Annotated in this window: 56 protein-coding genes and 1 pseudogene (1 of these 57 cut by a window edge); 33 read left to right on the top strand and 24 right to left on the bottom strand. The window is 71.4% G+C overall.

All coding sequences use genetic code 11. The annotated features are described in order from the left end of the window. Positions 1–812 (top strand): annotated as a pseudogene (locus O6P37_RS21995) (DUF222 domain-containing protein); the annotation flags it as partial. On the opposite strand, the gene O6P37_RS21990 reads toward O6P37_RS21995, so the two are convergent. Continuing rightward, on the bottom strand, positions 809–3,346 hold the full coding sequence (locus tag O6P37_RS21990) for a DEAD/DEAH box helicase (protein WP_269896076.1): 2,538 nt from the start codon (positions 3,344–3,346) through the stop codon (positions 809–811). The pseudogene O6P37_RS21995 and the gene O6P37_RS21990 overlap by 4 nt on opposite strands. A 67-nt stretch (positions 3,347–3,413) precedes the next feature. Between O6P37_RS21990 and O6P37_RS21985 the strand changes: the two genes are divergently transcribed. Then, positions 3,414–4,139: a hypothetical protein gene (locus O6P37_RS21985; RefSeq protein ID WP_269896075.1), complete on the top strand. Its 726-nt coding sequence runs from the start codon at positions 3,414–3,416 to the stop codon at positions 4,137–4,139. Here the strand turns inward: O6P37_RS21985 and O6P37_RS21980 are convergent. Next, positions 4,123–5,406, bottom strand: coding sequence for an MFS transporter (locus O6P37_RS21980; RefSeq protein WP_269896074.1), 1,284 nt, complete (start codon positions 5,404–5,406; stop codon positions 4,123–4,125). The genes O6P37_RS21985 and O6P37_RS21980 overlap by 17 nt on opposite strands. An 86-nt stretch (positions 5,407–5,492) precedes the next feature. On the opposite strand from O6P37_RS21980, the gene O6P37_RS21975 reads away from it, so the two are divergent. Both O6P37_RS21975 and O6P37_RS21970 read left to right on the top strand, forming a co-directional pair. Beyond that, complete coding sequence (locus tag O6P37_RS21975) at positions 5,493–6,218, top strand: NUDIX hydrolase (RefSeq protein ID WP_408633226.1); 726 nt, start codon at positions 5,493–5,495, stop codon at positions 6,216–6,218. Positions 6,219–6,237: 19 nt separating this feature from the next. After that, positions 6,238–7,698, top strand: coding sequence for a phospholipase D-like domain-containing protein (locus O6P37_RS21970; RefSeq protein ID WP_269896072.1), 1,461 nt, complete (start codon positions 6,238–6,240; stop codon positions 7,696–7,698). On the opposite strand, the gene O6P37_RS21965 is transcribed toward O6P37_RS21970, so the two are convergent. Continuing rightward, positions 7,676–8,488: a carotenoid biosynthesis protein gene (locus tag O6P37_RS21965; RefSeq protein WP_269896071.1), complete on the bottom strand. Its 813-nt coding sequence runs from the start codon at positions 8,486–8,488 to the stop codon at positions 7,676–7,678. The two genes, O6P37_RS21970 and O6P37_RS21965, sit on opposite strands and share 23 nt — an antisense overlap. Positions 8,489–8,528: 40 nt before the next feature. On the opposite strand from O6P37_RS21965, the gene O6P37_RS21960 reads away from it, so the two are divergent. Then, positions 8,529–9,647, top strand: coding sequence for a glycosyltransferase (locus O6P37_RS21960; RefSeq protein ID WP_269896070.1), 1,119 nt, complete (start codon positions 8,529–8,531; stop codon positions 9,645–9,647). Next, positions 9,644–11,188, top strand: a complete 1,545-nt coding sequence (locus O6P37_RS21955) for a phytoene desaturase family protein (protein ID WP_269896069.1) — start codon at positions 9,644–9,646, stop codon at positions 11,186–11,188. Before O6P37_RS21960 ends, O6P37_RS21955 begins: the two co-directional genes overlap by 4 nt. On the opposite strand, the gene O6P37_RS21950 is transcribed toward O6P37_RS21955, so the two are convergent. After that, positions 11,097–11,774: a CDP-alcohol phosphatidyltransferase family protein gene (locus O6P37_RS21950; protein WP_269896068.1), complete on the bottom strand. Its 678-nt coding sequence runs from the start codon at positions 11,772–11,774 to the stop codon at positions 11,097–11,099. The two genes, O6P37_RS21955 and O6P37_RS21950, sit on opposite strands and share 92 nt — an antisense overlap. Positions 11,775–11,798: 24 nt before the next feature. Here O6P37_RS21950 and O6P37_RS21945 point away from each other — a divergent pair, with 24 nt between their 5' ends. From O6P37_RS21945 to O6P37_RS21915, 7 genes are all read left to right on the top strand, one after another. Then, a complete protein-coding gene (locus tag O6P37_RS21945; protein ID WP_269896067.1) occupies positions 11,799–12,605 on the top strand; it encodes a YhjD/YihY/BrkB family envelope integrity protein in 807 nt (268 codons plus the stop codon). Between the two features lie 55 nt (positions 12,606–12,660). After that, positions 12,661–13,254: a TetR family transcriptional regulator gene (locus tag O6P37_RS21940; RefSeq protein WP_269896066.1), complete on the top strand. Its 594-nt coding sequence runs from the start codon at positions 12,661–12,663 to the stop codon at positions 13,252–13,254. 219 nt (positions 13,255–13,473) lie between these two features. After that, positions 13,474–14,493 carry a helix-turn-helix domain-containing protein gene (locus O6P37_RS21935; RefSeq protein WP_269896065.1) on the top strand — a complete coding sequence of 340 codons (1,020 nt, stop codon included), beginning with the start codon at positions 13,474–13,476 and terminating at the stop codon, positions 14,491–14,493. A 92-nt stretch (positions 14,494–14,585) separates the two neighbouring features. Further along, positions 14,586–18,749, top strand: a complete 4,164-nt coding sequence (locus O6P37_RS21930) for a SpoIIE family protein phosphatase (RefSeq protein WP_269896064.1) — start codon at positions 14,586–14,588, stop codon at positions 18,747–18,749. Further along, positions 18,749–19,075, top strand: coding sequence for an STAS domain-containing protein (locus O6P37_RS21925; protein WP_264014830.1), 327 nt, complete (start codon positions 18,749–18,751; stop codon positions 19,073–19,075). The genes O6P37_RS21930 and O6P37_RS21925 overlap by 1 nt, the downstream gene beginning before the upstream one ends. A 47-nt stretch (positions 19,076–19,122) precedes the next feature. Continuing rightward, positions 19,123–19,614: a MarR family winged helix-turn-helix transcriptional regulator gene (locus tag O6P37_RS21920; RefSeq protein ID WP_269896063.1), complete on the top strand. Its 492-nt coding sequence runs from the start codon at positions 19,123–19,125 to the stop codon at positions 19,612–19,614. Positions 19,615–19,639: 25 nt separating this feature from the next. Next, the gene (locus tag O6P37_RS21915) at positions 19,640–20,056 is read left to right on the top strand and encodes a DUF5313 domain-containing protein (RefSeq protein WP_269896062.1); all 417 of its coding nucleotides are present in this window, start codon (positions 19,640–19,642) and stop codon (positions 20,054–20,056) included. Between the two features lie 3 nt (positions 20,057–20,059). Here O6P37_RS21915 and O6P37_RS21910 read toward each other — a convergent pair whose 3' ends face one another. The 3 genes from O6P37_RS21910 to O6P37_RS21900 all read right to left on the bottom strand — a co-directional run bounded on the left by O6P37_RS21910 (position 20,060) and on the right by O6P37_RS21900 (position 21,670). Then, entirely contained in the window at positions 20,060–20,182 is a 123-nt protein-coding gene (locus O6P37_RS21910) for a hypothetical protein (RefSeq protein ID WP_269896061.1), read from the bottom strand. 208 nt (positions 20,183–20,390) lie between these two features. Continuing rightward, positions 20,391–21,239, bottom strand: a complete 849-nt coding sequence (locus O6P37_RS21905) for an alpha/beta fold hydrolase (RefSeq protein ID WP_269896060.1) — start codon at positions 21,237–21,239, stop codon at positions 20,391–20,393. After that, the gene (locus O6P37_RS21900) at positions 21,236–21,670 is read right to left on the bottom strand and encodes a helix-turn-helix domain-containing protein (RefSeq protein ID WP_269896059.1); all 435 of its coding nucleotides are present in this window, start codon (positions 21,668–21,670) and stop codon (positions 21,236–21,238) included. The genes O6P37_RS21905 and O6P37_RS21900 overlap by 4 nt, the downstream gene beginning before the upstream one ends. 108 nt (positions 21,671–21,778) lie before the next feature. Between O6P37_RS21900 and O6P37_RS21895 the strand changes: the two genes are divergently transcribed. Both O6P37_RS21895 and O6P37_RS21890 read left to right on the top strand, forming a co-directional pair. After that, entirely contained in the window at positions 21,779–22,984 is a 1,206-nt protein-coding gene (locus O6P37_RS21895; RefSeq protein ID WP_269896058.1) for a metallophosphoesterase, read from the top strand. A 66-nt stretch (positions 22,985–23,050) separates the two neighbouring features. Beyond that, on the top strand, positions 23,051–25,255 hold the full coding sequence (locus O6P37_RS21890) for a molybdopterin-containing oxidoreductase family protein (protein WP_269896057.1): 2,205 nt from the start codon (positions 23,051–23,053) through the stop codon (positions 25,253–25,255). A gap of 7 nt (positions 25,256–25,262) precedes the next feature. Here O6P37_RS21890 and O6P37_RS21885 read toward each other — a convergent pair whose 3' ends face one another. Next, entirely contained in the window at positions 25,263–26,498 is a 1,236-nt protein-coding gene (locus tag O6P37_RS21885) for a 13E12 repeat family protein (protein ID WP_269896056.1), read from the bottom strand. 133 nt (positions 26,499–26,631) lie between these two features. On the opposite strand from O6P37_RS21885, the gene O6P37_RS21880 reads away from it, so the two are divergent. The 4 genes from O6P37_RS21880 to O6P37_RS21865 all read left to right on the top strand — a co-directional run bounded on the left by O6P37_RS21880 (position 26,632) and on the right by O6P37_RS21865 (position 29,487). Next, on the top strand, positions 26,632–27,120 hold the full coding sequence (locus O6P37_RS21880) for a hypothetical protein (RefSeq protein ID WP_269896055.1): 489 nt from the start codon (positions 26,632–26,634) through the stop codon (positions 27,118–27,120). Between the two features lie 223 nt (positions 27,121–27,343). Continuing rightward, positions 27,344–27,856, top strand: a complete 513-nt coding sequence (locus O6P37_RS21875) for a hypothetical protein (protein ID WP_332909811.1) — start codon at positions 27,344–27,346, stop codon at positions 27,854–27,856. Further along, positions 27,857–29,020: a glutathionylspermidine synthase family protein gene (locus tag O6P37_RS21870; protein WP_269896053.1), complete on the top strand. Its 1,164-nt coding sequence runs from the start codon at positions 27,857–27,859 to the stop codon at positions 29,018–29,020. Positions 29,021–29,034: 14 nt separating this feature from the next. Beyond that, on the top strand, positions 29,035–29,487 hold the full coding sequence (locus O6P37_RS21865) for a DUF350 domain-containing protein (RefSeq protein ID WP_269896052.1): 453 nt from the start codon (positions 29,035–29,037) through the stop codon (positions 29,485–29,487). Here the strand turns inward: O6P37_RS21865 and O6P37_RS21860 are convergent. The 10 genes from O6P37_RS21860 to O6P37_RS21815 form a co-directional block, all read right to left on the bottom strand. Continuing rightward, positions 29,465–30,493, bottom strand: a complete 1,029-nt coding sequence (locus tag O6P37_RS21860; RefSeq protein ID WP_269896051.1) for a YihY/virulence factor BrkB family protein — start codon at positions 30,491–30,493, stop codon at positions 29,465–29,467. The two genes, O6P37_RS21865 and O6P37_RS21860, sit on opposite strands and share 23 nt — an antisense overlap. A 45-nt stretch (positions 30,494–30,538) precedes the next feature. Beyond that, positions 30,539–31,255, bottom strand: coding sequence for a TVP38/TMEM64 family protein (locus O6P37_RS21855; protein WP_269896050.1), 717 nt, complete (start codon positions 31,253–31,255; stop codon positions 30,539–30,541). 28 nt (positions 31,256–31,283) lie between these two features. Next, positions 31,284–32,291, bottom strand: a complete 1,008-nt coding sequence (locus O6P37_RS21850; protein WP_269896049.1) for a CobW family GTP-binding protein — start codon at positions 32,289–32,291, stop codon at positions 31,284–31,286. A gap of 6 nt (positions 32,292–32,297) precedes the next feature. Beyond that, on the bottom strand, positions 32,298–33,077 hold the full coding sequence (locus tag O6P37_RS21845) for an SDR family oxidoreductase (protein WP_269896048.1): 780 nt from the start codon (positions 33,075–33,077) through the stop codon (positions 32,298–32,300). Between the two features lie 63 nt (positions 33,078–33,140). Continuing rightward, entirely contained in the window at positions 33,141–34,115 is a 975-nt protein-coding gene (locus tag O6P37_RS21840) for a GlxA family transcriptional regulator (protein WP_269896047.1), read from the bottom strand. After that, positions 34,108–34,518, bottom strand: a complete 411-nt coding sequence (locus O6P37_RS21835) for a MarR family winged helix-turn-helix transcriptional regulator (RefSeq protein ID WP_269896046.1) — start codon at positions 34,516–34,518, stop codon at positions 34,108–34,110. Before O6P37_RS21835 ends, O6P37_RS21840 begins: the two co-directional genes overlap by 8 nt. Before the next feature lie 130 nt (positions 34,519–34,648). Then, a complete protein-coding gene (gene treS / locus O6P37_RS21830) occupies positions 34,649–36,937 on the bottom strand; it encodes a maltose alpha-D-glucosyltransferase (protein WP_269896045.1) in 2,289 nt (762 codons plus the stop codon). 91 nt (positions 36,938–37,028) lie between these two features. Then, positions 37,029–38,006 carry a DNA polymerase domain-containing protein gene (locus O6P37_RS21825; protein WP_269896044.1) on the bottom strand — a complete coding sequence of 326 codons (978 nt, stop codon included), beginning with the start codon at positions 38,004–38,006 and terminating at the stop codon, positions 37,029–37,031. Then, positions 38,006–38,887: an endonuclease/exonuclease/phosphatase family protein gene (locus O6P37_RS21820; RefSeq protein WP_269896043.1), complete on the bottom strand. Its 882-nt coding sequence runs from the start codon at positions 38,885–38,887 to the stop codon at positions 38,006–38,008. Before O6P37_RS21820 ends, O6P37_RS21825 begins: the two co-directional genes overlap by 1 nt. Positions 38,888–38,900: 13 nt before the next feature. After that, a complete protein-coding gene (locus tag O6P37_RS21815; protein ID WP_408633222.1) occupies positions 38,901–39,527 on the bottom strand; it encodes a hypothetical protein in 627 nt (208 codons plus the stop codon). A gap of 67 nt (positions 39,528–39,594) precedes the next feature. Between O6P37_RS21815 and O6P37_RS21810 the strand changes: the two genes are divergently transcribed. The 3 genes from O6P37_RS21810 to O6P37_RS21800 all read left to right on the top strand — a co-directional run bounded on the left by O6P37_RS21810 (position 39,595) and on the right by O6P37_RS21800 (position 40,950). Continuing rightward, positions 39,595–40,230, top strand: a complete 636-nt coding sequence (locus O6P37_RS21810) for a TetR/AcrR family transcriptional regulator (RefSeq protein ID WP_269896041.1) — start codon at positions 39,595–39,597, stop codon at positions 40,228–40,230. Between the two features lie 62 nt (positions 40,231–40,292). Then, positions 40,293–40,658: a hypothetical protein gene (locus O6P37_RS21805; protein WP_269896040.1), complete on the top strand. Its 366-nt coding sequence runs from the start codon at positions 40,293–40,295 to the stop codon at positions 40,656–40,658. Between the two features lie 43 nt (positions 40,659–40,701). Continuing rightward, positions 40,702–40,950, top strand: a complete 249-nt coding sequence (locus O6P37_RS21800; RefSeq protein ID WP_264014853.1) for a DUF6480 family protein — start codon at positions 40,702–40,704, stop codon at positions 40,948–40,950. Positions 40,951–40,953: 3 nt separating this feature from the next. Here O6P37_RS21800 and O6P37_RS21795 read toward each other — a convergent pair whose 3' ends face one another. Next, a complete protein-coding gene (locus tag O6P37_RS21795; protein WP_269896039.1) occupies positions 40,954–41,736 on the bottom strand; it encodes a hypothetical protein in 783 nt (260 codons plus the stop codon). Between the two features lie 11 nt (positions 41,737–41,747). Then, on the bottom strand, positions 41,748–42,347 hold the full coding sequence (locus O6P37_RS21790) for a TetR/AcrR family transcriptional regulator (RefSeq protein ID WP_269896038.1): 600 nt from the start codon (positions 42,345–42,347) through the stop codon (positions 41,748–41,750). A 98-nt stretch (positions 42,348–42,445) separates the two neighbouring features. On the opposite strand from O6P37_RS21790, the gene O6P37_RS21785 reads away from it, so the two are divergent. The 6 genes from O6P37_RS21785 to O6P37_RS21760 all read left to right on the top strand — a co-directional run bounded on the left by O6P37_RS21785 (position 42,446) and on the right by O6P37_RS21760 (position 48,668). After that, on the top strand, positions 42,446–43,465 hold the full coding sequence (locus O6P37_RS21785; RefSeq protein WP_269896037.1) for an NAD-dependent epimerase/dehydratase family protein: 1,020 nt from the start codon (positions 42,446–42,448) through the stop codon (positions 43,463–43,465). Next, the gene (locus tag O6P37_RS21780) at positions 43,462–45,681 is read left to right on the top strand and encodes an acyl-CoA dehydrogenase (RefSeq protein ID WP_269896036.1); all 2,220 of its coding nucleotides are present in this window, start codon (positions 43,462–43,464) and stop codon (positions 45,679–45,681) included. Before O6P37_RS21785 ends, O6P37_RS21780 begins: the two co-directional genes overlap by 4 nt. 35 nt (positions 45,682–45,716) lie before the next feature. Then, a complete protein-coding gene (locus tag O6P37_RS21775; RefSeq protein ID WP_269896035.1) occupies positions 45,717–46,925 on the top strand; it encodes a thiolase family protein in 1,209 nt (402 codons plus the stop codon). Position 46,926: 1 nt separating this feature from the next. Further along, positions 46,927–47,355, top strand: coding sequence for a Zn-ribbon domain-containing OB-fold protein (locus O6P37_RS21770; RefSeq protein ID WP_408633221.1), 429 nt, complete (start codon positions 46,927–46,929; stop codon positions 47,353–47,355). Positions 47,356–47,437: 82 nt separating this feature from the next. Then, entirely contained in the window at positions 47,438–47,983 is a 546-nt protein-coding gene (locus O6P37_RS21765) for a CsbD family protein (protein ID WP_269896034.1), read from the top strand. A gap of 22 nt (positions 47,984–48,005) precedes the next feature. Continuing rightward, on the top strand, positions 48,006–48,668 hold the full coding sequence (locus O6P37_RS21760; protein ID WP_269896033.1) for an IF2 family translation initiation factor: 663 nt from the start codon (positions 48,006–48,008) through the stop codon (positions 48,666–48,668). A 57-nt stretch (positions 48,669–48,725) separates the two neighbouring features. Here the strand turns inward: O6P37_RS21760 and O6P37_RS21755 are convergent, their stop codons facing one another. Then, entirely contained in the window at positions 48,726–50,177 is a 1,452-nt protein-coding gene (locus O6P37_RS21755) for a protein adenylyltransferase SelO (RefSeq protein WP_269896032.1), read from the bottom strand. Positions 50,178–50,220: 43 nt separating this feature from the next. Here O6P37_RS21755 and O6P37_RS21750 point away from each other — a divergent pair, with 43 nt between their 5' ends. Beyond that, positions 50,221–50,766, top strand: a complete 546-nt coding sequence (locus tag O6P37_RS21750; protein WP_269896031.1) for a hypothetical protein — start codon at positions 50,221–50,223, stop codon at positions 50,764–50,766. A gap of 17 nt (positions 50,767–50,783) precedes the next feature. Here O6P37_RS21750 and O6P37_RS21745 read toward each other — a convergent pair whose 3' ends face one another. Continuing rightward, positions 50,784–52,343: an acyl-CoA carboxylase subunit beta gene (locus O6P37_RS21745; RefSeq protein WP_269896030.1), complete on the bottom strand. Its 1,560-nt coding sequence runs from the start codon at positions 52,341–52,343 to the stop codon at positions 50,784–50,786. A gap of 154 nt (positions 52,344–52,497) precedes the next feature. Between O6P37_RS21745 and O6P37_RS21740 the strand changes: the two genes are divergently transcribed. After that, a complete protein-coding gene (locus O6P37_RS21740; protein ID WP_269896029.1) occupies positions 52,498–53,391 on the top strand; it encodes a mycobacterial-type methylenetetrahydrofolate reductase in 894 nt (297 codons plus the stop codon). On the opposite strand, the gene O6P37_RS21735 is transcribed toward O6P37_RS21740, so the two are convergent. Then, the gene (locus O6P37_RS21735; RefSeq protein WP_269896028.1) at positions 53,367–53,516 is read right to left on the bottom strand and encodes a hypothetical protein; all 150 of its coding nucleotides are present in this window, start codon (positions 53,514–53,516) and stop codon (positions 53,367–53,369) included. The genes O6P37_RS21740 and O6P37_RS21735 overlap by 25 nt on opposite strands. A gap of 117 nt (positions 53,517–53,633) precedes the next feature. On the opposite strand from O6P37_RS21735, the gene O6P37_RS21730 reads away from it, so the two are divergent. From O6P37_RS21730 to O6P37_RS21720, 3 genes are all read left to right on the top strand, one after another. Then, complete coding sequence (locus O6P37_RS21730) at positions 53,634–54,221, top strand: hypothetical protein (protein WP_264010632.1); 588 nt, start codon at positions 53,634–53,636, stop codon at positions 54,219–54,221. Further along, on the top strand, positions 54,218–54,817 hold the full coding sequence (locus tag O6P37_RS21725) for a hypothetical protein (RefSeq protein ID WP_269896027.1): 600 nt from the start codon (positions 54,218–54,220) through the stop codon (positions 54,815–54,817). The genes O6P37_RS21730 and O6P37_RS21725 overlap by 4 nt, the downstream gene beginning before the upstream one ends. 163 nt (positions 54,818–54,980) lie before the next feature. Then, positions 54,981–55,637: an SDR family oxidoreductase gene (locus O6P37_RS21720; protein WP_269896026.1), complete on the top strand. Its 657-nt coding sequence runs from the start codon at positions 54,981–54,983 to the stop codon at positions 55,635–55,637. Here O6P37_RS21720 and O6P37_RS21715 read toward each other — a convergent pair whose 3' ends face one another. Beyond that, a protein-coding gene (locus tag O6P37_RS21715) for a glutamine amidotransferase (protein WP_269896025.1) crosses the window boundary here: on the bottom strand, positions 55,638–55,646 show its 3' portion. Its footprint extends 771 nt past the window's final position; 9 of the gene's 780 nt are visible here — the last part of the coding sequence; the start codon falls outside the window, past its right edge; its stop codon occupies positions 55,638–55,640.

The following is a 55,646-nucleotide window of genomic DNA, read 5'->3' as shown; positions in this document are numbered from 1 at the left end:
GCAAGACCTGCGACGACAAGGGCACTACCTATCGGATCTTCCTGCCGCGACTGGAGGCGGCCAAACTCGACGCCGCCGTACAGTCACATCTCGACGGGATGGTCGCCGACTGGAAACGCGACCACGCCGAGGGCGGAGTCGATGCCGACGGCGAGGGTGACGGCGCAGACGGTCAGGTTCCGCCGATGCCCACGACAGTCGATGCGTTCATGAGCCTCGTCGACGCCGGCTGGGACACCGAGGTGGCGCGGCGCCCGCACGGACACCGCACCACCGTGATCGCCCACGTGGACGTCAAGGAACAGGTGGCTTCATTGCATCTAGGGCCGCTGCTGACCGACGCCGATCGCCGATTCCTGCTGTGCGATGCCACCTCGAGGTGTGGCTGGAACGCCACGGGCAGCCCATCGGGTCCGGACGCGACACCCGCCAGATCAGCCGCCGACTGCGCAGGGCGCTCGAGCACCGTGACCGCTGCTGCGTGGTGCCCGGATGTGAGGCCACCCGCGGATTACACGCCCACCACATCCGGCACTGGGAGGACGGCGGCGCCACCGAACTCGACAACCTGGTCCTGGTCTGCCCGTACCACCACCGGATGCATCACCGAGGCGGCATCACCATCACCGGCCCCGCGCAGCACCTGGTCGTCACCGACGGCGAAGGGGAGCAATTTGAGTTCGGCGTCGCTGGCCCGACCCCCGACCACACCCCCACCGGATGTCCCACCGTGCCCCGGACCCACCGGCGAACGAGCCGACTGGTGGTGGTACGAGCCGTTTCAACCCCAGCCTCCACCGTCGACCAACTAGTCCATCCGCCCGGCGTCCACCAGCCGGATCACCGGGACGCCCTCCTCGTCGGACGCCTCCAGATCGACCTCGACGTCGATGCCCCAGTCGCGGTCGCCCGCGGGGTCGTCGAGGATCTGCCGCACCCGCCACACGCCAGGCTGCCGGTCGATGATCAGCAGCGCCGGGCCGCGAGCGTCGGCGCCGATACCCACGTCGGCGTGCTCGGCGAAGTACTCCCGTCCGGCCTCGGCCCACCGTTCGGCGTGCCATCCCGACCCGGAGTCCAACTCGCCCAGCTCATTCCAGCGGCGGCGGGCGAACAGCTCCACCCGGCGGAACAGCGCGTTGCGGACCATCGCGGTGAACGCCCGCTCGTTGCCGGTCAGCGGGCGCGGCCGGACGGGCACCGCCACCGGCTGGTCGACCGGCTGATCGGGACTGGTGAGCTGTTCCCACTCGTCGAGCAGGCTGGAGTCGACCTGACGCACCAGTTCGGCGAGCCACTCGACGATGTCGGTGACCTCCTCGGTGCGCGCGGACGCAGGCACCCCGGACCGCAGCGCCTTCACCGCGTCGGACAGGTAGCGCAGCACCGCGCCCTCGGACCGGGTGAGCTTGTAGGTGCTGACGAACTCACGGAAGCTCAGCCCGCGCTCCCACATCTCCCGCACGACGGACTTCGGGGACAGCGGTGAGTCCGCCGCCCACGGGTTCGTCTGCAGGTACACCTCGTAGGTGTGCTGCAGCAGCTCCTCGAGCGGCCGCGGGTAGGTGATGTCGTCGAGCAGCTCGATCCGCTCGTCGTACTCGATGCCCTCGGCCTTCATCGCGGCCACCGCCTCGCCCCTGGCCTTGTTCAGCTGCGCGGCCAGGATCTGGCGCGGGTCCTCCAATGTCGCCTCGATCACCGAGACGACATCGCGCGCATACGATTCCGCCTCCGCGTCCAGCACGTCGATGGCGGCGAGGGCGAACGTCGACAGCGGCTGGTACAGCGCGAAGTCGCGCGGCAGGTCGACGGTCAACCGGTAGCGCCGCCCGTCGGGTTCGGGGGCCTCGAGGCGTTCGACGACGCCGGCCTGCAGCAGAGAGCGGGCGATGCCCACCGCCTCCCGGATGAGCTGGAGCTGGCGCTTGCGGGGCTCGTGGTTGTCGGTGAGCAGCCGCCGCATCGCGTCGAACGGGTCGCCGGGACGGTCGACGACGTCGAGGATCATCGCCGTCGACACCCGCATGTTGCTCGTCAGCTGCTCGGGCGCCGCCTCGACCAGCCGCGTCATGGTCTTCTCGCTCCACGGCACCATGCCCTCGGGGACCTTGCGGCGCACCAACTTACGGCGCTTCTTCGGGTCGTCGGCGACCTTGGCGAACTGTTTGAGGTTCTCCACCTCGTGCTCGGGGGCCTGCACCACCACGGTGCCCGCGGTGTCGTATCCGGCTCGGCCCGCCCGCCCGGCGATCTGGTGGAACTCGCGCGCGTTGAGCAGCCGGGTGCGGATGCCGTCGTACTTCGACAGCGCCGAGAACACCACCGTGCGGATCGGCACGTTGATGCCGACGCCGAGGGTGTCGGTGCCGCAGATCACCTTGAGTAGCCCGGCCTGCGCGAGCTGTTCGACGAGCCGCCGGTACTTGGGCAGCATCCCGGCGTGGTGCACACCGATGCCGTGTCGCACCAGCCGCGACAGCGTGGCGCCGAACACCGAGGAGAACCGGAACGCGCCGATCAGGTCGCGGATCGCCGCCTTCTCCTCCTTGGTGCTGACGTTGATGCTCATCAGCGCCTGCGCCCGTTCCAGCGCGGAGGCCTGGGTGAAGTGCACGACGTAGATCGGCGCCTGCCTGGTGTCGAGCAGGTCGCCGATGGTCTCGTGCATCGGCGTGGTTGCGTAGGAGTAGAACAGCGGGACCGGCCGCTCGGCGTGGGCCACCAGTGCCGTCGGCCGCCCGGTGCGGCGGCTGAGGTCCTCGCGCAGGAACGTGACGTCGCCGAGGGTGGCCGACATCAACAGGAACTGGGCACGCGGCAACTCGAGCAGCGGCACCTGCCAGGCCCAGCCGCGGTCGGGATCGCCGTAGAAGTGGAACTCGTCCATCACGACCAGGCCGATCGCGGCGTCCGGCCCTTCCCGCAGTGCGATGTTCGCGAGCACCTCGGCCGTGCAGGCGATGATCGGCGCGTCCGCGTTGACCGCCGCGTCGCCGGTCAGCATTCCGACGTTCACCGCGCCGAACACCCCGCACAGCGCGAAGAACTTCTCGCTGACCAGCGCCTTGATCGGGGCGGTGTAGTAGGTGCGCCGCCCCGCCGCCAGCGCGGCGTACTGCGCGCCGGTGGCCACCAGCGACTTACCCGAACCGGTCGGCGTCGCCAGCACCACGTTGGCTCCGCTGACCAGTTCGATCAGCGCCTCCTCCTGCGCGGGGTACAGCGTGGTGCCGTTCGCCTCGGCCCAGGCGGCGAAGGACGCGAAGAGTCCGTCGGCGTCGTCGCCCATCGCGCGCAGCGCCGACAGGTCGTCGGGGTCGTCGAGCAGGGGGGTGGGTGACATGGCCCCACCAGCGTGCCCGACGCGCATTTGGGATCGGTAACCGGAGCGGTGGGGTGCACTTGGCGGCATGACACGCACACACGCGCGCTTCGTCGGGTTCGCCGCGGCGCTCGCCGCCCTGGCGATGACCCCCGCCTGCTCCACGGACAATCCGCCCATGGCGCCGGGCACGGTGACCGTCACCACCACGGTCGCCGCGCCGACGAGCTCCGCACCTGACCCGACGGTGACCGTCGCGCCGACAGCGGCGCCCACGGCCGCACCGACGGTCCAGCAATCCGACTGCGCCGTAAGTCCGGAGAACTGGCCGGTGCCGCACGACGAGCCCTACGGCTTCGTCCCCGAGGAGTACCGCGTCTCGGTCGCGATGAGTGGCATCGCCTCCGGCACGATCACGCCCGGCGCGGCGCCTGCCGAGGTCGAGGTGACGGTGTGCAACGACACCCCGGTCGACTACCCCGCCGTCGGCGTGGGGCTGGTGCTGGACAACTGCAGCTGCGCGCCGGTCCCGGGCATCGCGAAGGGAACCGTCGAGCGCTACGAGGCGGCGGCCGGTTCCTGGCTGCCGGTGCAGAACCCCGCGGCGGGCCTCGGCATGGACCATCTCGGCCAGTTCACCGACCTCGGGGGCTTCCCGAAGGGCAGGGCCGTGACGCTGCGGTACCGGGTCGCGCTCGACGCGGCCATGGCCGACGGCGAGGGCGGGATCTCCGCGACCGCGGTCACCGCCGACGGGTCACTGATCCAGATCGGTGACGCACGGCTGCCGTTCACGGTCACGGCGGAGGGCTGAGCGTCGATGCGGCATCCGGCTCGGCGGCGCCGGTCCAGTCCGGTGGCGGACGCAGGCTCGCCAGCGCCAGACTGCTCAGTCCCATCAGCGTCATGGTGAGGATCAAGAACGGCCCGTAGCCCCCGGTGGCGTCGGAGATCGCCCCCGCCGCGAGCGGCCCGAACGCCGTGCCCAGCGAGAGCGCGGCCACCAGGCCGCCGAACAGGCCGCCGAAGTTCCGGATGCCGAAGTGCCGGGCGGCGAGGTACGCGATCACGTCGACCTCGGCGCCGAGGGTGAGGCCGAACAGCGCCGCCGCCACCGTCTGACTCACCGGATCCGTGCCGTCGAAGAGCAGCAACGCGCTCCCGACGATCGGCACCAGGTAGGCGCAGGCACCCACGACGCGTCCGGGGAAGCGGTCCAGCAGCACCCCGATGCCCAGCCGACCCACGATCGAGAAGATCCCGACCAGCGCCGCCGTACCCGCCGCGGCCAGCGGGTCGGTACCGGCATCGCGCAGGATCGGCACCAGGTGCACGACGACGCCGAGGGTGGTGAACGCGAATAGACCTGCGGCGAGCAGGAGCCGGTAGAAGGTGGCCGACCGGAGTCCATCGCGCATGGTGAGACCGGCCAGTGGCGGCGGCGGCGCCGCGGCGGCGACGTCGACCGGAGGCGCCCGGCGTTCGTCCTGGGCGCCGCGGAAGAACAGTGCCACCGCCAAGACCACCAGCGCACCCCAGAGCAGGCCGAGTCCGACGAACGCGCCGCGCCAGCCGTAGGCGGCGATGAAGGTGGTGGCCAGCGGCGGGAAGACCGCCGCGGCGAGGGAGCCGCCGGACAGCGTGACCGCGAAGGCCAGCCCGCGGGAGCTGTCGAACCGGCTGGCGACCGCGCTGGTCCACACCGTCGTCTGCACCCAGAACGAGGCGAAGGACAACACGGCCCACAGCAGGATCCAGTTGGCCAGCGATCCGGTGGCGCTGCCGAGCAGTGCGAACGCGGCGCCCACCAGCACCACACCGGTGATGCCGACGCGCCGCGGTCCCATCCGGTCGACCAGCAGACCGATGGGCAGTGCGGCGACGGCCGCGGCCATCCCGACGATCGTCAGCCCCAGCGACGCCTCGGCCCTGGACCAGCCGAACTCCTCCTGCAGCGGTGCCATGAACGCGCCGAGCGAGTAGACGTGCATGACGCCGATGGAGTAACCCAGGCCGGCGGCCGCGGGCAGCTTCCAGAAACGCCGCCACTCGGTGACGCCCGCGCGGTCGAGTCGGCTCATGGGCAGCGATGCTAAGCGATCGCCCAGCGTTGCGAGGCCGCCATCGGGGAATCGCGCCGCACTGCCCTATGGTCGAGCGGGTGACGATCCCCAGCCAGATCACCTACGACGACGCGTTGCGGAACCGGATCGCGACGCACCTGGCCGGGCACGACCGCCGCACCGTGACCGACCCGACGAAACGGCACGCCGCCGTCGCCGTCGTGCTCGTCGACTCCGATCTCGGCGAGGACCGGGTGGACCCCGCGCCGGTGGACGACTGGATCGCCGGGCGGCCGATGCCCGAGGCCGGGCTCGACGGCCGCATGGTCGACGTGTCGGGTGGTGCGGCATTCCTGTTGTGCCGTAGGGCGTCCCGGCTCAACACCCACGCCGCCCAGTGGGCGCTGCCCGGCGGACGGCTGGACCCGGGGGAGACCGTGGTCGAGGCGGCGCTGCGCGAACTCGACGAAGAGGTCGGTGTCGCGCTGCCCGAGGAGAACGTGCTCGGCCTGCTCGACGACTACCCGACGCGGTCCGGCTACGTCATCACCCCGGTGGTGGTCTGGGGCGGCGGCAGGCTCGACCCGCGGCCGGCGCCCGACGAGGTGGTGGCCGTCTACCGGGTGGGTCTGCACCAGCTGCAGCGCGAGGACTCGCCGCGGTTCATCACCATCCCGGAGAGCCCGCGGCCCGTCGTACAGATCCCGCTGGGCAACGACCTCATCCACGCCCCGACCGGCGCGGTGCTGCTGCAGCTGCGGTGGCTCGGACTCGAAGGCCGCCACGACCCGGTCGACGAACTCGAACAACCGGTGTTCGCCTGGACGTAGATGGGGTAGACACAGCGCCATGTCGGTGCTCGTTCCGGGTGAGACGTGCTGGCGGGTGGAGCGTGCGGAACGGTTCGCCTGCATCGTCGACGCCGCCGACTACTTCCACCACGCGAAGACCGCGATGCTGCGCGCGCGGCACCGGATCGTGCTCATCGGCTGGGACTTCGACACCAGGATGACCTTCGAGCGCGGCGGCAAGCGGATCGCCGGGCCGAACCAGCTGGGCGCCTTCCTGCGGTGGATCTCCCGGCGCAGGCCGGACCTCGAGGTCCACGTGCTCAAGTCGAACCTCAACATGTTCCCTGCGCTGCAGGGCATCTGGCAGGGCGTGACCCCGGTGGTGGTCAAGAACTGGCTCAGCAAGGAGCGGCTGCAGTTCGCGATCGACGGCGCCCACCCCACCGGTTCGGTGCATCACCAGAAGGTCCTCGTCATCGACGACGCCATTGCCTTCTGCGGCGGGATCGACCTCACCCTGGACCGCTGGGACACCCCCGACCACGAGCACAACAGCCGGTTCCGCCGCGCCCTGGGCCGCAACTACGGCCCCCGGCACGAGGTCGCCGTCGCCGTGGACGGCGACGCCGCACGGGCGCTCGGCGAGCTGGCCCGCGACCGCTGGCGCGCCGCAACCGGCCGCCGTCTGGAACCCGTGCACGCCGCCCACACGGCGTGGCCGCGCAGCCTCGACCCCACCCTGACCGACATCGACGTCGGCATCGCCCGCACGCTGCCCGCGCTGGAGAACCAGACCGAGGTGCGGGAAGTGGAGGCGCTGAACCTCGAGGCGATCGCCGCCGCCAGGGACACCATCTACCTGGAGAACCAGTACCTCGCCTCCCGGACGCTCGTCGAGGCGCTCGCCGCCCGGCTGCGCGAAGCCGAAGGGCCCGACATCGTCGTGGTGATGCCCCGGCACTCGGAGAGCCGGCTCGAGCAGACGGCGATGGACAGCGCCAGGCAGCGGCTGCTGCACGTGCTCTGGTCGGCCGACGAGCACGGGCGGTTCGGCATCTACTGGCCGGTGACCGACGGCGGCACCCCGGTCTACGTGCACGCGAAGGTCATGGTGATCGACGACCGGCTGCTGCGCGTCGGCTCGTCGAATCTCAACAACCGGTCGATGGGATTCGACAGCGAATGCGACGTGGCCATCGAGGCCGGCGCAGAGGCGGCCGACGGCAGCGGTCAGGACGACGTCCGCGCGACGATCGTCGCGGTGCGGCACCGGCTGATCAGCGAGCACCTCGGGGTGTCGGCAGGCGAGTTCGAGCGGACGCTGGCGCGCCGGGGGTCGTTCCTGCAGGCGGTCGAGGAGTTGCGCGGGCACGGCAGGACGCTGCGGGTGTTCACCGAGGAGACGGTGGCCGGCGAGGCCGGTCCGCTCGCCGAGAACGACCTGATGGATCCCGACCGCGTGCCCGCCTCGCTCACTCGGAGCGTGCAGCGGTTCCTCACCGGGTTGCGGGGGGAGTGACCGCGCGGTCGCGCCTGCGCACCAGCGCGACGGCGAACGGCACCGCCACCAGTCCCATCAGCAGCCCGCCGGTGACCGCCGAGCCGGGCAGTCCGAAGAACACCGCGTGGGCGAGCACCGAGGAGAAGTACACCCACAGGTACAGCGCCGCCGCCGGGCCCGACGGCCGGTCATCGCGGTGCAGCAGCGCGTGCAGCGCCGCCACCACCAGTGCCGACACCAGCAGCCACCCCGCGTAATTGGTCAGCGGTATGCCCGGGACCAGCGGCAGACCGGGATCCGGGTGGAACCACGTCCAGTGGCCGGCATCGACCATCTGCGGATCGAGGAACACGTCCCACACCGTCAGCGCCACCGCACCCGCCGCGACGACGGCGGGGCCGCGCACCGCGAGCGTGCGGGCCACCACCAGCGCGGGCCAGGCCATCATCACCCAGGCCATCGGCACCACCAGCGGAACACCGAGCACCTCGGCGCCGAGGGTGCCGGTGTAGGCGTACGGCCCGAACGGCAGGCCGGTGGCCACCCCGACCGCCTCCGCGAGCAGTCCGCCGCCACCGGCGACCGCGATCAGCACCGCCGCCCCGGCGGCGCCGTGCAGCCGCGCGACGTCGGCGACGGCGGCGAGGAAGAAGACCATCACACTGGTGACCGTGACCTCGGTGCGCCACGTCTCGGGCGTCAACGGATAGGCGATCTGCACGAGGACCGCGGCGGCGACGAGAGCCCACACCAGGCGGTCCGCGGGCATCCGCACCCGCGCTCCGAGCAGGGGGCCGGCCAACGCCACGCAATACCTCCGCTGGTCGACGATTCCGTAGAGTTTGCAGGTGCCCGCTGCTTGCCCGACCGAAACCCTACGGGCACTCGTCACCGCCGGATCGGCGCTGGCCGCCGCCGGGACCGCGCATGCGCTACTGAACCTGCGGCTCCTGCGGCGCCCGCTCGAGGCACCGCCGGAGGTGACCGCGCCGGTGTCGGTGCTGGTGCCGGCGCGCGACGAGGCGCACCGCATCGCGCCGACGATCCGCTCGCTGCTGGCCCAGCGCAGCCTGGCCGACGCGGAGATCCTGGTCCTCGACGACGGCTCCACCGACGGCACCGCCGACGTGGTGCGGCGGCTGGCCGGGCCCGACCCGCGGTTGCGGGTGCTGACCGGCGCCCCGCCCCCGCCCGGATTCCTGGGTAAACCGCACGCGTGCGCGCAACTGGCGGCCGCGGCCCGCGGCGAGGTCCTGGTGTACGTCGACGCGGACGTGGTGCTCGCCCCGCATGCCGTCGCCGCCGCGGTGGCGCTGTTGCGCGGACCGCGGCCACTGGACCTGCTCAGCCCGTGGCCGCGGCAGGTCGCCGCGGGGGTGGCAGGCCGGCTCGTGCAGCCGCTGCTGGCGTGGTCGTGGCTGACCACCCTGCCGCTGCGGATCGCCGAGCGGTCCGCGCGGCCGTCGATGGCGGCGGCCAACGGGCAGTTCCTGCTGGTGGAGGCCGCCGCCCTGAAACGGGCCGGCGGTTGGCAGGCGGTGTCGGGCGCCGTACTCGACGACATCGAACTGGCCCGTGCGGTGCGCGCTGCGGGCGGCCGGACCGGCATCGCCGACGGGTCGGCGCTGGCGACCTGCCACATGTACGCCACCGGACGCGAACTGCGGGAGGGCTACCGCAAGTCGCTGTGGGCGGCGTTCGGTTCACCGGCGGGGGCCGTCGCCGTCGCGGCGGCGCTGACGGTGGTCTACGTCCTTCCCGCGGCCGCCGCGCTGACGGGCTCGCGCACCGGGGCGCTCGGCTACGCCGCCGCGGTCACCGGGCGCGCCCTCGCCGCACGATGGGGCGGTAGACCGGTGGACGCCCTCGCCCACCCGATGTCGGTGCTCGCCCTGCTGGGGTTGCTGGCGTCGTCCTGGGCCGGCCGGGTGACGGGATCGCTGAGCTGGAAGGGCCGGCCGGTATGAGCCGCATCGTCGTGGTCGGCGCGGGTCTGGGCGGACTGGCCGCCGCCGCCCGCCTCGCCGCGGCGGGGCACCGGGTCACGGTGTTCGAGAGCGCCCCGGCCGTCGGCGGCAAGCTCGGCGTCGTGTCGCGCGACGGCTTCACCTTCGACACCGGCCCGTCGCTGCTCACCGTGCCCGGCGTGCTCGAGCAGCTGTTCGCCGACACCGGCGGGCCGGCCGACCTGCCGCTCACCCGCGTCGACCCGGCCTGCGCGTACACCTTCCCCGACGGCACCTTCCTCGCGCTGCCGCACGGTGCGGCCGACGTCCCCGCGGCGTTCGACGGCGCCCTCGGCGCGGGTGCGGGCGAGCATTGGCGGCGGCTGCACGAGCGGTCGCGGCGGCTGTGGGAACTGGTCGGCGAGCCGGTGCTGCGCCGGCCCATCTCGATACCCGCGCTGGCCCGGATGAGCGCACGGCCGGCGGATCTGCGGGCGGTGGCGCCGTGGCGGACGATCGACGGCCTCGGCCGCCGCATGCTGCCCGACCCGCGAATGCGGATGTGGCTCAACCGCTATGCGACCTACTCCGGGTCCGACCCGCGCCGCACGCCCGCGGTCCTCGGGGTGACGGCGTTCGTCGAGCAGGAGTTCGGCGCCTGGTACGTGCCCGGCGGCCTGCGCCGCATCGTCGACGCCGTCGAGAAGCGCTGCGGTGACCTCGGTGTCGACATCCGCACCGGCACACCGGTCGACGAGGTGCTGGTGTCCGGCGGCCGGGCCTGCGGCGTGCGGGCCGCCGGGGCCGAGGTGGCCGCCGACGCCGTGGTGAGCAACGCCGACGCGACCGTGCTCTACGACCGGCTGCTGCCGGCCGACGCCGCAGCGACCATGCGGCGGCGGGTGCGTCGGCACACCCGGTCGATGGCCGGATTCGTCCTGCTGCTCGGCCTTTCGGGTCGCCGGCCGGGAGCCGCGCACCGGGTGTACTTCCCGCGGGACTACGACGCGGAGTTCGACGCGATCTTCGGCCGCGCGCCGCGACCGGTGGCCGATCCGACGGTGTACGTACACGCCCCCGACGACCCCGCGCTGCGCCCCGACGACGATTCGGAGGGCTGGTTCGTGCTGGTCAACGCGCCCGCCCACGACCCGGGCCGCGGCGTCGACTGGGACGAGCCGGGTCTGCGCGAGCGCTACGCCGGCCGCGTGCTCGACGTGCTGGCCGACCGCGGCGCCGACGTCCGCGACCGCATCCGGTTCGTCGAGGCCTCGACGCCCGCCGATCTGGAACGCCGCACCGGCGCACCGGGCGGGGCCATCTACGGCTCGGCGTCGCACGGCCCGCGGGCGGCGCTGCGGCGGCCGGCCAACCGCAGCCCGCTGCCCGGTCTCTATCTCGTCGGCGGGTCGGCGCACCCCGGCGGCGGCATCCCCCTGGTGCTGATGTCGGCGGAGATCGTCGCCGGCCTCATCGGGCGGGCGGGAACTTCGGCGGCATCGACCGCCGCACCCCGACCACCAGCTGGACGAGCCCGACGGCTCCGGCGGCGGTCCACGTGACCGCCATCAGCAGGCCCCACCCCCAGCCGAGTGGCGGCACGCCGGCGGGGAACGCCGCGGCGCCCGCCGCCGCCAGCCCGACGACGATCAGCCGGGTCGGCCGTTCGGCGACGGTGACGGTCCCGACGCCGGGCATGCCGACGGCCTGCGCCCGCGCCCGCAGGTATTCGAGCAGGAACACCAGCGCCAGCGCGGCCGCGACCCACGCCGGTGGTGCGCCGAGCGCCAGCAGCACGCCGCCGAGCACGAGATCGCCGAGGCGGTCGGCCATCGCGTCGACCACCGCGCCGAGCGGACGGGCCCGGCCGGTGCGCAGCGCGACCGCGCCGTCGAGCCCGTCGAGCACCCCCGCGGCCGCGATCAGCGGCACGGCCAGAGCGGGCCAGCCGGGGCCCGCGACGGCCGCCAGCGCCCCGGCCAGCGCGAGCACCCCGGTCGCCGACAGCAGGTCGGGTGGGACGCGGAGCAGCGGACCGGCGGCCAGCGCCCGCACCATCCGCAACCAGCCACGCACCACCGGCGACGGCCGCACCCCGTCGTGGCGCGCCGACCAGCCCTCGTCGTCCGCGGGGTCCTGCGCCGTCATGACGCCAGCCTGCCAGGGCACGCGATGAGCCGGCTGCGCGACTTCGGGTCGGGGATGCGCAAGACGTTCCCGGGCAGCGACCTCGCCCTGTGGGCGGCCGGGGCCACCTACTTCGGGGTGATCGGGCTCGTCCCGCTGGCGCTGGCGTCGCTGTGGGCGGTCGGCGGGCTCGTCGGACACGACACCGTCACCGCCGCGATGGAGGACGCGATCGGCGGCCTGCCCGGCGGGCACGGGACGCCGGAGGCGCTGCGCACGCTGACCTCCGTCGCGCTGTCGATGTCGTGGCTGCAGGCGCTGGTCGTGCTGTTCCCGGCCAGCCTCTACGGCGAGGGGCTCCGCCGGGCCTTCGTGCAGATGTCGGCCGCGCGGGACACGCTGACGGGCTGGCGCGGCCGGGCAGGCCTGCTCGCCGTCGCGGCGGTCGCGCCGTTCCTGGTGCTCGCCGTGCTCGCGTCCGCGCGCTACGTCGGCCCGCTGTACGCCGGTGAGGGCTGGTCGCTGGTGTGGGGTGTGGTGGTCGCGTTCCACATCGTCTGGCTCACGGTGTCGACGGCCCTGGTCGGGGTGTTCGGTCTGATCGGCCCGGGTCGGATCGGCCTGCGCGCGTTGCTGATCGGCGCGTTCAGCACCGGGGCGATCCTGGCCGGGTTCCTGCAGGGCTTCGTGCTGTTCCTGGCGATCCCGATCCCGTGGTCGGCGCCGTTCGGCGGGCTGCCGATCGTCGGCGCGGTCTCCGCGCTGGCGCTGTGGCTCTACCTTCTGCACATCCTGGTGCTCTGCGGGTTCCGGGCGACCGTGGTGCTCGACGAGTCGCTGCGTGCCGGGTGAGTCGGCCTGGACAACTCGGCGCGTGCCGGTGACGCCGGTGCGGGACAATCGGGGCATGCCGGTGCGAGAGCAGCCCATGGGATTGAGGGCGCGCAAGAAGATCCGGACCCGCGCCGCCATCCGGCGGGAGGCGTTCCGGCTGATCGAGGAGCAGGGTTTCGGCAACACCACCGTCGAGCAGATCGCCGACGCCGCCGACGTCTCGGCCAGCACCTTCTTCCGGTACTTCCCCACCAAAGAGGCGGTGCTGCTCTCCGACGACCAGATCGCACCGATCATCGCGGCGTTCGTCGAGGCGCCGGCCGACCTCGCGCCGGTGGCCGCATACCGGCATGCGGTGAACTCGGTGTTCGGTGCGATGACGGCCGACGAGCGCGAGGACGCCGTCGCCGGCCAGCGGCTGATGTACACGGTGCCCGAGGCCCGCGGACTCGTCTACACGGAGTACGTGCGGCTCATCGGCCTGATCACCGACGCGCTGGCCCGGCGGATGGGAACGGACATCGACGAGTTCGAGCGGCGGGTGATCGCCGGATCGATCGTCGGGGTGCTCATCGCCACCTCGGACAACGAGCCGATGCCCGACGACCCGCTCTCGCGGGGACTTGAACTGCTCGACGCCAAGATCGACGCCGGCGCCCGCCCCTAGCGCGCCGGCCGCCCGGTCCTGGCGGGGGAGTGCGCCGCCGGGCGGACGCCGTGGGCCAGGCCGTTGCCGGCGTGCAGCCCGGCCACGAACTCGAGCAGTGGCCGTACTGCGCGGAATCGGTCTCTACGAACGGGTGCTCTGGACAACATCGTTCGATCGTGGCCTCTAGCGCACGAAGTCAACAGTGGCACTGACGCCACACATCGTTAATATAGTGACATGCACTCGGTGGCGGTCCTGGCCTATGACGGCATGTCGGGTTTCGAGTCCGGCATGGCCGCGGAGATCTTCGGCATGACCGAACTCTCGGAGCAGTTCTCCGCGGGCATCGCGCGGCCCTGGTACTCGATGAAGCTGTGCACCGCCACCCCGGAGATCCGGATGCTGGGCGGCGCCACCGTACGGTCCCCGCACGGGCTCGACGACCTGGCCGCCGCCGACACCGTGATCATCCCGAGCGTGCGCAACGTCGCCGACCCCGCGTCGCCCGAACTCGTCGAGGCGATCGGCGCGGCCCACGCCCGCGGGGCCCGGCTGGTGTCGATCTGCTCAGGCGCGTTCGCCCTCGCCGCGGCCGGCGTGCTCGACGGCCGCACGGCCACCACGCACTGGATCTACGTTGACCAGCTCGCGCGGCGCCATCCCGCGGTGGACGTCGATCCGGCGCCGCTCTACGTCGACGGCGGTGACGTGCTCACCAGCGCGGGCTGCGCGGCGGGCCTCGATCTCTGCCTGCACATCGTCCGAACCGACCACGGCGCGCGCGTCGCCAACGACGTCGCCCGCCGGCTGGTGATCTCGCCGCACCGGGCGGGCGGACAGGCCCAGTACATCGAGACGCCGGTGCCCGAACCAGCGACCGACGGCCGCATCGCCGCCGGAATGGCCTGGGCGCTCGAGCATCTGGACACACCCATCACGCTCGACGAGCTGGCCGCCCGCTCGGCGATGTCGCGGCGCAGCTATCTGCGGCAGTTCACCAAGGCGACCGGCACGACGCCGATCAGGTGGCTGATCGAGCAGCGCATCCAGGCCAGCCTGGCGCTGCTGGAATCGTCGTCGCTGTCGATCGAGCAGATCGCCGCCCGGGTGGGTTTCGAGTCCGCCGTCACCTTCCGGCACCACTTCGTCCGGCAGCTGCGGACCACGCCGAGCGACTACCGCAACGCCTTCACCGGTCGGGCGCGGTTCGACGGCGGCCCCGCCGGGTACAGCACCGTTCGCGGGAGAAGCGGCTGATCGGCGAGCCGGCACAGGCGGTCCGGCCATAGTGTGGTCCCCGGCGTCGTCCTCACCCGAGGACCACGTGAAGACGGCGGAGAGGACGTGCGGTGGTCGGTGAGCACACGCCGCCGGACCCTGCGGTGGCGGCGATCTACAGCGTCGACGAGGTGGTCGGCCGCGACCTCGCCAGGGTGAACTGGGCGGCGACCCCGCTCGGTGTGCCCGACCGGTGGCCGCAGAGCCTGCTGACCGCCGTGAGTATCCTGCTGTCCTCCCGCTTCCCGATGTGGATGGCGTGGGGGCCGGAGCTGACGTTCTTCTGCAACGACGCCTACCGCCGCGACACCCTCGGCCGGAAGTACCCGTGGGCGCTGGGCCGGCCGGCCAACGAGGTGTGGTCGGAGATCTGGCCCGACATCGGCCCGCGCATCGAGCGGGTGCTGTCGACCGGCGAGGCGACCTGGGACGTCGCGCTGCTGCTGTTCCTCGAGCGGTCGGGGTACCGCGAGGAGACCTATCACACGTTCTCCTACAGCCCGCTGCGCGACGACGCCGGGCATGTGGTCGGCATGCTGTGCGTGGTCAGCGAGGACACCGACCGCGCCATCGGCGAGCGGCGGATGGCCACGCTGCGGGACCTGGGCTCCGACACCAGCGTGGTGCGCTCCGAGCAGCAGATGCTCAACTTCGCGGCCCACCAGCTCGAACGCAACCTCAGTGACCTTCCGTTCGCCCTGATCTACCTGTTCGGCGACGACGGTGCTGCGCGGCTCGCGGGTGCCAGTGGCATGCCCGCCGGGCATCCGGCCGCACCGCAGGTGCTGGCGGCCGACGGGCTCGGGGTGTGGCCGATCGACGATCCGGCCCTCGGCCGGTCGGTGCTGATGGATCTGGACTCCGAGTCGCTGACCCTGCCGACCGGTTCCTGGACCGAGCCGCCCACCCAGGCGCTGGTGGTGCCGCTGCAGCAGCAGGGCGACGCGCCGCTGGGATTCCTGGTCGCCGCACTGAACCGGCACCGCAGGCTCGACGAGGGCTACCGCGGATTCGTCGAACTGGTCGCCGGACACGTGGCCGCCGGCGTCGGCAGCGCCCGCAGCTACCAGTCGCAGCAGCGCCGGGCCGAAGAGCTCGCGGAGCTCGACCGGGCCAAGACGACCTTCTTCTCCAACATCAGCCACGAGTTCCGCACACCGCTGACGCTGATCCTCGGACCGGTGAACGACCTGCGCGGCCGCACCTCGGACTTCGACGACCAGACCCGCGACGAGCTGGAGCTGGTGCACCGCAACGGACTCCGGCTGGCCAAGCTGGTCAACACGCTGCTGGACTTCTCCCGCATCCAGGCCGGGCGGATGCGGGCGCACTTCGAGCCGGTCGACCTCGGCGTCGTCACCGCCGAGCTGGCCAGCGTCTTCCGGTCCGCCGTCGACCGGGCCGGCCTGGCGTTCCACGTGGACTGCCCGCCGTTGAGCGAGGACGTCTACATCGACCGCGACATGTGGGAGAAGGTGGTGCTCAACCTGCTCTCCAATGCGCTGAAGTTCACCTTCGACGGCTCGATCACGGTCCGGGTGGGGGCCGACGACACCGGCGCGGTGATCACTGTCGCCGACACGGGCACAGGCATCCCGGAATCCGAGATGCCGCGCCTGTTCGAACGGTTCCACCGCATCGAGAACGCCAGGGCGCGGTCCACCGAGGGAAGCGGTATAGGACTCGCCCTGGTCAAGGAGCTCGTCGGGCTGCACGGCGGCACCATCACCGCGGACAGCGCGGCGGGGGCGGGCACCACCTTCACCGTCCGGTTGCCGTTCGGTTCGGCCCACCTGCCGGTGGCCGACCTGATCTCGCCCGATGCGGCCCGGCCGGCCTCGGGCATTGCGGACCCCTACGTGCAGGAGGCGCTGCGCTGGCTGCCCGGCGGCGCCGAGTCGGAGGCCGCGCGTGGCGGGACGGGGATGCCCGTGGCCGTCCCGGCCTCCGGTGCCCCGGCGCGCGTGCTGGTGGCCGACGACAACGCCGACATGCGCGAATACCTGTCGAGCCTGCTGCAGTCGGCCGGCTACGCCGTCAGCACCGTCATGGACGGCGCGCAGGCCTTGGACGCGGTGCGGTCGGATCCGCCGGACCTGCTGATCAGCGACGTCATGATGCCCCGGCTCGACGGCCTGGAACTGCTGGCCGCACTGCGCGGCGATCAGCGCACCGCCGCCCTGCCGGTGCTGTTGCTGTCGGCGCGGGCCGGCCAGGAGGCCTCCATCGAAGGTCTGCAGGCCGGCGCCGACGACTACCTGGTCAAGCCCTTCGCCGCCGCCGAACTGCTCGCCCGGGTGCGCGCGAACGTGGAGATGGCACGGTTGCGCAACCACCACGCCGACTGGCGGTCGGCGTTGATCGACTCGCTGCAGGAGGCGTTCTTCGTCTGCGACGAGAACGGCGCCTTCGTCGAGGTCAACTCGGCGTTCGCCGACATCCTCGGCTACGGCCCCGACGGACTGCCCTACGAACCCGTCCAGCCGTGGTGGCCCGACGCCGAGTCCGATCCGGAGGCGCACCGGCAGAGCGCCGAGGTCCTCGAGGCACTGCTGAGCCGGACGCACGGCAACTACAAGATCCCGGTGAACCACAGCGACGGGCACCGGCTGTGGATCACCGTGAGCTTCAACCGGGCCGAAGACCCCGACAGCGGCCGCCGGGTCATGGTCGGCACGATCCGCGACGTCACCGCCGAGCACTACGCGGTGCAGCGCGAGACCGCCCTGGCCGCGCTGAATCAGCAGCTGTCTCAGGTGGACACGTTCGATCAGGCGATTCGCGCGGCGGCCGAGGTGCTGCGCGGCGTCTGGCACGCCCGCCGGGTGCTCGCGCTGATCTTCCCGGGCCGGCGTGAGGTCCGCGAGACCGCGGGCCCGCCGGCCCTGGTGTGCGCGGGCGAGCCGGCCGAATGGACGGAACTGCCCGCGACACACCGTAATTCGATCCTCGCACTCTGCGACGCGGAGACGCTGAACATCAGCACGTCAGAACCGGGCACCGTCGGCATCGCGCTCCGCAATCCCCGTGGACTGCTGGTCGTCTGGATAGAGCTGTCCGAGGACCGGCCCTTCACCCCGCAGGACCACACCCTGCTGACGGTGCTCGCCGGCCGGCTCTCGCAGGGGCTGCAGCGGGTGCACCAGTTCGACACTCAGCGCGAGACCGCGCTGGCCCTGCAGCACGCGATGCTCGGCCCGTCGCGGCTGCCCGGCGGCTTCACCGTGCGCTACCACCCCGCCAGCAGTCCGCTGCAGGTCGGCGGCGACTGGTATGACGTGGTCAACCTCGACGACGGCCGGGTGGCGATGATCGTCGGCGACTGTGTCGGGCACGGCCTCGCGGCCGCCACGGTGATGGGACAGCTGCGCAGCGCCTGCCGGGCACTGCTGCTCGACGAGCCGAGCCCGGCGGCGGCGCTGACGAAACTCGACCGCTTCGCCGCGAGGCTGCCCGGCGCGAGGTGTACCACCGCGTTCTGCGCGGTGCTCGACGCCGCCACGGGCGACCTGGTGTACTCCAGCGCCGGCCACCCGCCGCCCGTCATGGCGCTGGCCGACGGCGAGCTGGCGATCCTCGACGACGGGCGTGGCTTCCCGCTCGCGGTGCGCCCCGGTCAGCCCCGCCCGGAGGTGCGTCGGACGATACCGGCGCGCGCCACCCTGCTGCTCTACACCGACGGCCTCGTCGAACGGCGCCGGGTGTCGCTGGATCAGGGCATCGCCCGCGCCGCCGAGGTGGTGCAGGAGGGGCGCCCGGCGCCGCTGGAGGAACTGGCCGACGAGATCATGGACCGGCTCACCCCGGTCGACGGCTATCAGGACGACGTCGCGCTGCTGCTGTACCGGCAGCCCGGTCCGCTGGAGATGGAGTTCCCCGCCGAGGTGGGCCAACTCGCGCACACCCGCACCGCGATGCGCGAATGGCTGGATCGCGCCGGGGTGGCACCGGAGCAGGCGTACGACACGCTCATCGCCACCGGCGAGGCCGTGGCCAACGCGATCGAACACGGCCACCGCGACCGGCCGGACGGCACCGTGACGCTGAGCGCGACGGTGCTCGTCGACCGGCTGCAGGTGCGCGTGGTCGACACCGGCGCGTGGCGGCCGCCGCGGGCGGTCGTCGATGTCAGCCGGGGCCGGGGCATCACCTTGATGAAGGGGCTGATGGACGATTTCGCGATCGACAGCGACGACGCGGGGACCACCGTTAACCTGTCGACGAGGATCATGTGATGGCCACCCCACTGAGTCTGGACACCCAGCGGATCGACGGCACCGTCGTGCTGACCGCTGCCGGGGAGATCGACCTGAGCAACGTCGAGGAGTTTAGCCAGGGGCTCAGCGGCGCCGCGCAGACCGCCGGTGCGGGCGCGGTGACCGTCGACCTCAGCGCCGTCCGCTACGTCGACAGCGCCGCCATCAACGCGTTGTTCACCATCGCCGATGTGGCGGACCGGTTGCGGCTGATCGTCCATCCCCTGCTGATGAGGGTGCTCGACATCAGCGGACTGACCCAGCTCGCCACCGTCGAGGCCGCCCGCCTCGACGGCGCGGTGTGACGACCGCGATATTGTTAGGGCACTAACTAAGCGGGTACGATCTAGTTGTGTCCCGATCCACCACCGCGGAGATCGATCCGCTCGCCCTCGAGCAGCAGGTGTGCTTCGCGCTCGCGGTGACCAACCGCGCCGTGCTCGGGGTGTACCGGCCGCTGCTGGAACCCCTGGGGCTGACCCACCCGCAGTATCTGGTGATGCTCGCACTGTGGGACCACCGCAAGGCGGCGGCCGCGGACGACCCGCCGCTGACGGTGAAGCAGATCGCCTCTGCGCTGCAACTGGATTCGGCCACGCTGTCGCCGATGCTCAAGCGGCTGGAGGCGCTCGGCTTCATCACCCGCACCCGCAGCACCGCCGATGAGCGATCCACCCATATCGCACTGACCGACGCGGGCGCCGCCCTACGTGACCGTGCACTGGAGATCCCCCCTGCCGTCGTCGCACGGCTCGGAGTCGACCTCGCCGAACTCGAGGAACTGCGCCGGGTGCTCACCCGGATCAACGCCGCCGCGGTCGCCGCCGGCGCCCTCACCACCTGACCACCCACGATCAGCAGGAGCCACCATGGCCACCACAAAACCCTCACTGTGGCAGCGGATTCCCTATGCCTACGGCCGCCGCCTGCCGGATGCGATGCGGGCCTGGGTCGCCGAGGACCTGGCAGGCCAGGGCGCGGTGCGCCGGCACATGATCCGGATGGCGATACCGCCGTTCCTGGTGCTGGCACCGTTTTGGCTGTTGCCCACGTCGTTCTACGTCCGGCTGGAGATGACCGCCCCGATCTTCATCTGGGCGGTGCTGATGTCGCTCGCGCTGAACAAGGTCTGGCGTCGGCACCGGCTGGCGCAGCACGGGATCGACCCGAATCTGGTCGACCAGCTCAAGCGGCGCAGGGACGCGCACATCCACGAGGACTACGCCCGCCGGTTCGGGCCACGCCCGGAGGACGCGAAGTGGCAGTCCAACAGCAGTCCGTTCTGACCGCTACGGACCGTAGCCGCGCAGCACCTCTGCCTGTCTGCGCAACCGCGCGGCGGCGTCATGCCGGCCCAGCGCGTCGTACCCGTCGGCCTCGGTGAGGAATCCGTCGATGTGCGCCCGCAGCACCGCACGGACGTCGTCCGAGGACAGGCTGCGGCGCGGACCTCCGTCGTACCCGCGTCGTAGGCGGCGGGGTCCACCGCCTCCGCGTCGTCGATCGCCGCCATCGCCGTGCGCAGGGCCGAGACCACCTCGGTGTCCTTCGCCCGCAGCGCCGCCGTCAGCGCCCGGCGGAGGTGCGTGCGCACGGCCTGCGCGGGGGGAAGAACCGCGCTCATGATCGTGCGCCGTCGTCGAGGAACCGGTGGATGGCCGCGCCGTCGCCGGTGATCGCATGCCCGAGGTCCGGCAGCAGTGTGACGGTGGCGTGCGGAACGAGGCGTTCTAGGCGGCGTGCGGTGTCGTGGGCGTCGAGTATGCGGTCGCGGCCGCCGACGGTGACGTGCATCGGCATTGTCAGAGAGCGCAGCTGGTCGTCGGTGAACACCGGCAACCGGTCCCGTCGGGGCAGGTAGTGCCGGTGGATGAGCAGCATGTACTCGGTGATCGTGCCGAGCTCCGCGTTCGGGCCGACCGCCAGCCGCAAGGCAAGGCGTCGGCCGCGCTCGCCGAGAGGGACGAGGAACGCCGCAGCGATGACGGCCGCATACTTCTGGCGTCCGACACCGCCCGGGCAGCGCAGGGCGAGCCGTTCGACACGGTGCGGCCGCCGGATCGCGTAATCGAGCGCCAGCCACCCGCCCAGGGATGCGCCGACGAAGGCCGGCCGATCGGCGCCCACCGCGGACAGCACGTCATCGAGCCACGCCGCATGGGCGTCCGAGTCCAGCGGCAGCCGCGACGGCGCGCTGAATCCGGGTTCGCCGACGATGTCGACCAGGTAGAGCCGCCGGGTCCGTGACCATGCCGCCGCGTCGGCCAGCCAGATCGTGCTGTTGGTGCCCGCGCCGTGCAGCGCGACCACGGGCGGTGCGTCGGCGGGGCCGCAGACGATCACCGATGTCTCGCCCGCCCTTGTCGCCACCACCTGCCGTTGCGCCGGTATGTCCCAGCGGCTCAGGTCGTCGTTGTAGCGCTGCGCCACCGCCTGCGCACCCGCGGCGGTCCGGTAGATCGCGGTCATGACCCGACGTCCTGGGCGAGGGCACCGATCAGGGTGATCAATTTCGCCGCGTCGTCCGGGTCGCCGGCGACGATGACCGTCAACCGCTCTCGCGACTCGTCGTAGGACGTCTGCACGTGCAGCGGGCGTCGGCCCGGCCCGGTGTTCGCCGCGGCGACGACGTGCGTGCTGATCCGGTCCATGACGCGGCGGTCGGCCGCATCGACATGGACGACCGCCGACACGTCGACGCGCGGCGGCGCCGACGGGGCCGGACGGTCGTCGCCGCCCGCGCCGCCGGTGAACTCACGGAGGTCCTCGGCGGTGATGCGGTACTGCTTGCCGATCCGCACCGCGGGCAGGCGGCCGTCACGGACGTACCCGCGAACCGTGCGCACGTGCAGACCGAGCATGGCCGCCACGTCGTCAGGTGAGTACATCGTCGAGCCCATGGACGCAAACTATCGTAAACATCCCTAAAATGCATCTCGATAGGGAAGTTTACGGGAGTTCAGCGCCAGGCGGCCGGCATCCATGACTCCGATTAGGCTGCAGGCGAGATGTTCATCGTCATCCTGACCGCCGTCCTCGGCCTGATGCACCTGTACCTGTGGAAGCGGCTGATCAGGGATACCACCCGGCCGGGACTGGTGCGGTGGGTGCTGACGGCCGACCTGGTCATCTGCGCACTGCTGCTGGTCGCCGCCCTGGTGGTGCCGCGGACCTTCGGCGTGACGAGCCTCGGCTGGCTGGCGTGGCCGGGTTACGTGTGGTTCGGCCTCCCCGCGTACCTGTTCCTGGCGTCGCTGGCTCTCGAACCCGTCCGCCTCCTGCTCCGTGGCTGGGTTCGGCGCGGCCCAACGACAGCCCCCGTCGCCGAACCCGCCGAAGCCGCCGAGCCCGCCGGATCCGCCGCGCCGTCGTCGCCGGTGAACCGCAGGCTGTTCCTCGCGAGGGCGGGCGCCGCCGCGGCAGGAGCGGCGTCGGTGAGCCTGGTCGGCTACGGCGCGACCCGGGCACTCGGCCCGCCGGACGTCCTGGCCGTGCCGGTGCGCCTACGCCGCCTCGACCCCGCATTCACCGGCTTCCGGATCGCGGTGGTGTCCGACATCCACCTCGGCCCGCTGGCCGGCCGCCGCCACACCGAACGCATCGTCGAGACCATCAACGGGGCCGAGCCGGATCTGGTGGCGATCGTGGGCGACCTGGTGGACGGCAGCGTCGCCGAACTCGGCGCGGCCGCCGAACCGCTGCGCGATCTCGCGTCGCGCGAGGGCACGTTCTTCGTGACCGGCAACCACGAGTACTTCGTCGACGAGCCGGCGCAGTGGCTGACCGAGCTGGACCGGCTCGGCGTGAACGTGCTGCGCAACGAGAACACCGCGATCCGCAGGGGCGCGGCGGCCTTCGACCTGGCCGGGATCAACGACCTCGCCGGTGAGCAGCGGTCCGACCCGCCGGACTTCGACCGGGCACTCGCCGGCATCGGCCCGGCGCGGCCGACGGTGCTGCTCGCCCACCAGCCGATCATGGTGAGCGAGGCCGCGGCACGCGGGGTGGACCTGCAGCTGTCGGGGCACACGCACGGCGGGCAGATGTGGCCGTTCCACTACGTGGTGCAGCAGGTGCAACCGTCGCTGGCCGGGCTGTCCACCGTCGACGACACCCAGCTGTACGTCACGCGGGGCGCCGGGTTCTGGGGGCCACCGGTCCGGGTCGGCGCGCCGCCGGATGTCACGGTGCTTTCGCTGAGTCCACAGGTCTGACAGGCCGTCACACTTCCTGCACCGCATTCCGGTCCGCGGCGCTGAGCGACCGCCTAGCATGCATCGATGCCATCAACGACGACGCGGCCGGGCATCTGCCGGATCTGCTCCGCGCACTGCGGCGTGCTCGCGACGGTCACCGACGGCAGGCTCACCAAGGTCACCGGCGATCCGGACAACCCGATGTTCAAGGGCTACAGCTGCGCCAAGGGCCGGGCGCTGCCCGAGATCCACAACAACCCCGCCCGGCTGCTGCACAGCCGAAGGCGCAGGCCCGACGGTGCTTATGAGCAGGTCGAGTCCGGCGTCGCAATGGACGAGATCGCCGCCACGCTGCAGGCGCTGATCGAGGCGCACGGACCGCGCTCGGTGGCACTGTACCTGGGGACGAACGGGCTGCCCTACCCCGCCTCGGCGCTCATGGGCAACGCGTTCATCCGGGCGATCGAATCGCCGATGTTCTTCACCGCCAACACCATCGACCAACCCGGCAAGCAGATCGCGCTGGCCGCCCACGGCCACTGGCTCGGCGGCGACGTCGACTTCGGTGAGGCCGACACCTGGCTGCTGATCGGCACGAACCCGTTGGTGTCCAAGGCGATCGGCATCCCGGGCCAGAACCCGGCGCAGAGCCTCAGGGCCGCCGTCGGCCGCGGCATGAAGCTCATCGTCATCGACCCGCGCCGCTCGCAGACGGCCGCGCGGGCGGCGATCCACATCCAGCCCCGACCGGGCACCGATGCGGTGATCGTCGCGGGCATCATCAACACCGTCATCGGCGAGAAGCTCTGCGACTGGGACTTTCTCGCCGAGAACGTCGACGGGTTCGAAGAGCTGGCCGAGGCGGTGTCCGGGTTCACTCCCGGCTACGTCGCCGAGCGTGCGGACATCCCGGAGCAGCAACTCCTCGACGCCGCGCGGATGTTCGCGACGTACGGCACGCGCGGCGGCATGGTCAACGCGGGCACCGGCGCGAACTTCGCGATGCACGGCAGTGTGCTCGAGTACCTGTGCCTGTGCCTGACGACGATCTGCGGGCGCTGGCAGCGGGCCGGGAAGAGGGTGACCCGGCCGAACACGCTGTTGCCCGCCTTCACCGCGAAGGCGCAGCCGCATCCGCCCTACGAGGGCTGGGGTTACGGCGAGCGCCTGCGGGTGCGCGGGCTGACCGACACCGTGGCGGGGATGCCGACGGCCGCGCTTGCCGACGAGATCCTGCTCGACGGCGAGGGTCAGGTCAAGGCGCTGATCTGCATCGGCGGCAATCCGATGGCGGCATGGCCGGATCAGCGAAAGACGTTGCGGGCGCTGGAAAACCTCGAACTGCTCGTCACGCTGGACACGGAGATGTCGTTGACGTCGCGGCTGGCCGACTACGTCATCGCTCCGCGCATGCAGATGGAGACGCCGGCCATGACGATGGGCAGCGAGCTCATCAAGTACTACGCCAGCGGGACCGGCATTCCGGCGGCCTACGGGCAGTACGTGCCGAGGCTGATCGAACCGCCCGCCGGCTCGGACCTGATCGAGGAGTGGCAGTTCTTCCTCGGCCTGGCCCAGCGGATGGGGCTGGAGATGTGGTTCGTCAACTTCTTCGGGGGCGGCGGTGGCAGGTTCATGGAGTCGCCGCCGATCGTGCTGAACATGAACGGCGACACCCGGCTGACCACCGAGGAACTGTTCGAGCAGATGTGCGCGACATCGCGCATCCCGTTCGACGAGGTGCGCAGCCATCCGCACGGAAAGATCTTCGACGTCGATGCGGTGGTGGAGCCCCGCGACACCGACTGCACCGCGAAACTCGACGTCGGCAACGGCCGGCTGCTCGCGGAACTCGTCGCGATCCGGACCGACGAGTACGTTGCGGCGCAGCAGGATCCGACCTTCCCGTTCCGCCTCATCCCGCGGCGGCACGGCAACTTCATGAACTCGTCGGGCACGAATCTCGCCGCCCTGCACCGCGGCAAGCCCTACAACCCGACCTACATGCATCCGGACGCGATGGCGGCGCTCGGACTGCAGACCGGGGCGCTGGTCACCGTGACGTCGCCGCACGACAGCATCCCGAGCGTCGTCGAGGCCGACGACTCGCTGCGTCCCGACGTCGTCGCGATGCACCACGCCTTCGGTGGATTGCCCGCCGAGGACGACGAGGTCCGCGACCGCGGGAGCAATGTCGGCCGCCTGGTGCCCACCGACGTGGAGTACGACTCGATCACCGGCCTGCCCCGCCAGGGCGACATCCCGGTCAGCGTGACACCACGCACCTGAGCTGTTGTCAGGCAACGCGTTTCATCGTCACCGGTTTCGCGCGTCTGCCGGGTGGTGGTGGTGCGGTGGAGCGGTAGGTGGCGCCGGTGGGGGTGGTGAATGCTGCGGTGTGGGTTCCGTTGCTCTGGTGGGTGCTGACGTGCCACCCGGGTGATTCTTTGTCGTAATTGCACCGTGCGCATTCGCCGAGGCCGTTGACCGCGCTGGTGGGTCCGCGTTTGTGGTGGGGATAGGCGTGGTCGTGGTGGCGGATGGGAGCGTCGCAATAGGGGGTGCGGCAGGTCTGGTCGCGTAGATCGATGAAGGCGGCGAGGCCTTTGGGGAAGCAGCGTGACCGGGACTCCATCGCCACCAGGGCGCCGGTGCGGGGATGGGTGTAGAGCCGGCGGATGGTGGCCACCGAAGCGGCGTCGTGGACCATTCGTCGGGCGATCTCGGCCGGGATGGTGCCGTAGCCGTGCAGGTGAGCGGGTTCGGTGTCGCCGGCGAGCAGTGTCTCATCGGAGATCGTCATGTTCACCGCGATGGGGATCGGCTGGTCGGCCGGCCGGCCGGTGACGCGTTCGACGAGGATGTCGGCCATGACCTGTCCGCGTGAGCGGTCGTCGAAGGTGGTGTCGGCGCTTCTCTTGAGCGCGGCGTAGACCGCGACGCCCTGGGCGACGGGCAGCAGTGCGGTCACATAGGTCATGGTGTCGGGCGCGGGGCGAATGGTGACGGTGCGCTCATCGACCGCCTTGGCGGCCCGGTCGACCACCGCGCGAGCATCCAGCCGGTAGGCGATCCTCTTGGCGCCGGCTTCGATCCGTGCGTCGCCGAGACCATCGAGTGCGCGGATATCCCGGCACATCTCGTTGTCGAGTGTGCGGCGGTCCTCGACGGACAGGCAGGCTGATTCGCGGACGATGAGGGTGGCGCGCCACTCGGTGAGCGCCCCGCACTCCAATGCGGCCAGGGTGTGGGGCATCTCGTGGACTAATGCTCGGGCGAATCCGAGGTGTCGCCCACCCTGGTTGGGTGATGCCCGCCGCGCGAGGGCCACTTCGCCGGCCAGGCCCCGGCCCCGCTTGGCGGCGGGCACTCCGGCGGCGGCTTCAGCGCAGCGTCGCAACCGGTCCAGTTCTGCGGCCACCCTGGCCTGCCCGGCCGCCGCGGCGGCTTTCGCCGACTCGAGTTCGGTCAGGCGGGTGATCAACCGGGCCTGGTCGGCGCTGGAAGGCACGGTGGCCAGTTCGTCGAACATATTTTCGATTCTACGGACATCCACCGACAGTTCCGGCGATTCATCCACAGCGCATATCGGTGGCCTAACGATTGCGTCATCCTTCGATGTCGGTCCTCGCGCAGCGGGAGTCGACGTGGTCTGGTGGACGGTGATGACCGCTACCCGTTCCATGTTGCGCCGCCCGGCCCTGGCCGGAGCGGCGGTCCTCGCGCTGGTGTTCGCCGGCGCCGACCAGCTGGCGACGGCGGCGCCGTCCTCCGACGCGCAGGGTTTCGTGGACTCCACCGCGCGGTGCACCGCGCCCGACACGGCCGTCGCCTTCGGCCGGACGGACAGCTCGCGGGTCGCGATCTGCGAGAGCCCGGACGGTGAACTCGAATACCGCGGCGTGCGGGTGCGCGACGGCGCCAAGCTGATCCTGTCCGCGACCCGGTCGGGCGACGACTTCGTCGCCGAGAGCGGCGACGCCGCCTACACCGTCTCGCCGTCGGCCTTGATGGTCAGCATCGAGGAGAAGATCGTCCGCGACGAGCCGATGGTGGAGTACCACGGACCGGATTCGGCAGAAGCCGAGTCGTCGCCCACCCCGTCGAAGCCGCTGCCCCCGCCCCTGCCCGCCGAGGTCGGTGGCGGCAGCTAGCGAATTAGGTGCCCACTGTCCGCCGCGCGCGACCTATAGTCGTCTGGGCAACTCGTGTGGGGGTGAGAGCGTGAACAGCGATCCGCAGGATCAAGGGACTCCGGGACCGGATCCCGCCGGTCAGGGTGGCTCGGGCGCGGACCCGACGCCGCCCACCGTCGGCTCCGCGGCCGGTCAGCCGCCCGAGGTTCCGCCGCCGCCGCCACCGCCCACCCGCGGCGTCATCCGGACGCAGGAGCCGGGCATGACGCGGCCCCGCCAGCCGACCGTCGCCGAGGCCCGCGCCCGCGACAAGGCGAAGAAGGCCCGCGAGGCGGCGGAGCGGTTCGCCGCCGAGCAGGCCGAGAAACAGGCCGAAAAGGCCCGCAAACGCCGCAAGGCCCTGATGGGCACCGCGGCGGTGGTCGGCGTGGTCGGCGTCGTCGCCCTCGGCTACACCCTGCTCAGCGACGACGACGAAGAGGTCGCTGCCAGCTGCGTGCGCGACGGCAGCAACGAGGTGGTGCCCGACAGCTACTGCAGCTCCGGCAGCGCCGGGGGGTCGAGCGGCGTGTTCATCTACGCGGGCTCGCCGTACCGGTACTACTACGGCGGCTCCAACCGCGGCGTCGGCACCATCGCCTCCGGTGGCACCCTCGAGTTGCCCAAGGGCACCTCGGCGAAGACCAAGTCCGGCACCTCCATCAAGCGCGGCGGCTTCGGCTCCTCGTCCAGTTACGGCAGTTCGGGCAGCTGAATGCGACGTGAACGACGCGCTCCCCGGCCGGACTGGGAGCAGATCGTCGCCGCCCAGGGGATGTGCTTCGGCACCCCTGCCCGCCTCGCCGACGGCAGCGCGCGTCCGTACTGGGACGAATCGGTGCACTACGTCTTCGACATGGACGAGGTGCTGTCGATCGAGGCGAGCGTCGAGGTGCTGCACTCGATGTGCCTCAACGCCGTCGAGCACGTGGTGCTCACCGAGCGATTCGCCGACTTCGGTCTGCCCGACTGGAGCTGGGAGCCGATCGCGGCGTCGTGGCGGCGCAGCGATCCGCACCTCTACGGCCGCTTCGACCTGCGCTACGACGGCAGGCGCCCGCCCGTGCTGCTGGAGTACAACGCCGACACCCCCACCAGCCTGCTCGAAGCCGCAATCCTGCAGTGGCACTGGAAGACCGACGTCTACCCCGAAGACGACCAGTGGAACTCGCTGCACGAGAAGCTGGTCGAACGGTGGGGTGCGATCCGGCCTCAATTGAGCGGCGCCGAAACGCATTTCACGTGGTCGTCGGCCGACGAGAGCGGTGAGGACAACGTCACCCTGGCCTACATCCAGGAGTGCGCGGCCGAAGCGGGCCTGCACACCGTCGCGCTGGCCATCGAGCAGATCGGCTTCGACGAGGAGCTCAACCGTTTCGTCGACCTCGAGGAAGCGCCCATCTCGTCGCTGTTCAAGCTCTACCCGTGGGAGTGGGTGCTCGACGACGACTTCGGCCGCCGCGTCGTCGAACTGCTACCCGAGACGATGTGGGTCGAGCCGCTGTGGAAGACGCTGCTGAGCAACAAGGCGATCCTGGCGGTGCTGTGGGAGATGAACCCCGGGCATCCGAACCTGCTGCCCGCCTACCTCGACGACCCGCACGAACTCACCGAGTACGTGCGCAAGCCCAAACTCGGCCGTGAGGGCGCCAACATCACCATCGTCGGGCCCGGCTTCGAGACCCAGACCGGCGGGGTCTACGGCGAGGAGGGCTACGTGTACCAGCTGCTCGACCCGCTGCCCGAGTTCGACGGCATGCGTCCCTGCCTGGGGACGTGGATCGTGGGCGACGAATCGGCAGGGCTTGGCATCCGTGAGACCGCAGGCCTGATCACCGACGACGGCGCAGCCTTTGTGCCACACCGCATTCCACTATGACCCGAGGAGAAACCATGTTGCTGGCCGCCGAGCTCGAGCCCGGATACTGGTCGATCGTCGGCCACGGTGTCGCGGCGATCGCGCTGTACACGATCGTCGGCATCGCCCTGATGGTGCTGGGCTTCTTCATCATCGACTGGACCACCCCCGGTCCACTGCGCACCCTGGTGCAGGCCGGCAGGCCCAACGCCGCGGTGATCGCCGGCTCGGGCGCACTGTCCATGGCGCTGATCGTGGTGCTGGCCATCTTCAGCTCTTCCGGGGATCTCGTCGAGGGGCTGCTGCGGACGTTGGTCTTCGGCCTGGTCGGCCTTGCCGCGCAGGCGCTTTCGGTGCGGCTGATCCATCTGGGCACCGGCATCGACATCGGTGACGTGCTGGCGGCCGAGGTGTACGTGCCGCAGGTGTGGGTGATCGCGGCGTCCTACTTCGCGTTCGGCATCATCATCGCTGCGGCGATTCTGTAGCCGGCTCGCCCTCCGGCGGGCCCGGCTTCTGCACCGGGTTCTCCTCCGGTTCCGATCTCGGGTCGAAGTGCACGCTGACCCGCTGAAAACCCTTCACCCGCTCGGCTTTCGCCTTGCGCGTGTAGGTGCGCCGGTCCGCTGAGGTCAGGTCGACGGCGTCGGTGAACGGGGTGAGCAGCGCCCGTGGGTACAGCCGGTCGACAAGCACCACGTTGATCTGCGCGCACATCACCAGGCTGACCGAGAGTAGGTAGAGGAACGCCAGCAGGCCCAGCACCAGGGCGAACACACTGTTGGTCACGCTGGACCTCGCCACCACGCTCGCGACGTAGCCGGTGCCGAACGACTGCAGCAGCTGCCACACCACCGCGGCGGTGAGCGCGCCGGGCAGCACCTGGCGATACGTGACCTGCCGGGCCGTGGTCACCCGGAACGCCACCAGGCAGATCGCCGCGTTGATCGCGACGGCCGTCACGATCAGTCCGGCCTTGCCCCACCAGCCCAGCGATTCGGTGGCCCGCCCCGCCGCGGACAACACGGTCGCGGTGACCGTCGCCGTCCCGAGCACGAACAGCAGCAGCAGGCTTTTCAGTCGCGACCGGAACGGGTCGGGGCGGATGTTCCGCGGCACCGCCCACGCCGTGTCCATCGCGTTCTGCACCGCCTGGCCGACACCCAGGCCGCCGTAGAGCGCACCGGCGATGCCGATCACCACCCCCACCACACCGCCACTGAGTTCCTCGGGGGACTGCAACTGAGTGCCGATCCCCGGCAGCTGGCCGAGTGCGGACTGCAGCACCTGCTGCTGCAGGTCGGGCCGGCCGGCGAGGACGACGCCGACCGCCGTGGTCAGCAGCAGCAGCAGCGGGAACATCGACACGAACGCGTAGTAGGTGATCAGCGCGGCCAGGTAGCCGCCCTGGTCGTCGACGTACTTGTAGATCACCGCGATCACGAAACCGGCAGCGCGGTTGCGCTGCTGCAGTCTGTCGAGCCAGCCCACCATGAACGGACTCCCTGACGTGCGGATGGCCGGTTGCTGCGCTCGGAACTACCCGTTATCGCGGCGGTCCAAGCGCCCGGCCTGCCAGTGCCGGAACCCCCGGTGCGCGGCGAACGCGCCGGCGACGGCCGTCACGCACCAGACGGCGATGGCCGCGTAGACCAGCGGCGAGGACAGATCGCCGATCGAGGCGCCGAGCGAGGTGTAGACGAACGCCCGCGGCACCGACCCGATCAGCGCACCCACGGCCATCTGCCAGAGCGGCACCCCGAACGCGCCGAAGGCGTAGGAGGCCAGCGCGTCGGAGATGCCGGGGACGAAGCGCTGGCCGACGACGGCCCACAGCCCGTGCCGTGCGATCTGCGCCTCGATGCGTTCGGCGCGAACCGGTCCGAGCAGTCCCATCGCGCTGTCGCGGCCCGCCCGCCGGCCGAGAAGGCTGGTGATGATCGCCGTGCCGACCGTCGCCCCCAGCGTGACGAACAGGCCGACCACCGGGCCGAACAGCGCGCCGCTGCCCGCGGCGAGCAGCGTCCCCGGCACGAACACCGCGCCGAGCACCGCGGAGACCACCACGTAGGTCAGCGGTGCGACCGGGCCGGTCGCGGCCACCGCCTGCCGCACCGCCTCGACGTCGACCACCCGTGTCACCGCGACGACGTAGAACAGCGTCAGCAGCAGCGCGGCGAAGATCGCCAGTCGCAGGATGTGCCTGCGGCGGTCCCGTGCGGCGGCGCCGTCGTCGTCGGCAGCGGAGTCGGTCATGTCACCCGCGATCCTGCCGCACCGGCGCTCAGATGCTGAGCTGCCGGTATCGCTGCAGCCTGCGCAGCCCGGCCGCAGACACCGTCCCCTCGGCCGGGCGCAGCGCGTTCGCCATCTGCGCCCGCACCTCGTCGGTGTCGAACGACGTGCCGATCGCCACCAGACCGTTCACCGCGGGCGCCCGGTCGGCCGTGCTGACGTGGATCGACGTGCCGACCACGTTCACCACATAGCCGCGGGTGCGGGCCCGGTAGCGGACGGCGACCGTGCCCTTGAGCCGGTACACCCCGGCGGGCCGCTGCTCGAGCAGGTCGACCAGCGCGCCGGGATCGACACCTCCGCTGCCGGTCACCGTCACCGAGTCGGCGTGCACGTGGTGGTGCTGGTCTTCGATCAGCAACTCCCGGAAGGACAACTGCCCCACGGGTTCACCCGCGCCCGCCGCGTCGTACAGCAGCGCGGGATCGATGCGGCCGCCCACCGCGCCGACGATGTGGGCGTCGGGGTTGCGCTCGCGGACCCGCGCCTCGATCCGCTCCAGCGCGGCGCCCCGGCCGTCGTCGGGAATCCGGTCGAGCTTGTTGACCACCACCAGTGACGCCGCGCCGTAGCGGGCCGGCGCACTGCCGCCGCGGTCGACGGTGTCGAAATGCATTGCGGCGTCGATGACGTCGACGATGCCGCCCGGCCGCACGTTGTCGACGCCGCTGAACCGGATGATCCGCGAGATGGCGACGGGGTCGGCCAGGCCGCTGGCCTCGACGATGATCGCGTCGAGATTCAGTTTCGGATCGGCCAGCTTCTCCAGCGCGACGTCGAGCGCCCCGTCGTCGGGCAGGCAGCAGATGCAGCCGCCCGCGATCGACGCCGGCTCGTCGACCTGCCCCGTGACCAGCGCGGCATCGACGTTGAGTTCACCGAAATCGTTGATCACCACGCCGATCCGGGCGTCCGGGGCCCGCAGCACGTGATTGAGCAGCGTGGTCTTCCCCGCGCCGAGATACCCGGTCAGCGCGATGACGGGGACCGCCGGCACCGGCGGTCAGGCGTCCTGGGCGGGCCGCGGCGCCGACTTCTTGAACCGCGGTGCGAGCTGGACGAACTCGGGGACGACGGTGGGGTTCGCGTACGCCGCGGCGATGAGCGTGAGCAGGGTGTCGGCCACGTCGTCGAGGGCGGACATCCTTGCGGGCAGCTGACCGTCCTGGACCCAGGACTGGAACAGCTGGGCCAGCAGGTCGCGGTCCGCACCGCGCAGGATCTCGGTGTCCTCGGTCGGGCCGATGCCGACCCGGATGACCGACAGCTCGGGGTGCTCACCGCGCCAGGACCGCAGGATCTCGTCGAGCGCGGCCTTGCTGGCGCTGTAGGCGGCGACCCCGGCCCGCGGCCTTCCGACGTTGTGGTCGGACGCGATGAGCACGACGCCGTTCTCCGACAGGTGGGGCAGCGCGGCCCGCAGCACGTTGCTCGCGCCGACGGTGTTGACGGTGAACGCGTGGATCCAGGTGGCGACGTCGGTGTCCTCGACGAACGCGAAGGGAATGACGGTGCTGGTGAACACGACCGCGTCCAGGCCGCCGAGCGCGTCGGCCGCGGCGGTCACCACCGCGGTGATGGCCGCCGGATCGGCCACGTCGAGCTCGAACGCCAGCCCGCTCACCGACTCGGCCAGCTCGGTCAGCAGGTCGATGCGACGCGCCGCGACCGCCACCCGGGCGCCGTGCCTGCCGGCGCCGGTGGCGACGGCGTGACCGATCCCCGAGGACGCCCCGACGACGAGAAGGCGCAGACCCGCGACGTCGGCATGGGGAGCGTTCATTTAGGCAAGCCTTTCGTAAGGATCAGTCCATGGAACCAGTGCCGCGCGAGGAAGGGCAAACCGCTACCCGGCGAGGCGGTCCTGGAACGCCGCCCGGTAGCTGCGCGGCGACACCCCGGCCAGCCTGCGGAACTGCTCGCGGAAGTTCGCGGGCGACGTGAACCCAACCCGCCTGCCGATCGACTCGACCCCCAGGTCGGACGTCTCGAGCAGTTCCTGCGCGTGCCGTACTCGGACGCCGGTGACCCACTGCATCGGCGTCTGGCCGGTCTCGGCCTGGAACCGGCGGTTGAGCGTCCGCACACTCATCGCCGCGCGCGCGGCGATCTCGCCGAGCGTCAGCTCGCGGTGTGCCTCGGTCTCGATCCAGGCCAGCACGGCGTCGAATTCGTGGCGGACGCCGTTGGCCGGCAGCGGCACCCGGTTGCGGACGATGAACTGCGCCTGGCCGCCACTGCGGTGCAGCGGCGCCACGGACAGCCGGGCGGCGTCGGCGGCGATGGCGGCGCCGTGGTCGCGCGCCACGATGTGCAGGCACAGGTCGATGCCCGCGGACGCGCCCGCCGAGGTGAGGATCTGGCCGTCGTCGACGTAGAGCACGTCGGGGTCGAGCTGCACGTCGGGGAAGGCGGCCCGGAACGCGTCGGTGCAGATCCAGTGGGTGGTCGCGCGGCGGCCGGCCAGCAGTCCGGTGGCGGCAAGGGTGAAGGCGCCGGTGCAGATCGAGACGATCCGGGCGCCGCGGGAGTACGCCGCGCGCAGCGCTACCACCAGCGCCGCGGGCGGCGCCGCCGTCAGGTCGCGGCGGCCGGGAACGACGATGGTGTCGGCCTCGGCCAGCGCGTCGAGGCCGCGGTCGGTGGTGATGCGGAACGGACCGGCGCTGACGACGGGCTCGCTGCCGCACACCACGACGCGGTAGCCGGGTTCGCCCGAGGCGAGGGTGACCCAGCCGAACACCTCGACCGGCGTGCTGAGGTCGAACGCGATGGTGTCGGGCAGTGCCACCACCGCCACGATGTGCGCGGGGCTATTCACCGAACATCTCCCGTCGGACCACTGCGGCCAGCGCGTCGCGCAGCGCGTCGGGCACGCCGAGCGCACGGTCGCAGTCGGCCGCGGCGGCCGCGGCGACCGAGAGCAGGTGCCTGCCGTGCGGGGTGAGCCGCGGGTAGGACGCCCGGCCGCGGCTCTCGATGACGACGGCGCCTGCGTCGGCGAGCTGGATCATGGTGGCCTGCATGCTCTGCGGGGTGATCCTGGCCCGGCGGGCGAGGTCGCTGTAGGACAGCTCCGGCCGGCGCGACAGGTGGCCCAGCGCGCCGAGGTGCCGCAGCGTCAGCCCGTGGCCGGCCAGCGCGTCCTCGAGGCGGCGCTGCGCGGCGCGGCCCGCGCCAATGAGCAGCATCGTGGTGCTGTCGATCAGGGGGCTTCGGGTCACCCCGTCACTATATAAGTCAGACTGTAAGTCAGACTGAAGGCCCGCTAATTATTGCGCCCTGGGTCGTGGATCGCATCGAGCAGCAACCCTCAGTGCATAAACCAGCGTCGACGCCGACTGAAACTCAGGCTCAGGCTTCTTCGGGCTCCTCGACCGGTGCCTCGACGAGCAGCGACATGCCGTGGTGCGCGGGCATCTCGACGGCGAAGCTGTGCAGGTCGTCGACCGTCGCGAAGGCCTTGCCGGTGAACATGTCCGACACCGACGAACCCGGCGGGAGCTTCTTGGACCGCACCGATCCGGCGATGTCCTCGTTGGCGAAGTTCAGAACCGTGAGCTGGTAGCGGTTCTCGTCGGCGAGTTGGTGGACGAGCACCAGCATCCCGCGGTGCGACACCTCGGGGATGTCGATCTGGCGGCTGGTCGCGATGCCGTAGTGCGAGCGCACCCGCAGGATGGCCTGCAGCTGACGCAGGAAGCTGGTCTCGTCGCCCATCTGCTCGGGGATCGGGCCGTAGAGGCTGCGCCCCCGGGGCATCCCGGCCTGCGACTGCGTCGCCGTCGGGTTGACGCCCATCAGGTCGTGGGCGGCGCGGTGGATCCAGCGGGTGTCCCCGCCGCGCAGCAGTTCGGCGACCTTCCCCGCCGGCAGCGTCAACATCCCGCACAGATCCCAGCCGGACAGTGCGAACACCCCGGGCTGCAACGCGTTGAACATCGCCAGCAGCAGGTGCGCCCGGCGGATCCGGTCGACGTCCTGGATCTCATCGAGATCGGTGACGCCGAGTGTCGCGGCGATCACCGTGGCCGTGGTGCAGGCGATGCCGTTGGTGGTGAACACCAGGTTGTACGGGGCGTTCTCACCGGTCAGCCGGTCGGACAGGTCCCGGCGGACGGTCTCGCCGAGCACCTCGCCGGTGATCTCCTCACCCTTGTAGGTGTAGACGTCGTCGCGGTGCCCGGTCGACCAGTGCACGAGTTCGTAGGTGAGCTCGTCGTGGTTCTGCAGCGCGTGCACCAGCGACGCGGGGTCCACGTTGAGTTCCAGGGTGGTGCGCAGCGTCAGCCGCAGGAACTCGGTGTCGGCGGTGGCCAGCGCGTGGTGGTAGGCGGGCCGGTTGACGAAGTCGTAGGACAGGTCGGCGCCCGCCTCGCCGATCTCGCGGATGTCGTCGATGGTGAGGTTGAGCTCCTGGAAGGTGAACCCGCCGACCTTGCGCACCATGCTGGCGATCAGGTGGTTGGCGGCCTCCGACAGCGGGTGACCTTCCGACCAGCCGACACCGTCCTCGGCGGCGGTCTTCTCAGCGCCGAGGAAGCCGTTGGCGTCCAGGCGAAGGCCGCCGGTGCCCAGGTCGGCCAGCGAGTGCAGCGCGTCGCCGATGACCAGGCGCATGCCCGCGAACGACGGGTCCAGCCAGTTGATCGACGGCTGCCCGTCCTTGAAGTAGTGCAGGTACACCCAGCGCCGTTCGACGCCGTCGATGCCGACCACGGGACGGGTGACGCTCCAGTTGGTCTCCTTGACGCCCTCGGCGTAGAAGATCACCCGCTGCAGCCTGCCGATGATGTAGCCGGCCTTGTCCAGCCACTCCTCGGTGGAGGGATCGATGTTCACCGAGTCCTGGCCGGCCGGTACGTCGGGCAGGTGTTCCCAGTCGCGGGGGTCGATCTCGACCATGTGGTAGATGCCCGGGTAGTCGGCGTACTTCATCTCGGCGAGCCGGAAGTCCGCACCCTTTCCGGTGTGGCCGGGCACGATGTCGTCGATGATGGTGCCGCCGTACCAGTTGGCGGTCCCGCACATGTGGCGGAACTCCTCCTCGGTGCCGAAGGCGGGATCGATCTGGGTGCTGATGCGGTCGAAGTGCCCGTCCACGCTCGGCGTCAGCTGCCAGCCGGAGATGCCGCCCGCGCGTTTCACCGGGCCGGTGTGGATGGCCTCGATGCCTATCTCGGAGAACGCCTTCCACATGTCCTCGTCGGCCATCGCCTTCAGGAACGACTCGTTGGACCGGGTGATCAGCGACAGCGGGTAGGCGGTGAACCACACCGACGCGGTGTCGACGGCGCCGCGCGGGCTGGGGGTGGCGTAAGGGTTCTGCCACATCGAGCCCTGCCCGGAGAACTGCTGGCTGATCTCGTTGGCGTCGGCCAGCATCGACTGGGACAGCAGCCAGGACACGTACGCCGGATTGTCGCCGGTGGGGGAGCCGTCCTGGGTCAGCGAGCGGCGGGTGAACGGCGCCTTGACGCGCGGCCGGAACCGCAGTGACCGTGGGCGCGCCGGATGCAGGTACTCGTCGAAGGTGACTTCCGTCGGCTCATGCGGCTGGTCTTCGGGGGCCTGCTCGCCGGTGGCCTGCTCGTCGAGAGCCGTCAGCTGATCGTCGGGCTCCGACTCTGCCGCCTGAGACATGAATCCCCTTCACTGGATGTGGTGACGACCGCGTGCCGTTCCGACGAGGTATTGCCTCCACGCCTCGGTCTTGAAACCGGTCGCGTCCACCCTACGGATCGTCGCCGGGCGCCGCCGGGTCACCGGCCCGCCGTGCGCGGGCCCGGCGCTTGCCCTCGTGCATCGCCGCCACCCGCGCCACCGGGATGGTCCGGCCGTGGGCGATGAGGTCGTCGGGCAGCCGTTGCGGCCGGGGCATCGACTCCGCCCACGGGTCGCCGGCGCCGAGTGCGTCGACGGCGGTGTGGACGGTGAAGTCGGCGGGGCTGACCCGGTCGAGGTCGGACCACGGCACTGGGAACGACACCGGCGTGCCCCGCCGGAGCCGCGGGCTGTACGCGGCGGCGACGGTGGCGCCGCCGGCCCGGGTGGAGTCGACGAACACCTTGCCGCCGCGGTCGGAGACGATGAACGCGGTGGTGGCGATGTCCGGGTCGAGCGCCTCGGCACGCGCAGCGAGCGCGCGGGTGGCGCCCGCGACGTCGTCGACCGGGGTGTGGTCGTCGATCGGCACGAACACGTGCAGGCCCTTGGCGCCGCTGGTCTTGACCGCGCCCGCCAGCCCGCAGTCCGACAGCGCCTGGCGCACCAGGTGCGCGACGGCCACGACCGCGGCGAAGTCGGCGCCCTCGGGCGGGTCGAGGTCGAGGATCAGGTGCGTGGGTCGGTAGATGTCGGCGACATGCCCGAGCGTCGGGTGGTATTCGACGGCGCGCTGGTTCGCCAGCCACAGCAGTGTCCGGCGGTCGTCGCACAGCGCGTAGCGCACCTCGCGGTGCGACGACTCGGCCCAGATCGACACGGTGCGCACCCACTCCGGGGTGTACTTCGGGACGTTCTTCTGCATGAACGGCGCCCGGCCGCGCAGCACCCGCAGCACCGTGAGCGGCCGGCCGGCCAGGCCCGGCAGGATGCGGTCGGCCACGGCGTCGAGGTAGTCCACCAGGTCGCGTTTGGTGGCCCCGGCGTCGGGCGTCAGGGCCTGGTCGAGGTTGGTCAGCTCGACGCCGTCGCGGTGTTCGCCACCCATCAGCCCACCCTAGAACCCGCGCGGCGCCACCAGGACGGTCGCGCGGGGGCCGCGGGCAGGTGGGCGAGGCGGCAGACCACTCCGAAGTGGTCCGACGGGAAGACCCGCGGCAGCGCCTCGGACACCGGCCGGGTGCCGAGCAGGTCGATGCCGACCGCGTGCCAGCGCCTGCCCTTGACCAGCACGCGGTCGAACCGGACGTGGCGGTGCTTGTTCTTGCTGTCGTACCGCATCAGGTTGATGGAGGTGTCCTCGGTGAAGCCGTCCTCGCCGGGCCGCAGCGCCGGCCAGACGTCGGTGAACGGCGCGGTGATGCGGGCGTTCTCGGCGTCGCGCATGTTGAAGTCGCCGAGCAGCACCGCCTCGTCGACACCGCGCACGGCGCGGAACAGCGTGCGCAGCTGTCGTGCCCGCAACCGGGCCGACCGCTTGCCGCTGTCGAGGTGCACGCAGCAGACGGCCAGCGCGGCGCCGTTGACGGTGAGGTCGGCGCGCAGGTAGCCGCGGTCCAGCCGTGTCGGCAGCCGCGTGTAGGTGACCCCGTCGACCGGCACACGGGTCAGCAGCAACATGCCGTAGTTGCCGACGTCCGCACCGGTGATCGAGCTCGCCAGGTAGTGCTCGCGGACCCAGGACTGGGTGAGGAACACCTCGAGCGCGGCCGGGGTGACCTCCTGGAAGACCATGACGTCGGGCATCGCGTCGCAGAGCAGGGCGGCCATCGCGCGGTAGCGGTGGTCGGCGAAGTGCTCGTCGAACCAGACGTTGAAGGTGGTGACCGTCAGTCCGTCGCGCTCGACGGGTGCGGGGGCGTGCACTTCGCGCCACCGGCCGGTCGCGGCATCGAACCGCTCGACCGGGAGGCGGCGGCGAGCCCTCACGGCACCGGGCGGATCAGCGCGGCGCGGTGGAGTCGGACAGGCCGGTGCGCAGCGCGATCGCCTGCTTGGTGCCGACGTCGGTGACCACCTCGGGCGGGGTGGGCTGGCCGAGCACGCTGCCGAACTCCATCCGGACCACCGCCGGACCCTGCGTGAAGAACAGCAGGGTGACGTCCTTGTTGCCGTCGGGCGCGGTGCCGCTGATCACGGTGCCGCCGGTGCCGACCGGCGACGGCTGCGGCGTGCCGCCCACCACCGAGGCGGTCAGCGACTTGACGCTGGCGTCCAGTGCGCTGGCGGCTGCGGCCTCGTCGGGGGTGATGTTGATGGTGACGCCGACGGCCTTGGTGTCGTCCTGGTTCACGAACAGTGTCGAAACGCCTTGGCCGCCACGGCGGTTGGGTACCGACGAGCGAGCGGTGAAGGTGTCGCCCGGGCTGTCGATGTCACCGGGCTGGATGAGCAGCCGCGAGTAGTCGACCGCGCTGCTGTTCTCCTTGGGGGCCGAACTGGGCGCTGAGGTGGTGGCCGCAGGCAGTCCCGTCGGAGCCGTCGCCTCGGGACCCGACGGCGGCGTGCAGCCGGCCAGGACGGCGGCGGAGACCGCCGCTGCGGCGATGAGGGCAGTGGTACTCGACAAGACACGCATGAAGATCTGCTGGTTCCCCCGGGATTGTGGTGGATGAGCTGGACATATACTGGACACGATGTCCATGAAATACGGTACACGCGCCGTCGAGGGGGGCGCAAACACCGCCGGCCCCGCGCGCCGCGGCCGGCCCCGCGACGTCACCGTCCGGGACGCCGTGCTGCGCGCGGCCGCCGAACTGGCGCTCGCCGGTGGCCCCGGCGCAGCCACCATCGACGCGATCGCCAAGCGCGCCGCCGTCAGCCGCACCACCGTCTACAAGTGGTGGCCGTCGTCGGCGGCGATCGTGCTCGAGGGCCTGCTCGGTTCCACCGTGGACTCCCTCATCCGGCCCGCGGGCAGCAGCACCCGCGAGGCGCTCGCCCATCACGTGCGCTCGCTCAACGCGATCCTGTCCGACGCCGCCACCGGCCCGCTGGTGCGCCGGGTGATCAGCGCCGCCGACGCCGACCGCGACGTCGGCACCGCGCTTCTCGACCAGTGGCTGCTGCCGCGGCGGGCCGCACTGATCGCGGTGCTGCACGACGCCGCGGGCCGCGGTGAACTGCGCGACGGCGCCGACCCCGAGGTGGTCGTCGACGCGCTGGTGTCACCGGCCTACTACCGCCTGGTGTTCGGTCTGCCCGCCCTCGACGACGACGCGCTGACCGGCCTCGTCGACACGGTCTGGCGGGGCTGCGCCCGTCGGCCCTGACCCGTCTGCGGCCCGGTGAACTGCTGCGCCGAAGGGGTCTGATCCGCGGCGATACTGAGCACATGTCGCAGCACCCGCCGCACCGACCCGCCGCATCGCCGGCCCAGCGGCGGGACGCCAGGAGGACGAGCATCCTGGCCCCTCTGGTGGTCGTCGCCGCCTGCGTCTCGGTGTTCTGGTCGATGCTCGCCGGCGCCACCGCCCTCGACGTGTGCCGCAGCGGGTGCGATGCCGGCGTCAACCTCACGGTCTTCGGTTGGGTGTGGGGCGGCGCCGCCGTCGCCTTCGTGCTGATGACGGTCGGCATCAGGCGGGCGCGCAGACAGGGCAGGCCCACTTCGCCGTGGCCCGCCGCGGCGCTCGCGATCATCTGCGTCACCGCGGTGTCGGGCGTGTTCATCGTCAGTGCGATCGCCGGGATGCTGTGAGTCCTCAGGTGTGAGCCCTGGGCCAGCGGGTACGCCTCACCCGATGACCGCCCAGCCCCCAGACCCGGATCCCGTCGACACCCCCGGGCTCGAACCCGGCGGCGGCGTGGCGCCCGGCGACACCCCGCCCGACTCGTCGCACGTCAGCCAGTCGGCGAACACCGACCCCACGCCCGCCCGGCGGTTCACCCCGGGCGCGATCGCCGCGTTCGCGATCGTCGGGGTCATCGCGGCGGTGTTCCTGGTGGTGGCGGTGCTGCGGCTGCTCGAGATCGCGGGCGTGTTCCGCTGACCCTCAGCGACTGACCTTGCGCACCTTGTAGCTGGACGGCCAGGACATCCGGTCCTCGTCGCCGACCAGCGGCGTGCCCTTGCCACCCACCCTGACGTCGTAGGCCTCCTCGCCCGCGCCGGTCTCCCGGTCGGCGTGCTCTTTGGCCAGGTAGTACAGCTCGTCGATGGTGGCCTCGCCGTAGGCGACGAACGTGGTGTTGCGCTGCGCGTCGTCGATGCCCGCGGTCATCCGGTCGGGCAGCACCTTCGACGCCAGTGCCGCGGCGCCGAGCAGCAGGAACGGGATCACCCAGTAGCAGATGAACGACAGCGGGGTGTCGGCGTCGAAGATGGTGGCCTGGCCGTAGACCAGCGGCGGGATCACCGACGAGATCGTCATCCCGGCGAATGCCGCGATCCAGATCCAGGTCAGCAGCGTCGTGATGCGCTCGAACAGTTCGCTCTTGAGCACGTTGGCCGGACGGCCCACCTCGGCGAACTCGCGGACGAAGGGCCGGCCCGCCAGCAGGCCGATCAGCGCCACGGCGAAGATGCCGAGATTGCCGAGCGGCTGCAGCCACTCCGCCATGAACGCCTCGCTGGTGGTGAACGACAGCACCGTCAGCACCGCGAAGACGATCACCGCGCCCAGTTCCAGGGTGCGGCCCGGCCAGTGCAGCGCCCGGCCGATCCCGAAGGCGGCGACCGCGATCGCCAGCGCCGCCAGGACGGCGGTGCTCGCCGGCACGTTGCCGACGAGCACCCAGTACACGATCCACGGCGCGAAGCCGAACAGTGTGCTCACGGTCGGTCAGTCTATGGCCGAACGCCGCCGGCCGGGCCGCGTCCGGTCAGCGAATCCACGATGGTGCGGGTCGCGAACTCCGCCCGGTGGCGCGGATACGAACGGCCCTCGCGCAGAACGGCATACACGATGCCGCCGACGATCGCGTCGGCCGCGGCCTCGGCGACCGCGTCGTCGACCCCGTCCGCGAGCAGCCGCGACTGCACCGCCTCCTGTAGTGGCCCGCTGAATCCGCTGCGCAACCGGTCAGCGGTGTCGTCGTGCTCGATGGAGGCGACCGTGAGGATGCGCAGCATCGCCGAGCCCCGCGCGGTGGTTAGGGTGGCCGCCAGCCTGCCCGCCCATCGGGCGAGGTCGGCGGTGACGTCCTCGGAGTACGCCACCGGGCGCAGGATCCGGTCGGCGTCCTCGAGCAGGACGTCGGCCACCAGTGCGGGCCGGCTCGGCCACCAGCGGTAGATGGTCTGCTTGCCGACCCCGGCGCGGGCCGCGACGGCCTCGATGCTCATCCCGTCGAAGCCGCGCTCCAGCAGCAACTCCCGGGTGGCGGTGACGATCGCGGCGCGCGACTTCTCGCTGCGCCGTCGCGGTGCGGTGTCGAGCGGTGGCACTCCCACCCCCTCCGCGGTCGTCGGCCGGATCTCGGCTAGCGTAACCTAGCGCGAGACGAGACGGTCCGTCTCGCCTGACGACGACGGAAGCGGTGGCAGTGGCCTCGAGGAGTCTGGTCATCGGCGCGAGCGGGTTCCTCGGCTCGCACGTCACCCGGGCGCTGGTGGCGGAAGGCGCCGACGTGCGGGTGCTGATCCGCACCACCAGCTCCACCCGCGGCATCGACGGCCTCGACGTCGAGCGGCGCTACGGCGACGTCTTGGACACCGCGGCGGTGCGGGACGCGATCAGCGGATGCGACACCGTGTACTACTGCGTGGTCGACGCCCGGCCGTGGCTGCGCGACCCGGCACCGATGTGGCGCACCAACGTCGACGGGCTGCGCAGCGTGCTGGACATCGCCGCGCAGGCGCCGCTGCACCGGTTCGTGTTCACCAGCTCCATCGGCACCATCGGCCGGGTCCGCGACGGGCTCGCCACCGAGCAGACCGCCCACAACTGGCTCGACGAAGGCGGCGAGTACATCCGCACCAGGGTGGCGGCGGAGAACCTGCTGTTCGACCACTGCCGCGACCGCGGGCTGCCCGGCGTCGCGATGTGCGTGGCCAACACCTACGGCCCCCGTGACTGGCTGCCCACCCCGCACGGCGGTCTCGTGGCCGCCGCGGCCCGCGGGAAGCTGCCGTTCTACGTCGCCGGGGCGCAGTCGGAGGTGGTGGGTGTCGAGGACGCGGCACGTGCCATGTTGCTGGCCGGCCGGGTCGGGCGGGTCGGCGAGCGCTACATCGTCTCCGAACGATTCATGAGTGCCCGCGACGTCTACGCACGTGCCTGCGACGCCGTCGGGACGACGCCACCGCGAGTCGGCGTGCCGCTGCCGGTGATGTCGGCGCTCGGCGCGGCCGGGGAGGCGGCGGCCCGGATCCGGGGCCGCGACACCCGGTTGACGCGGATCAGCGTGCGGCTCATGCACATCATGTCGGCGATGGACCACTCGAAGGCGACCCGCGAACTCGGCTGGCAGCCGCGCCCGGCGACCGACGCGATCGCCGAGGCCGCCCGATTCTTCCGCGACCGGCGGCGCCGCGACACGACCGCGGCCGAGGAGGCGTCATGACCATCGGGCTCACCCCGGAGCAGCAGCACCTGACCGACGCCGTCGCGCAGTTCGCGGCGCGCCACGCCCCGGTCAGCCACACCCGCGAGCTGCTCGACCAGCTCGCCGGAGGCGAACTGCCGCCATGGTGGAACGAACTGGTGGCCAACGGCTTCCACGCGGTGCATCTCCCGGAGAGCTGCGGCGGTCAGGGTGGCACGCTGGCCGACACGGCATGCGTCGTCGAGGCCGCCGGCGGGGCCGCGATGCCCGGACCGCTGCTGCCGACCGTCGCCGCCGGAGCGGTGGCGCTGCACGCCGACCCCACCCCCGCGGCCACCGGCCTGCTCACCGCCCTCGCCGGCGGCGCCCCCGCCGCGGTGGTGCTGCCCGAGTACTCCGACCTGCGTGCCACGCCGACCGACGGCGGCTGGCGGGTCACCGGCGCGACCACCGCCGTCCCCGGCGCCTGCTCGGCGCGAATCCTGTTGCTGCCGGCGCACACCGGCGACGCGGGCGTGATCTGGCTGGCCGTCGCCGCCGAGGCGCCCGGCGTCACCGCAGAACCGCTGGGCGGCACCGACATCACCACCGACGCCGGTGTGCTGCGCCTCGACGGGCACGACGCCTCCGCGGAGGCGGTGCTCACCGGCATCGACGACGACCGGGCGCGATGCGTCGTGGTGGCGCTGACGGCCTGCGCGTCGGCAGGCATCGTCGGCTGGTGCGTCGGCGCGGTGACCGCACACCTGCGCACCCGCGAACAGTTCGGCAGGCCGATCGGCTCCTTCCAGGCGTTGCAGCACCGGGCGGCGATGCTGCTCGTCAACGCCGAACTGGCGGCCGCCGCGGCGTGGGACGCGGTCCGTGCCGACGGCGATTCGCTGGAGCAGCACCGCGTGGCCGCGGCGGGAGCAGCCGTGACGGCCGTCGCCGCGGCGCCCGACCTGGTGCTCGACGCGCTGACCATGTTCGGCGCGATCGGCTTCACCTGGGAACACGACCTGCACCTCTACTGGCGGCGGGCCATCAGCCTGGCCGGCGCCGTCGGGCCGATGAGCAGGTGGACCCGGCGGATGGGCGAGCTGGCCATCACCGCCGTCCGCGACATGGCGGTGAATCTCGGTGCGGCCGAAGCGGATCTGCGCGCCCAGGTCGCCGACACCCTGGATCGGGCGCTGACCCTGGGCAACGACGGCATCGGTAAACAGGGCGACTACGAGCACTTCATGACCGGACCGCAGCGCACCCTGCTCGCCGAGGCCGGACTGGTCGCCCCGCACTGGCCCGCGCCCTGGGGGCTGGACGCCACGCCGTTGCAGCAGTTGGTGATCGACGAGGAGTTCGCCCGGCGGCCGGATCTGGTGCGCCCGTCGCTGGGCATCGCCGAGTGGATCGTGCCGACCCTGCTGCAGGCCGCCCCGCCCGAGGTGCAGCAGCGGCTGATCCCGCCGACGCAGCGCGGCGAGCTGGGCTGGTGCCAGCTGTTCAGTGAGCCCGGCGCCGGATCGGATCTGGCCTCTCTGGTGACCAGGGCCACCCGGGTCGAGGGCGGGTGGCGCATCAACGGCCACAAGATCTGGACGTCGTCGGCCGACCGCGCGGACTTCGGCGCCCTGCTGGCCCGCACCGATCCCGACGCGGCCAAGCACCGCGGCATCGGCTACTTCGTGCTCGACATGCGCTCACCCGGCGTCGAGGTGCAGCCGATCAAACAGGCCAACGGCGAAGCGCATTTCAACGAGGTGTTCCTGGCCGACGTGTTCGTCCCCGACGAGATGCTGCTGGGCGACCCGGCCGCGGGCTGGCAGCTGGCGATCAGCACGATGGCCACCGAGCGGGTCGCGATCAGCGGCTACGTGAACAACGACCGCGCCACCGCGTTGCGCGCCATGGCATCCGGACCCGACGGCGAGGACGTGCGGCGCGCGCTCGGCGAGATCGACGCCTACACCAACGCGATCAGGGCGCTCGGCGTGCGCGAGACGCTGCGCCTGCTCGACGGCCAGGCCGCCGGACCGGCGTCGAGCATCGCCAAGGTCGCCACCACCGTGCTGCTGCGCAAGGTGTCCCGGCACACGCTCGACGTGGCCGGGCCGCTGGCGGTGACCGAGCAGTCCGACCCGCCGGTCGTGACGCCGTACCTGCACCTGCCCGCCGAGCTGATCGGCGGCGGTACACCCGAGATCCAGCTCAACATCATCGCGCAGATGATCCTGGGCCTGCCGCGGAAGTGACGCCGCGAACGTGATTGCAGCGGAGAGGAGTACGAATGGGACTGCGCGGTGAGGCCGCCATCGTCGGCTATGTGGAGCTGCCACCGGAACGGATGAGCAAGGCGTCCCCGGCGCCGTTCACCCTCGAGCAGTGGGCGGAGCTCAGTGCCGACGCGCTCGGCGACGCCGGGCTGACCGGCGACGTGGTGGACGGCATCGTGACGTCGCACCTGGCCGAGTCGGAGATCTTCGTGCCGTCGACGATCGCCGAATACCTCGGCGTCGGAGCGAATTTCGCCGAGCTGGTGGACCTCGGCGGCGCCAGTGCCGCCGGCATGGTGTGGCGGGCCGCGGCGGCCGTCGAGCTGGGTCTGTGCGACGTGGTGCTGTGCGTGCTGCCTGCCCGCTACATCACCCCGACGTCGGACCGCAAGCCCAAGGCGCTGTCCGACGCGGTGTTCTTCGGCTCGTCGAGCAACCAGTTCGGTTCTCCCCAGGCTGAATTCGAGATCCCCTACGGCAACCTCGGGCAGAACGGGCCGTACGGCCAGGTAGCGCAGCGCTACGGCGCGGTGTACGGCTACGACGAGCGTGCGATGGCGAAGATCGTCGTAGACCAGCGGGTCAACGCCAATCACACCGACGGCGCGATCTGGCGGGACAAGCCGTTGACGGTCGACGACGTGCTCGCCAGCCCGGTGATCGCCGACCCGCTGCACATGCTCGAGATCGTCATGCCGTGCGTCGGGGGAGCGGCGGTGGTGGTGGCGAACACCGACATCGCCCGCCGTGCCCGCAACCGGCCGGTGTGGATCAAGGGGTTCGGCGAACACGTCCCCTTCAAGACCCCGACGTACGCGGCCGATCTGCTGCAGACGCCTATCGCCAAGGCCGCCGACACCGCGTTCTCGATGACCGGCCTGCGCCGCGAGGACATGGACATGGTGTCGATCTACGACTGCTACACCATCACCGTGCTGCTGTCGCTGGAGGACGCCGGCTTCTGCGAGAAGGGCAAGGGCATGGGTTTCGTCGCCGAGCACGACCTGACGTTCCGCGGCGACTTCCCGCTCAACACCGCGGGCGGTCAGCTCGGCTTCGGGCAGGCCGGCCTCGCCGGCGGCATGCACCACGTCTGCGACGCCACCCGCCAGATCATGGGGCGCGCGGGCGCCGCACAGGTCGCCGACTGCCACCGCGCGTTCGTGTCCGGCAACGGCGGCATCCTCTCCGAACAGACCACGCTGATCCTGGAGGGCGACTGACATGAGCGAGATGACCTTCGAGCGGCCGATGCCGGTCAAGACGCCCACCACGGCGCCGTTCTGGGATGCGCTCGCCGAGCACCGCATCCGCATCCAGTACTCGCCGTCGTCCGGCGCGTACGTGTTCTACCCGCGGGTGCGCGCGCCGCGGACCCTCGCCGACGACCTCGAGTGGCGGGAGATCTCCGGCATGGGGACGCTCTACTCGTTCACCGTGGCACGGCGTCCCGTCGGCCCGCACTTCGCCGACACGGTGCCGCTGCTGCCCGCGATCGTCGAGTGGGACGAGGGTCCCCGGTTCTCCACCGGGATGGTCGACGTCGCGCCCGAGGACCTGCGCATCGGGATGCGGGTGCGGCCGGTGTTCTTCGATTATCCCGGAGACCACCCCGACCACGGCGTCACGATGCTGCGCTACCGCCCCGCCTGACGGTGGCGCAGCTCACACAGAGGTTTGAACATCCCGTCTGGTGGAACCTGTCAGCTCGACAGCCAAAGCCAGGAGGGGACACATGTCCGAGCACGAAAAGGCCGATCAGGCCCGTAAAGGACTGGTCGACGCGGTCAAGGGCAAGGCGAAGGAGATCGCCGGCGCGGTGACGGGTAACGACTCGCTCACCGCCGAGGGGCAGCTCGACCAGACCCAGGCGAAGGAACGCCGGGAGGCCAACGCCCAGGAGGCGGTCGCCGATGCCAAGGCCACCGAGGCACAGTCCGAGGCCGCCGAGGCCAGGGTCGCCGCCGCCGAGGAGCGCACGACCGTCGAGGCGCAGGCGGAGACCGTCGAGAACGCGGCACGCCGGCAGCAGCTCGCGGAGAAGCAGACCGCCGAGCAGGCCGCCCAGGCCGAGGTGGCACGGGCCGCGGCCGCGGCGCAGACCGAAGCCCAGCGCGAGGTGGCCCAGGCCGAGGGCCAGGAGCGCGCGCAGGCCACCGCGGCAGCCGCCGAGGTCGTGGACGCCGACGCCGAACACCGCGCCGCACAGCAGGCCGCGGCCAGCGCCCACGCCGAGGCCGAGCGGATCCGCCGGCAGGCGCCGCCCGCCGACCAGTCCTGACCCGAACATCTAGGAGACACTCGTGAAGATCACCGAATTACCCGTGGCCGTGCTGCGGTTCCAGTACCAACTCGCCCGTTTCCCGCTTCAGCTGATCGAACAGCGGGTGGTGTCCCGGTTCCCCGAGGAGACGCCGGCCCGGCTGTTCTACGAGCGCTCGCTCGGGATCCTCGACGCCACCGTCGGCGGCGCCCTCAACGACCAGGAACTGGTCCAGCGCGGAGCGGCGTCCGTCGAGCGCAGCGACACGCTGAGCCGGGCCGCCCGCCTCGACGCCGCGGCGGAGGCCAAGAAGGCGAAGGCCGACGCCGAGTTCGAGGCCAAGCGGAACCAGGCCGCGCAGGAGCGCAAGGCCGCCCAGGAGACCAAGCAGGAAGAGGTCCGCGAGGCCCGCGAGACCGCCCAGGAGCGGACCCGCAACGCCGCCGAGACCGCGCGCCAGCGCACCGCCTCGGTGAAGGACAGGGCCGACGACGTCGCCGAGAAGCGGGTGAAGTCCGCCGAGGCGGCCAAGCGTCAGCAGAAGGACGAGATCACGGCGGCCGAGCGGAAGGCCACCGAGCAGGCGGCAGCCAAGCGCGAGGACGCGCAGGACAAGCGGGCCGCCGCGGCGCAGCAGAAGGCGCAGGCCGACCGCATCGAGGAACTGGCTGAGGTCGAGAAGGACAACCGCAAGGCGGACTAGCGCAGCGCAGGCCACGCCGATGGCCGACGCGATCGCCTGCCGGCTGGGCGAGCTCGGTCAGGTGCCGCAGAACGTCCGGTAGCTGCCGAAGTCGCCGGGCGCCGGTTCGGCGTAGCGGTCGAGGCCGGGACGCTCGTCGTAGGGCCGGGCCAGCACCTCGAGCAGCTGCTGCACCGGGGTGAGGTCGCCTGCCGTCGCCGCCACCAGCGCCTCCTCCACCAGGTGGTTGCGCGGGATGTAGACGGGGTTGGCGCGGTCCATCACCGCCGGGTCGGGGCCCGCGGCCCGCCACGCCGCCGCCCACGCGTCGAAGCCGGCCAGGTCGGCGAACAGCGCCCGCGCCGGTTCGGCGTCGCCACGCGCCGCCGCGCCGAGGTGGCGGAAGAAGGACGTGAAGTCGACCTGGCTGGCGTGCAGCAGGGCCAGCAGGTCGGTCACCAGCGGCGCCGGCGCGTCCGCGGCCAGGCCGAGCTTGGCCGCCATGCCCGCCGACCAGGCCGCCTGATAGCGCTGGGTGAACCCGCCGAGCGCCTCCGTCGCGATCGCGACGGCGCGTTCCTGGTCGTCGGCGAACAGCGGGAGCAGCGCCTCGGCGAAACGGGCCAGGTTCCACTGCGCGACGGCCGGCTGGTTGCCGTAGGCGTAGCGGCCCCAGCTGTCGATCGAGCTGAACACCGTCTCCGGGTCGTAGGCCTCCATGAACGCGCACGGGCCGTAGTCGATGGTCTCGCCCGAGATCGTCATGTTGTCGGTGTTCATCACACCGTGCACGAAACCCACGAGCATCCACTGCGCGATCAGCCGGGCCTGCACGTCGACCACCGACTCGAACAGCGCGAGGTAGGGGTGTTGGGCGCTCGCCGCCGCGGGGTGGTGGCGGGCGATGGCGTGGTCGGCGAGGCGGCGCAGCACCTCGGTGTCGCCCGATGCGGCCGCGTACTGGAAGCTGCCCACCCGCAGATGGCTGCTCGCCACCCGGGTGAGCACGGCGCCGGGCAGCAGCGTCTCGCGCTGCACCTGCCTGCCTGTGGCCACGACCGCCAGCGACCGGGTGCTCGGTATGCCCATGGCATGCATGGCTTCGCTGATCACGTATTCGCGCAGCATCGGGCCGACGGCGGCCAGCCCGTCGCCGCCGCGGGCGAACGGCGTGCGGCCCGACCCCTTCAGCGCCAGGTCGCGCACCCGCCCGCCGCCGTCCACCCGCTCACCGAGCAGCAGGGCCCGGCCGTCGCCCAGCCGCGGCACATACCCGCCGAACTGGTGCCCGGCGTAGCCCTGGGCGACCGGCACCGCATCGTCGGGCACCCGGCTGCCGGTCAGCAGGCCGATGCCGTCGGCGCTGCGCAGCCACGCGGGGTCGAGTCCGAGGTCGGCGGCCAGCGCCTCGTTCAGCAGCAGCAGCCGCGGCTCGGGCGCCGGCTCGGCACGCCAACGGACGGCCAGCTCGGGGAGTTCGTCGGCGAACCGGTGCTGCAGCGCGATGGTGGTGGCGGGTTCAACACTCACCCTCTCCAGGGTACGGAGCGCAGCGGTCTGTGATAGTTCAGCGATGCCCCATCTGCGCTTCTACGCGGTGGACGACGACCACCGGGCCGTCCTCGACGCGGTGTTCGGGCAGGGCGACTTCGCGGTGTACGACATGCACGCCGAACCCGGCAGGCCGATCGGGCGCTACCGGGCGGCCGACGAGGTGCCGATGGCGCCGCACGGGACGCACCTGATGCTGCGCGTCGTGAGCGCCGGCGGCGAACCGATCCTCGGCGGGAAGGCGATCGGCGGCTGGGGACTGGTGCAGCTGAGCTTCGGCGCCTTCTTCCGGCAGCGCGAGCTGCGCTGGAGCTTCACCAACCACAACACGTTGAAGCGCGCGCAGCAGTGGGACGGCGTCTACCCGGAGCTGGGGAGCCCGCACGACTGGGACTTCGACGAGGTCAACCGCGCCTCCGCCCGCCTGAACCGGAAGATCCGCAAGCTCGGGGTGGACGCGATCGGCCCGCACCCGGTGCTGCCCGCGGCGGCGGCGCTGATCGACCGACACGGTCTGACGCACGTGTACGGCACCGGCGTGCACGCCCGCCCCGTCGGGCAGGAGTAGCCGACCGTTCGGCGCGGCTACCAGGTGTCGACGAACCGCCGCGGCGGCGCCGGCATTGCGTGCGCGGTCGCCGTGGCGAGGGTCGCCGCGATGAGCGCGCGGGTGTCGGCCGGATCGATCACGTCGTCGATCTCGAACATCGCCGCGGCGTTGAGCGCCCGCGCGTTCTCCTGCGCGGCCGCCGTCGCCTGCCGGACCCGCTGTTCGCGCTCCGCCTCGTCGGCGATCGCCTCCAGCTCCTTGCGCATGCCGAGCCGGACCGCGCCCTCGAGGCCCATCGGGCCGAGGTGGGCGCCGGGCCAGGCCACCGTCAGCACCGGCTCGTGCAGCCCGCCGCCGGTCATCGCCTGCGCGCCGAGCCCGTATCCGCGGCGCAGGATCACCGCGATCAGCGGCACCCGCAGTGAGGCGCCCGCCACCAGCAGCCGCGAACCCCGCCGCACCAGCCCCTCGGCCTCCGCGGCAGGCCCGACCATGTAGCCCGGGCAGTCGACCAGCGACACCACCGGCAGGCCGAAGGCGTCGCACAGCTGCAGGAACCGCGCGGCCTTCTCGGCCCCGGCGGCGGTGATGGCGCCTGCCATGAAGCGGGTGTCGTTGGCGATGACGCCGACGGCGCGGCCCTCGACACGGACCAGCGCCGTCACCATCTCGCGGGCGAAGCGCCGCCGCAGGAACGTCACCGACCCCTCATCGGCCAGGGTCTCGATGATCGGGGCGACGTCGTAGGCGCGCCTCTCGCGCTCGGGGATGGCCGTGCGCAGCGGCGTCTGGTCGGCGGCGGCGCCGGGCGGCGTGGACCCCTGGAAGTAGCCGAGCAGCGTCCTGGTCACCGGGACGGCCTGCGCCTCGTCGGGCACCACCACGTCGACGACGCCGTTGGGCTCCTGCACCGAGATCGGCCCCACCTCGTCGGGATGGACGTCGCCGAGGCCGCCCCCGGCGATCATCGCGGGCCCGCCCATGCCGATCGAGGTGTCCGCCGTGGCGACCACCAGGTCGGAGCAGCCGGCGAGCACCGCGTTGCCCGCGAAGCACCTGCCCTTCACCACCGCGATGCGCGGCACCAGGCCCGACAGGCCGGCCCACAGCCGGAACGCCCGGACCTCGAGCGAGGACACCGTCGCATGGTCGGTGTCGCCGGGCCTGCCGCCGCCGCCCTCGGCGAAGAACACCGTGGGCAGCCGAAGGCGCTCGATCAGGTCGAACAGCCGGTCCTTCTTCAGGTGGCCGTACACCCCCTGGGTGCCGGCCAGCACGGTGTAGTCGTAGGACAGCACCGCGCACGGGCTGCGGTCGCCGAACAGCTCACCGTTGACCCGGGCGGTGCCCGCGACCAGCCCGTCGGCAGGGGTACGGGCGATCAGGTCGTCGACGTCGCGGCGGCTGCGCTGCGCCGCGATCGCGAAGCGGCCGTACTCGACGAAGGACCCCTCGTCGACGAGGTCGGCGATGTTCTCCCTGGCGGTGCGGCCGCCGGCGGCGTGCCTGCGGGCCACCGCATCGGGGCGGGCCGAGTCCTCGGTGAGGGCGCGGCGACGCAGCAGTTCGGCGTGTTCGTCTTCTCTACTGCGCACGGGGACCCCTCCGCGTCGGTGTCGGTGGAACGGCGGCCGGGCGGGCGGCTACGCACCCGTCCAGGAAACACCGGTATCGTTGGCCAATCCCGGCGGGGTTGACGTAACCACCGTCGGCCGATCCGCCTGTCGTCAGATGCCGGAGCTTTCACACATGAGCCTCAACACCGTCGCGCTCGAACTCGTCCCGCCGAACGTGGAGTCCGGCCGGGAGAAGGCGCTGGAAGACGCACAGAAGGTGCTGCGGTTCTCCGGCGAGTACGGGCTCGACGACCGGCTGTCACACGTGCTGATCCCGGGCATGATCGCCGAGGACGACGACCGCCCGATCGAGATGAAGCCGAAGCTCGACGTGCTGGACTTCTGGCACATGCTGCAGCCGGAGCTGCCCGGCGTGAAGGGCATCTGCACCCAGGTCACGTCGTTCCTCGACAAGGCCGCGCTCGATCAGCGGCTGACCGTGCTCGGCGACGCCGGATTCGAGGGCATCGTGTTCGTCGGCGTGCCGAGGACCATGAGCGACGGCGAGGGTTCGGGCGTTGCGCCGACCGACGCACTGTCGATCTACGACGCGACGGTGCCGAACCGCGGGGTCATCTGCATCCCCACCCGCGACGGCGAGCGGGGCCGCATGACGTTCAAGTGCGAGCAGGGGGCGACGTTCGCGCTGACCCAGCTGCTGTTCTCCGACACGATCGTGCCGTTCCTGCGCGAGCTCGCCGACACCACCGACCACCGGCCCGAGATCCTGCTGTCGTTCGGATTCGTGCCCACGGTCGAGACCCGGGTCGGGCTGATCAACTGGCTGATCCAGGACGCCGGGAACGCCAAGGTCGCCGCCGAGCAGGAATTCGTGCGGGAGCTCGCGGCCAGCGACCCCGACCGCAGGCGGGTCATGATGGTCGACCTGTACAAGCGCGTCGTCGACGGCGTCGCCGAGCTGGGCTTCCCGCTGAGCATCCACTTCGAGCCCATCTACGGGGTGTCCGGCGCGGCCTTCCGCACCTTCGCGGAGATGCTCGACTACTGGTCGCCCTCGGGAGCCTGACTCTCGGCCGTTCCCGGCGCGTCGGGCGGCGGCGTCGAATACGCGGGCGCCACGGGTGGCACCTCCTGGTCGGCGAGATCGCCGGCTCCGTCGTCCTGCTGGGGCGTGGGTTCCGGTGCGGTCATGCCTGTCGGCTACCCCCGCGGCGAAGCGCGAAACACTTGATCGCGGAACCGGAATCGATATTGACGTTTCCGTCGACCCGTCCGCCGGGTAACCCCTCGGTGGACAAGGAGGTCACCATGCCTGACTGGGGATGGATAGTCATAGCGGCGGTCATCGTCATTGCAGTGATCGCATTCATCGTCGCCCGACCGGCGATGCGACGCAGGAGGTCGGAGCGGCTCAAGGGCACCTTCGGCCCCGAGTACGAACGGACGGTCGCCGAGGTGGGCGACCAAAAGGCGGCCGAGGCGGAACTCGCCAAGCGCGAACAGAAGCGCAAGAAGCTCGACATCGTCCCCCTCAGTCATGAGGCGGGCGAAAGGTACACGCTGCGTTGGCGTTCCGTGCAGACGGCGTTCGTCGACGACCCGGCGGGCACGCTCGCCGAGGCGGACCGGTTGGTCATCGAGGTGATGAACGAACGCGGTTACCCGGTCGACGACTTCGACCAGCGCGCCTCCGACATCTCCGTCGACCACCCGCAGGTGGTCGAGAACTACCGCGCCGCGCACGACATCCATCTGGCGCAGCAGAGCCGGCAGCTCAGCACCGAGGAGCAGCGACAGGCGTTCGTGCACTACCGCGCCCTGTTCGAGCGGCTCCTCGACGTCGCGCAGCACCAGCCGCACGACACGGGCAACAACTCCCAGGAGGCACGGGCATGACCACACACGAAGACCGCACACAGTTCACCGATCCGCAGTACCGGGATCCGCAGGCCGGCGATCCGCAGGCCCAGTACCCGGACACGCAGAACCCCGGGGCGCAGTACTCCGCGACGCAGCAGTCGGATCAGCAGTACTCAGACCCGCAGCACGCAGATCAGCAGCACGCCGGCTTGCAGCAGAACGACTCGCCGTTCGACGACGCGCCGGGCGGCGCCGGAGCGCCGGTGCAGCCGGGGACGGTGACGTCCACCGGTCACCCGGGGATGGCGCAGCCGTCGTCCGAACATGACCGGCCGCAAGCGGATTCGACTGACGCGGACTCGGAGCTGTCCCTGTTCGGCGAGACTGAGATGTCGGGTTTCCGTGCCCGCTGGAACGACGTGCAGGCCGGCTTCGTCGATGATCCCAAGCAGTGTGTCCAGACGGCCGACGCACTGGTGTCGGAGGTCGTCGACCAGCTCACCTCCGGCTTCACCGAGGCACGCGCGCGGATGGAGGCGCAGTGGGCGCGGGGCGAGGACGCCTCGACCGAGGATCTGCGTGTGGCGCTCAAGCGCTACCGCGAGTTCTTCCAGCGACTGCTCTCCGTCTAGACCCGAGCGTTGAACAGGCCGGCCCTGCGGGGCCGGCCTGTTTCTCGTCACCTCAGCTAGACCCGACCATCGCCTTATTGTGACCTTATTAATGTCTTATTTTCCTTAGAGACGCGTGTACGGTGGGTAGGCGCACGCAGCACTGCGACGGAAGGAACCCGACATGAATCAGGCACCCGCACGGATCGTCCTGGTCACCGGCGGCTCGAGGGGCGTCGGCGCGGCAGTCGCACAACGGCTCGCCGGTCCCGACACCCATGTCGTGGTGAATTACCGCGAGAAGGCCGAGCGGGCGGAATCGATCGCCGAGGCCGTCCGCAGTGCAGGCGGCCACGCCTCGACGCTGCGAGCCGACATCTCCGATGAGATCGAGTGCGCGGCGATGATCGACACCATCGCGGCCCGATTCGGGCGGCTCGACACCCTGATCCTCAACGCGTCAGCCAGGCTCGAACTCGGTGTCGACCTCGGCTACGCCAAGCGTGTCAACCGCGACGCGCAACGTCGTCTTGCGCTCAGGGCGGTGCCGCTGATGCCTGCGGGCGGGCGCATCATTTTCGTCACCAGCCACGCAGCCCACTTCTTTCCCCATCGGGCTGTTCCGAAGGGACAAACGGCGATCGCCGCGAGCAAGTGGGCGGGCGAGACGGCGCTCTACGCGATGCGGTCGGAATTCCGCCGCGCCGGTGTGCATTTCACCGTTGTTTCCGGCAGTGAGGTCGACACGAACTTCGCCGGGGCGATCGTCAACGCCGCCGACGCCGCAAATCCGTCCGGCATCGTGTACGTCGGCGGCGCCGACTCCTTGATGATCGCCTAGTCAGTCCCG

Source organism: Mycobacterium hippophais, from assembly GCF_027529605.1.
Classification (GTDB): Bacteria; Actinomycetota; Actinomycetes; order Mycobacteriales; family Mycobacteriaceae; genus Mycobacterium; species Mycobacterium arseniciresistens.
This window is presented reverse-complemented; position numbering and strand designations above follow the sequence as displayed.

What these genes read in the sequence shown, in the direction of transcription:
- O6P37_RS21990 (WP_269896076.1), bottom strand. Translation starts at nt 3,346, where the DNA reads ATGTCACCCACCCCCCTGCTCGACGACCCCGACGACCTGTCGGCGCTG.
- O6P37_RS21985 (WP_269896075.1), top strand. Translation starts at nt 3,414, where the DNA reads ATGACACGCACACACGCGCGCTTCGTCGGGTTCGCCGCGGCGCTCGCC.
- O6P37_RS21980 (WP_269896074.1), bottom strand. Translation starts at nt 5,406, where the DNA reads ATGAGCCGACTCGACCGCGCGGGCGTCACCGAGTGGCGGCGTTTCTGG.
- O6P37_RS21970 (WP_269896072.1), top strand. Translation starts at nt 6,238, where the DNA reads ATGTCGGTGCTCGTTCCGGGTGAGACGTGCTGGCGGGTGGAGCGTGCG.
- O6P37_RS21955 (WP_269896069.1), top strand. Translation starts at nt 9,644, where the DNA reads ATGAGCCGCATCGTCGTGGTCGGCGCGGGTCTGGGCGGACTGGCCGCC.
- O6P37_RS21950 (WP_269896068.1), bottom strand. Translation starts at nt 11,774, where the DNA reads ATGACGGCGCAGGACCCCGCGGACGACGAGGGCTGGTCGGCGCGCCAC.
- O6P37_RS21945 (WP_269896067.1), top strand. Translation starts at nt 11,799, where the DNA reads ATGAGCCGGCTGCGCGACTTCGGGTCGGGGATGCGCAAGACGTTCCCG.
- O6P37_RS21940 (WP_269896066.1), top strand. Translation starts at nt 12,661, where the DNA reads ATGCCGGTGCGAGAGCAGCCCATGGGATTGAGGGCGCGCAAGAAGATC.
- O6P37_RS21935 (WP_269896065.1), top strand. Translation starts at nt 13,474, where the DNA reads ATGCACTCGGTGGCGGTCCTGGCCTATGACGGCATGTCGGGTTTCGAG.
- O6P37_RS21925 (WP_264014830.1), top strand. Translation starts at nt 18,749, where the DNA reads ATGGCCACCCCACTGAGTCTGGACACCCAGCGGATCGACGGCACCGTC.
- O6P37_RS21915 (WP_269896062.1), top strand. Translation starts at nt 19,640, where the DNA reads ATGGCCACCACAAAACCCTCACTGTGGCAGCGGATTCCCTATGCCTAC.
- O6P37_RS21905 (WP_269896060.1), bottom strand. Translation starts at nt 21,239, where the DNA reads ATGACCGCGATCTACCGGACCGCCGCGGGTGCGCAGGCGGTGGCGCAG.
- O6P37_RS21900 (WP_269896059.1), bottom strand. Translation starts at nt 21,670, where the DNA reads ATGGGCTCGACGATGTACTCACCTGACGACGTGGCGGCCATGCTCGGT.
- O6P37_RS21895 (WP_269896058.1), top strand. Translation starts at nt 21,779, where the DNA reads ATGTTCATCGTCATCCTGACCGCCGTCCTCGGCCTGATGCACCTGTAC.
- O6P37_RS21890 (WP_269896057.1), top strand. Translation starts at nt 23,051, where the DNA reads ATGCCATCAACGACGACGCGGCCGGGCATCTGCCGGATCTGCTCCGCG.
- O6P37_RS21885 (WP_269896056.1), bottom strand. Translation starts at nt 26,498, where the DNA reads ATGTTCGACGAACTGGCCACCGTGCCTTCCAGCGCCGACCAGGCCCGG.
- O6P37_RS21880 (WP_269896055.1), top strand. Translation starts at nt 26,632, where the DNA reads ATGACCGCTACCCGTTCCATGTTGCGCCGCCCGGCCCTGGCCGGAGCG.
- O6P37_RS21870 (WP_269896053.1), top strand. Translation starts at nt 27,857, where the DNA reads ATGCGACGTGAACGACGCGCTCCCCGGCCGGACTGGGAGCAGATCGTC.
- O6P37_RS21865 (WP_269896052.1), top strand. Translation starts at nt 29,035, where the DNA reads ATGTTGCTGGCCGCCGAGCTCGAGCCCGGATACTGGTCGATCGTCGGC.
- O6P37_RS21860 (WP_269896051.1), bottom strand. Translation starts at nt 30,493, where the DNA reads ATGGTGGGCTGGCTCGACAGACTGCAGCAGCGCAACCGCGCTGCCGGT.
- O6P37_RS21855 (WP_269896050.1), bottom strand. Translation starts at nt 31,255, where the DNA reads ATGACCGACTCCGCTGCCGACGACGACGGCGCCGCCGCACGGGACCGC.
- O6P37_RS21845 (WP_269896048.1), bottom strand. Translation starts at nt 33,077, where the DNA reads ATGAACGCTCCCCATGCCGACGTCGCGGGTCTGCGCCTTCTCGTCGTC.
- treS (WP_269896045.1), bottom strand. Translation starts at nt 36,937, where the DNA reads ATGTCTCAGGCGGCAGAGTCGGAGCCCGACGATCAGCTGACGGCTCTC.
- O6P37_RS21825 (WP_269896044.1), bottom strand. Translation starts at nt 38,006, where the DNA reads ATGGGTGGCGAACACCGCGACGGCGTCGAGCTGACCAACCTCGACCAG.
- O6P37_RS21810 (WP_269896041.1), top strand. Translation starts at nt 39,595, where the DNA reads ATGTCCATGAAATACGGTACACGCGCCGTCGAGGGGGGCGCAAACACC.
- O6P37_RS21805 (WP_269896040.1), top strand. Translation starts at nt 40,293, where the DNA reads ATGTCGCAGCACCCGCCGCACCGACCCGCCGCATCGCCGGCCCAGCGG.
- O6P37_RS21800 (WP_264014853.1), top strand. Translation starts at nt 40,702, where the DNA reads ATGACCGCCCAGCCCCCAGACCCGGATCCCGTCGACACCCCCGGGCTC.
- O6P37_RS21780 (WP_269896036.1), top strand. Translation starts at nt 43,462, where the DNA reads ATGACCATCGGGCTCACCCCGGAGCAGCAGCACCTGACCGACGCCGTC.
- O6P37_RS21775 (WP_269896035.1), top strand. Translation starts at nt 45,717, where the DNA reads ATGGGACTGCGCGGTGAGGCCGCCATCGTCGGCTATGTGGAGCTGCCA.
- O6P37_RS21770 (WP_408633221.1), top strand. Translation starts at nt 46,927, where the DNA reads ATGAGCGAGATGACCTTCGAGCGGCCGATGCCGGTCAAGACGCCCACC.
- O6P37_RS21765 (WP_269896034.1), top strand. Translation starts at nt 47,438, where the DNA reads ATGTCCGAGCACGAAAAGGCCGATCAGGCCCGTAAAGGACTGGTCGAC.
- O6P37_RS21750 (WP_269896031.1), top strand. Translation starts at nt 50,221, where the DNA reads ATGCCCCATCTGCGCTTCTACGCGGTGGACGACGACCACCGGGCCGTC.
- O6P37_RS21740 (WP_269896029.1), top strand. Translation starts at nt 52,498, where the DNA reads ATGAGCCTCAACACCGTCGCGCTCGAACTCGTCCCGCCGAACGTGGAG.
- O6P37_RS21735 (WP_269896028.1), bottom strand. Translation starts at nt 53,516, where the DNA reads ATGACCGCACCGGAACCCACGCCCCAGCAGGACGACGGAGCCGGCGAT.
- O6P37_RS21730 (WP_264010632.1), top strand. Translation starts at nt 53,634, where the DNA reads ATGCCTGACTGGGGATGGATAGTCATAGCGGCGGTCATCGTCATTGCA.
- O6P37_RS21725 (WP_269896027.1), top strand. Translation starts at nt 54,218, where the DNA reads ATGACCACACACGAAGACCGCACACAGTTCACCGATCCGCAGTACCGG.
- O6P37_RS21720 (WP_269896026.1), top strand. Translation starts at nt 54,981, where the DNA reads ATGAATCAGGCACCCGCACGGATCGTCCTGGTCACCGGCGGCTCGAGG.